Annotated in this window: 49 protein-coding genes (1 of these 49 cut by a window edge); 26 read left to right on the top strand and 23 right to left on the bottom strand. The window is 73.4% G+C overall.

What is annotated here, in order from left to right; translation table 11 throughout:
- From araA to ACFUK0_RS04235, 3 genes are all read left to right on the top strand, one after another.
- Window positions 1-366 carry the 3' end of an L-arabinose isomerase gene (araA, locus tag ACFUK0_RS04245; RefSeq protein ID WP_380246493.1) on the top strand. 1140 nt of this gene lie to the left of the window's left edge, so 366 of the gene's 1506 nt are visible here — the last part of the coding sequence; its start codon lies off the left edge, out of view; it ends in the stop codon at window positions 364-366.
- 116 nt (window positions 367-482) lie between these two features.
- Window positions 483-1586: an aldose epimerase family protein gene (locus tag ACFUK0_RS04240; protein ID WP_380246492.1), complete on the top strand. Its 1104-nt coding sequence runs from the start codon at window positions 483-485 to the stop codon at window positions 1584-1586.
- Between the two features lie 67 nt (window positions 1587-1653).
- On the top strand, window positions 1654-2106 hold the full coding sequence (locus ACFUK0_RS04235) for a hypothetical protein (protein WP_380246491.1): 453 nt from the start codon (window positions 1654-1656) through the stop codon (window positions 2104-2106).
- Between the two features lie 45 nt (window positions 2107-2151).
- On the opposite strand, the gene ACFUK0_RS04230 is transcribed toward ACFUK0_RS04235, so the two are convergent.
- Window positions 2152-3075, bottom strand: a complete 924-nt coding sequence (locus ACFUK0_RS04230) for a DUF2797 domain-containing protein (protein WP_380246490.1) — start codon at window positions 3073-3075, stop codon at window positions 2152-2154.
- A 106-nt stretch (window positions 3076-3181) separates the two neighbouring features.
- Between ACFUK0_RS04230 and ACFUK0_RS04225 the strand changes: the two genes are divergently transcribed.
- Window positions 3182-3952, top strand: coding sequence for a leucine-rich repeat domain-containing protein (locus ACFUK0_RS04225; RefSeq protein WP_380246489.1), 771 nt, complete (start codon window positions 3182-3184; stop codon window positions 3950-3952).
- 99 nt (window positions 3953-4051) lie between these two features.
- Here the strand turns inward: ACFUK0_RS04225 and mmsB are convergent, their stop codons facing one another.
- The 3 genes from mmsB to chvE form a co-directional block, all read right to left on the bottom strand.
- Window positions 4052-5284 (bottom strand): multiple monosaccharide ABC transporter permease, encoded by a 1233-nt coding sequence (mmsB, locus tag ACFUK0_RS04220; protein ID WP_380246488.1) that lies wholly within the window; start codon window positions 5282-5284, stop codon window positions 4052-4054.
- Window positions 5285-5287: 3 nt separating this feature from the next.
- The gene (gene mmsA / locus ACFUK0_RS04215) at window positions 5288-6835 is read right to left on the bottom strand and encodes a multiple monosaccharide ABC transporter ATP-binding protein (protein ID WP_380246487.1); all 1548 of its coding nucleotides are present in this window, start codon (window positions 6833-6835) and stop codon (window positions 5288-5290) included.
- Window positions 6836-6947: 112 nt separating this feature from the next.
- The gene (gene chvE, locus ACFUK0_RS04210) at window positions 6948-8039 is read right to left on the bottom strand and encodes a multiple monosaccharide ABC transporter substrate-binding protein (RefSeq protein ID WP_380246486.1); all 1092 of its coding nucleotides are present in this window, start codon (window positions 8037-8039) and stop codon (window positions 6948-6950) included.
- A 409-nt stretch (window positions 8040-8448) separates the two neighbouring features.
- On the opposite strand from chvE, the gene ACFUK0_RS04205 reads away from it, so the two are divergent.
- Complete coding sequence (locus tag ACFUK0_RS04205) at window positions 8449-9432, top strand: aldo/keto reductase (protein WP_380246485.1); 984 nt, start codon at window positions 8449-8451, stop codon at window positions 9430-9432.
- Between the two features lie 133 nt (window positions 9433-9565).
- Here the strand turns inward: ACFUK0_RS04205 and ACFUK0_RS04200 are convergent, their stop codons facing one another.
- A complete protein-coding gene (locus tag ACFUK0_RS04200) occupies window positions 9566-10372 on the bottom strand; it encodes a hypothetical protein (RefSeq protein WP_380246484.1) in 807 nt (268 codons plus the stop codon).
- A 128-nt stretch (window positions 10373-10500) separates the two neighbouring features.
- A complete protein-coding gene (locus ACFUK0_RS04195; RefSeq protein WP_380246483.1) occupies window positions 10501-12012 on the bottom strand; it encodes a carboxyl transferase domain-containing protein in 1512 nt (503 codons plus the stop codon).
- A 395-nt stretch (window positions 12013-12407) separates the two neighbouring features.
- Between ACFUK0_RS04195 and ACFUK0_RS04190 the strand changes: the two genes are divergently transcribed.
- The 3 genes from ACFUK0_RS04190 to ACFUK0_RS04180 all read left to right on the top strand — a co-directional run bounded on the left by ACFUK0_RS04190 (window position 12408) and on the right by ACFUK0_RS04180 (window position 15692).
- Window positions 12408-13862 carry an FAD-dependent oxidoreductase gene (locus ACFUK0_RS04190; RefSeq protein ID WP_380246482.1) on the top strand — a complete coding sequence of 485 codons (1455 nt, stop codon included), beginning with the start codon at window positions 12408-12410 and terminating at the stop codon, window positions 13860-13862.
- A 208-nt stretch (window positions 13863-14070) separates the two neighbouring features.
- Window positions 14071-14790, top strand: a complete 720-nt coding sequence (locus ACFUK0_RS04185; RefSeq protein ID WP_380246481.1) for a hypothetical protein — start codon at window positions 14071-14073, stop codon at window positions 14788-14790.
- A gap of 5 nt (window positions 14791-14795) precedes the next feature.
- The gene (locus ACFUK0_RS04180; protein ID WP_380246480.1) at window positions 14796-15692 is read left to right on the top strand and encodes a hypothetical protein; all 897 of its coding nucleotides are present in this window, start codon (window positions 14796-14798) and stop codon (window positions 15690-15692) included.
- Between the two features lie 52 nt (window positions 15693-15744).
- Here ACFUK0_RS04180 and ACFUK0_RS04175 read toward each other — a convergent pair whose 3' ends face one another.
- The 8 genes from ACFUK0_RS04175 to ACFUK0_RS04140 form a co-directional block, all read right to left on the bottom strand.
- Window positions 15745-17019, bottom strand: coding sequence for an MFS transporter (locus ACFUK0_RS04175; RefSeq protein WP_380246479.1), 1275 nt, complete (start codon window positions 17017-17019; stop codon window positions 15745-15747).
- A 75-nt stretch (window positions 17020-17094) separates the two neighbouring features.
- Entirely contained in the window at window positions 17095-17778 is a 684-nt protein-coding gene (locus tag ACFUK0_RS04170; protein WP_380246478.1) for an N-acetylmannosamine-6-phosphate 2-epimerase, read from the bottom strand.
- The gene (locus tag ACFUK0_RS04165) at window positions 17775-18680 is read right to left on the bottom strand and encodes an ROK family protein (RefSeq protein WP_380246477.1); all 906 of its coding nucleotides are present in this window, start codon (window positions 18678-18680) and stop codon (window positions 17775-17777) included. The genes ACFUK0_RS04170 and ACFUK0_RS04165 overlap by 4 nt, the downstream gene beginning before the upstream one ends.
- Window positions 18677-19618, bottom strand: a complete 942-nt coding sequence (locus tag ACFUK0_RS04160) for a dihydrodipicolinate synthase family protein (protein WP_380246476.1) — start codon at window positions 19616-19618, stop codon at window positions 18677-18679. Before ACFUK0_RS04160 ends, ACFUK0_RS04165 begins: the two co-directional genes overlap by 4 nt.
- Window positions 19615-20583, bottom strand: coding sequence for an oligopeptide/dipeptide ABC transporter ATP-binding protein (locus ACFUK0_RS04155; protein WP_380246563.1), 969 nt, complete (start codon window positions 20581-20583; stop codon window positions 19615-19617). The genes ACFUK0_RS04160 and ACFUK0_RS04155 overlap by 4 nt, the downstream gene beginning before the upstream one ends.
- 50 nt (window positions 20584-20633) lie before the next feature.
- Entirely contained in the window at window positions 20634-22610 is a 1977-nt protein-coding gene (locus ACFUK0_RS04150; RefSeq protein WP_380246475.1) for a dipeptide/oligopeptide/nickel ABC transporter permease/ATP-binding protein, read from the bottom strand.
- Window position 22611: 1 nt separating this feature from the next.
- Window positions 22612-23562: an ABC transporter permease gene (locus tag ACFUK0_RS04145; RefSeq protein ID WP_380246474.1), complete on the bottom strand. Its 951-nt coding sequence runs from the start codon at window positions 23560-23562 to the stop codon at window positions 22612-22614.
- Window positions 23563-23633: 71 nt separating this feature from the next.
- Window positions 23634-25244, bottom strand: coding sequence for an ABC transporter substrate-binding protein (locus tag ACFUK0_RS04140; RefSeq protein ID WP_380246473.1), 1611 nt, complete (start codon window positions 25242-25244; stop codon window positions 23634-23636).
- Between the two features lie 138 nt (window positions 25245-25382).
- On the opposite strand from ACFUK0_RS04140, the gene ACFUK0_RS04135 reads away from it, so the two are divergent.
- The 3 genes from ACFUK0_RS04135 to ACFUK0_RS04125 all read left to right on the top strand — a co-directional run bounded on the left by ACFUK0_RS04135 (window position 25383) and on the right by ACFUK0_RS04125 (window position 29203).
- Window positions 25383-26111, top strand: coding sequence for a FadR/GntR family transcriptional regulator (locus ACFUK0_RS04135; protein ID WP_380246472.1), 729 nt, complete (start codon window positions 25383-25385; stop codon window positions 26109-26111).
- 242 nt (window positions 26112-26353) lie between these two features.
- Window positions 26354-27322 carry an acetylxylan esterase gene (locus ACFUK0_RS04130; RefSeq protein ID WP_380246471.1) on the top strand — a complete coding sequence of 323 codons (969 nt, stop codon included), beginning with the start codon at window positions 26354-26356 and terminating at the stop codon, window positions 27320-27322.
- Between the two features lie 90 nt (window positions 27323-27412).
- Window positions 27413-29203, top strand: a complete 1791-nt coding sequence (locus tag ACFUK0_RS04125; protein ID WP_380246470.1) for an exo-alpha-sialidase — start codon at window positions 27413-27415, stop codon at window positions 29201-29203.
- A gap of 242 nt (window positions 29204-29445) precedes the next feature.
- On the opposite strand, the gene ligA is transcribed toward ACFUK0_RS04125, so the two are convergent.
- Window positions 29446-31533, bottom strand: coding sequence for an NAD-dependent DNA ligase LigA (gene ligA, locus ACFUK0_RS04120; protein ID WP_380246562.1), 2088 nt, complete (start codon window positions 31531-31533; stop codon window positions 29446-29448).
- 143 nt (window positions 31534-31676) lie between these two features.
- Between ligA and ACFUK0_RS04115 the strand changes: the two genes are divergently transcribed.
- The 6 genes from ACFUK0_RS04115 (at window position 31677) to ACFUK0_RS04090 (ending at window position 36895) form a co-directional block, all read left to right on the top strand.
- A complete protein-coding gene (locus ACFUK0_RS04115) occupies window positions 31677-32702 on the top strand; it encodes an MBL fold metallo-hydrolase (RefSeq protein ID WP_380246469.1) in 1026 nt (341 codons plus the stop codon).
- A gap of 127 nt (window positions 32703-32829) precedes the next feature.
- Window positions 32830-34344, top strand: a complete 1515-nt coding sequence (locus ACFUK0_RS04110; RefSeq protein WP_380246468.1) for an ATP-binding protein — start codon at window positions 32830-32832, stop codon at window positions 34342-34344.
- Complete coding sequence (locus tag ACFUK0_RS04105; RefSeq protein WP_380246467.1) at window positions 34341-34769, top strand: roadblock/LC7 domain-containing protein; 429 nt, start codon at window positions 34341-34343, stop codon at window positions 34767-34769. The genes ACFUK0_RS04110 and ACFUK0_RS04105 overlap by 4 nt, the downstream gene beginning before the upstream one ends.
- Window positions 34766-35122: a DUF742 domain-containing protein gene (locus ACFUK0_RS04100; RefSeq protein WP_380246466.1), complete on the top strand. Its 357-nt coding sequence runs from the start codon at window positions 34766-34768 to the stop codon at window positions 35120-35122. The genes ACFUK0_RS04105 and ACFUK0_RS04100 overlap by 4 nt, the downstream gene beginning before the upstream one ends.
- Window positions 35100-35702 (top strand): ATP/GTP-binding protein, encoded by a 603-nt coding sequence (locus tag ACFUK0_RS04095; RefSeq protein WP_380246465.1) that lies wholly within the window; start codon window positions 35100-35102, stop codon window positions 35700-35702. The genes ACFUK0_RS04100 and ACFUK0_RS04095 overlap by 23 nt, the downstream gene beginning before the upstream one ends.
- Window positions 35699-36895: a cytochrome P450 gene (locus ACFUK0_RS04090; protein ID WP_380246464.1), complete on the top strand. Its 1197-nt coding sequence runs from the start codon at window positions 35699-35701 to the stop codon at window positions 36893-36895. Before ACFUK0_RS04095 ends, ACFUK0_RS04090 begins: the two co-directional genes overlap by 4 nt.
- Window positions 36896-36939: 44 nt before the next feature.
- Here ACFUK0_RS04090 and ACFUK0_RS04085 read toward each other — a convergent pair whose 3' ends face one another.
- Complete coding sequence (locus ACFUK0_RS04085) at window positions 36940-37851, bottom strand: IclR family transcriptional regulator (protein ID WP_380246463.1); 912 nt, start codon at window positions 37849-37851, stop codon at window positions 36940-36942.
- Between the two features lie 351 nt (window positions 37852-38202).
- Here ACFUK0_RS04085 and ACFUK0_RS04080 point away from each other — a divergent pair, with 351 nt between their 5' ends.
- From ACFUK0_RS04080 to ACFUK0_RS04065, 4 genes are all read left to right on the top strand, one after another.
- The gene (locus tag ACFUK0_RS04080) at window positions 38203-39513 is read left to right on the top strand and encodes an extracellular solute-binding protein (RefSeq protein ID WP_380246462.1); all 1311 of its coding nucleotides are present in this window, start codon (window positions 38203-38205) and stop codon (window positions 39511-39513) included.
- 15 nt (window positions 39514-39528) lie between these two features.
- Window positions 39529-40509 (top strand): carbohydrate ABC transporter permease, encoded by a 981-nt coding sequence (locus ACFUK0_RS04075; RefSeq protein ID WP_380246461.1) that lies wholly within the window; start codon window positions 39529-39531, stop codon window positions 40507-40509.
- A complete protein-coding gene (locus tag ACFUK0_RS04070) occupies window positions 40506-41354 on the top strand; it encodes a carbohydrate ABC transporter permease (RefSeq protein ID WP_380246460.1) in 849 nt (282 codons plus the stop codon). Before ACFUK0_RS04075 ends, ACFUK0_RS04070 begins: the two co-directional genes overlap by 4 nt.
- 112 nt (window positions 41355-41466) lie before the next feature.
- Window positions 41467-42057: an exonuclease domain-containing protein gene (locus ACFUK0_RS04065; RefSeq protein WP_380246459.1), complete on the top strand. Its 591-nt coding sequence runs from the start codon at window positions 41467-41469 to the stop codon at window positions 42055-42057.
- Window positions 42058-42087: 30 nt separating this feature from the next.
- Here ACFUK0_RS04065 and ACFUK0_RS04060 read toward each other — a convergent pair whose 3' ends face one another.
- On the bottom strand, window positions 42088-43560 hold the full coding sequence (locus ACFUK0_RS04060; protein ID WP_380246458.1) for a carbohydrate-binding protein: 1473 nt from the start codon (window positions 43558-43560) through the stop codon (window positions 42088-42090).
- 256 nt (window positions 43561-43816) lie between these two features.
- On the opposite strand from ACFUK0_RS04060, the gene ACFUK0_RS04055 reads away from it, so the two are divergent.
- Entirely contained in the window at window positions 43817-45343 is a 1527-nt protein-coding gene (locus ACFUK0_RS04055) for a glycoside hydrolase family 64 protein (protein ID WP_380246457.1), read from the top strand.
- Window positions 45344-45454: 111 nt separating this feature from the next.
- Window positions 45455-47020, top strand: coding sequence for an MFS transporter (locus tag ACFUK0_RS04050; RefSeq protein WP_380246456.1), 1566 nt, complete (start codon window positions 45455-45457; stop codon window positions 47018-47020).
- Window positions 47021-47195: 175 nt separating this feature from the next.
- Here the strand turns inward: ACFUK0_RS04050 and adhP are convergent, their stop codons facing one another.
- From adhP to ACFUK0_RS04035, 3 genes are all read right to left on the bottom strand, one after another.
- A complete protein-coding gene (gene adhP, locus ACFUK0_RS04045) occupies window positions 47196-48209 on the bottom strand; it encodes an alcohol dehydrogenase AdhP (RefSeq protein WP_380246455.1) in 1014 nt (337 codons plus the stop codon).
- A 161-nt stretch (window positions 48210-48370) separates the two neighbouring features.
- A complete protein-coding gene (locus ACFUK0_RS04040; RefSeq protein WP_380246454.1) occupies window positions 48371-49885 on the bottom strand; it encodes an APC family permease in 1515 nt (504 codons plus the stop codon).
- Between the two features lie 67 nt (window positions 49886-49952).
- Window positions 49953-51590, bottom strand: coding sequence for an amidohydrolase (locus tag ACFUK0_RS04035; protein ID WP_380246453.1), 1638 nt, complete (start codon window positions 51588-51590; stop codon window positions 49953-49955).
- Between the two features lie 168 nt (window positions 51591-51758).
- Here ACFUK0_RS04035 and ACFUK0_RS04030 point away from each other — a divergent pair, with 168 nt between their 5' ends.
- The gene (locus ACFUK0_RS04030) at window positions 51759-52373 is read left to right on the top strand and encodes a TetR/AcrR family transcriptional regulator (RefSeq protein WP_380246452.1); all 615 of its coding nucleotides are present in this window, start codon (window positions 51759-51761) and stop codon (window positions 52371-52373) included.
- 214 nt (window positions 52374-52587) lie between these two features.
- On the opposite strand, the gene ACFUK0_RS04025 is transcribed toward ACFUK0_RS04030, so the two are convergent.
- Window positions 52588-53550, bottom strand: a complete 963-nt coding sequence (locus tag ACFUK0_RS04025; protein ID WP_380246451.1) for a zinc-binding dehydrogenase — start codon at window positions 53548-53550, stop codon at window positions 52588-52590.
- Window positions 53551-53692: 142 nt separating this feature from the next.
- Here ACFUK0_RS04025 and ACFUK0_RS04020 point away from each other — a divergent pair, with 142 nt between their 5' ends.
- On the top strand, window positions 53693-54322 hold the full coding sequence (locus ACFUK0_RS04020) for a TetR/AcrR family transcriptional regulator (RefSeq protein WP_380246450.1): 630 nt from the start codon (window positions 53693-53695) through the stop codon (window positions 54320-54322).
- A 61-nt stretch (window positions 54323-54383) separates the two neighbouring features.
- Here the strand turns inward: ACFUK0_RS04020 and ACFUK0_RS04015 are convergent, their stop codons facing one another.
- The gene (locus tag ACFUK0_RS04015; RefSeq protein ID WP_380246449.1) at window positions 54384-55328 is read right to left on the bottom strand and encodes a M56 family metallopeptidase; all 945 of its coding nucleotides are present in this window, start codon (window positions 55326-55328) and stop codon (window positions 54384-54386) included.
- A 4-nt stretch (window positions 55329-55332) separates the two neighbouring features.
- A complete protein-coding gene (locus tag ACFUK0_RS04010; protein WP_380246448.1) occupies window positions 55333-55740 on the bottom strand; it encodes a BlaI/MecI/CopY family transcriptional regulator in 408 nt (135 codons plus the stop codon).
- A gap of 226 nt (window positions 55741-55966) precedes the next feature.
- Between ACFUK0_RS04010 and ACFUK0_RS04005 the strand changes: the two genes are divergently transcribed.
- Window positions 55967-56542: a TerD family protein gene (locus ACFUK0_RS04005; protein ID WP_380246447.1), complete on the top strand. Its 576-nt coding sequence runs from the start codon at window positions 55967-55969 to the stop codon at window positions 56540-56542.
- The last annotated feature ends 48 nt before the right edge of the window (window positions 56543-56590 follow it).

Raw genomic sequence — 56590 nt, 5'->3', positions numbered from 1 at the left:
CTGGTCTTCGACGCCGAGCCCGGCCCGGCGGTGGTCGTCGGCCTCGCCGACATGGGCGACCGGTTCCGCCTCGTCGCCAACGAGATCGACGTGGTGGCGCCGAGCGAGCCGCTGCCGCACCTGCCGGTGGCCCGCGCCGTCTGGCAGCCCCGCCCGAACCTGCGGACCTCCACCGAGGCCTGGCTCACCGCCGGGGCACCGCACCACACCGTGCTCTCCAGCGCCGTCGGTGCCGAGGAGCTCGCCGACCTCTCCGACATCCTCGGCGTCGAGCTCCTGACCATCGACGCGGACACCACCATCCGCCGCTTCACCCAGGAGATCCGCTGGAACCAGGCGTACTACCGCCTGGCCCAGGGGTTCTGAGGCCGGTCCGACCCACCCAACCGTCCCCAGGGCGGCGCTCGGGCCCTGTGCCCGCGCGTCGCCCTTTTCGCGCGCACCCGACCGGGGTGGCGCCAGGCAGAGGAGCCGCACCGACCATGACCGCACCCACGATCCGCCGCGAGCCCCACCTCACCCTGCCCGACGGGCGGCCCGTCGAACGCTGGATCCTCAGCGCGGAGCAGGCCGTCACGGTGGAGGTGCTGACCCTCGGCGCCCGCCTGCACGCGCTGCACGCCCCGGACCTGGACGGGCACCGGGCCAATCTGGTGCTCGGGGCGGCGACCGGGGCCGACCTGCTCGGCGGGGCCGCCTACTTCGGCGCCACCGCCGGCCGCTACGCCAACCGGATCGCCGGCGGGGAGCTGCCGCTCGACGGCGCCGTCCACCGGCTGCGGACCCAGCCGGGCGGGCACACCCTGCACGGCGGTCCCGACGGCTTCGCCACCCGGCTCTGGACGGCCGCCGAAGTCCGCGAGCGGGGCCGGGCCGGTGTCCGGTTCACCCTGCGCAGCCCCGCCGGGGACATGGGCTTCCCGGGTGCGCTCACGGCCAACGTCAGCTACCTGCTGGACGGTTCGGGGGAGCTCACGATCGACTACGTGGCGGTCTGCGACGCGCCGACGGTGGTCAACCTGACCAACCACGCCTACTTCAACCTGGCGGGCGAGGGCGCCGGCACCGTCCACGAGCACGTCCTCCAGATCGAGGCCGACCAGTACCTGCCGGTGGACGCCGCGCTGATCCCGTACGGCCCGCCGGCCCCGGTCGCGGGCACGCCCTTCGACCTCACCCGGCCGCGCCGGCTGGCCGAGGCCCTTGCCGCCAACCATCCGCAGCTCGCGGCGGCGGGTGGCGGGTACGACCACAACTGGGTGCTCCGCCCGGCGGCGGACGGCGGCGCGCGCCGGGTGGCGACGCTGTGGCACCCGGGCAGCGGGCGCCGGCTGGACTGCATCAGCACGGAGCCCGGCCTCCAGGTCTACACGGGCAACCTGTTCGACGGCACCCTGACCGGTCCGGGCGGCCACCGGTACCCCGCGTACGCGGGTGTGGCCCTGGAGACCCAGCACTTCCCCGACTCCCCGCACCACCCCGAGTACCCGTCCACCGTCCTGCGCCCGGGGGAGGAGTACCGCTCCAGCACGGTCTACCGGGTGGGCACGGAGATTCGGCCGGAGCTCTTGACCATCGGTGTGTGAGCGTTAACAATCGGTTCGCGCGGCCGTTCCGCGCTGCCCGCGGCGCGGCTGCCCCGCGCCGCGCCGCGTGGCACGGCCGGCCCCGACGAGCCCGGCGCTGTCCGGCCGCCCGTTCGCGGCCCCCGCACAGAGCGCGTCCGAGCACCGCATCGGATCGCGTGCGCCCCTTCCCCGGCCCGCCGCGCACCCGCGACGAAGCTGTCGGTATCCGATCCATCCCGAGCCGGGCGGTCTTGTTTCCTGGGGCTACGACCACAGTGGTGACGAGCACTTCTTCCTGCCCTGCGATCCGGACCCGGAGCGCTGGAAGATCGTGACGATGGTTCACGAGACCGGCGTCGAAGTCCACGACGGGCCCTTCGCCGGGTTCGTGCTCGCCTTCGTCAACCGGTTGCGCGATCTGGACCGCTGTCACGGTGTCGATCCGGACGCCTTGGAGTTCCTGGAGCCGGAGGACTTGGAGGAACTGGCCGCGAGCGGCGAAATCGGCCCGATCGAGCCGAGCTTCGAGCCCTTCTGATCCAGGTCTGGTCGGGTCGGGTCGCGGCTCCGGGCTCCGGCGTGCTCAGAACAGGGACTCCTGCGCACCCGGGTTCTCCGGCCTGCGGCGCAGGGCCGGCTCCAGCCCCGCGCAGGGGGCGCCGGCGGCCGGGGTGAGCGTCCAGCCGGTCAGCAGCCGGGTGTCGAGCAGGAGCGGCGGCTCGTCCGGGCCGGTGTCGAGGAAGAGGTGCCGGCCGACCGGCGGCCGCAGGACGCCGGAGAGCGTGGCGCCGTCGCTGAGCGCCGTGATCTCGCGGTAGACCGGCGGGGCGCCGCCGGCCAGACCGAACAGCCCCACCTGGTCCACCGGCTGCCCGTCCGGCAGGAGTTCGATCGCGTGACCGCTCAGCAGTTGCACCACCGAGCCGCGCAGTTCGGCCAGCTCCCGGTGCCGCAGTGCGGGCTCCGGCAGGCTCCACCAGCAGGCGGACTTCGTCCGCGCCGACAGCCGTTCACGGGCCAGTCCGGCCTGGGCGACGGTGAGCTCGGCCCGGCGCACGCCCGGCAGTGATCCCCGCGCGACGAAGGTGTAGCCGAGCGCGCCCTGCTCCAGCAGGCGCGTCGTGCCGCGCTGCTCGGCCGTGAGGCCGACCTTGAGGACGCCGGTGCCGAACCAGGCCAGGTACAGCCGGTACGTCCGGCCGTCGTCCAGGATCTGGTCGCGGGCCAGCGCCAGACCCGGGTCGGCGCCCTGGCACGAGGGGCACTGCGAGGACTTCCCGCCCGGCTCGATGACCGCCTCGTACGGGCAGGGGTGGTGCCCGCCGGCCGTGCGCACCCCGCCGCAGCGCCTGGGCCCGCCGACCACCCACCCGACGGACATCCCCGCGGCCACGGCCCGCCGGTGCTCACGCGGCCCGCTGACCGCGGTGAGGTGCGGCAGGCCGTCCCGCCAGTGCAGCCCGGTGGCCGTCCAGCCGGATGCGGACCGGGGTACGGAAGTCGTCACGGTTGGTGAGCGTACGTCCTGCCACCGACAACCGGCCGGGCGGCCCCGGGGCGGCAGACGGAACGGCCGCTCCGGCGGGTGGCAACGCCTGCGTATCGTGGGCGCCGTGCCGAACAACGCGGGGCCGACCGCTTTCACGAACCGCTGGGGCGAGCTGACCGGTCCGCTCGGGGGCAGCCCCGTGCCCGACCGGGATCACTGCTCCTGCTTCGATCAGCGGCAGGCGACGAATCGCCGACGGGTGCGCCCGCACACCGAGCAGCAGGACACCTCGTTGCCGGGCTGGCAGCACCTGCTGGAACTGGTGGACGAGGCCGCCGCGGACGGACGCGAGGAGTTCCGGCCGCTGGCGGAGCTGAGCCCGCAGGAGCGGCGGCAGGTCATCACGCTGCCGCCGGCGATCGCGGGCCTGACCGAGGTCAGGCACCTCGTGCTGTACGGCAGCAACCTGGTGCGGATCCCGCCGGAGATCGGCGCGATGACCGCACTGGAGGAGTTCACCCCGTACACCTCGCGCCGCCTGCACTGGTACCCCTACGAGTTGACCAGGTGCCGGAGGCTGGTGCGGAGCACCGTGAGTACCCGGGCCCTCTACGGCAACGAGAAGATCCGGCCGCCGTTCCCGCCGCTGTCGGCGATCCCCGGGGATGTCCGCCGGGTCGGTGGCGGGGCGAGCACCTGCAGTGTGTGCGACCGGGTGCTGGACGGCCGGGCGCGTCAGGTGTGGATATCGCTGAGGGTCGCCACCGACGTCCTGCCGCTGCTGGTGAACGCCTGTTCGGCCGACTGCGTGAAGGCGCTTCCGGCGGCGCCGCGGGGGTACGTGCGGACGGCCCATCGGGGCGGGCCCGCAGTGGTCCAGCCGCCTGCGGACTGAGCGGCGACCGGTCAACGGGCTCCGCCCGGTCGCTGGGGGCGCCAGGACCGGGCGGAGTGTCATCGGGTCATCCGATGCGGACGGTGGGCAGGCGGTGGATCAGGAGCCGACCTTGCGCTTGTTGTACACGTCGAAGCCGACGGCGGCGAGCAGGACGAGGCCCTTGATCACCTGCTGGTAGTCGGTGCCGACGCCGACCAGCGACATGCCGTTGTTGAGCACACCCAGCACCAGTCCGCCGATGATGGCGCCCAGTACCGTGCCGACACCGCCGCTGGCCGAGGCGCCGCCGATGAACGCCGCGGCGATCGCCTCCAGCTCGAAGTTGATCCCGGCCTGCGGGGTACCGGCGTTCAGCCGTGCGGCGAACACCATGCCGGCCAGCGCGGCCAGCACGCCCATGTTGACGAAGGCGAGGAAGACCACCCGCTTGCTCTTGACGCCGGACAGCTTCGCCGCCGCCTCGTTGCCGCCGATCGCGTAGGTGTGCCGGCCCAGGATCGAGTTCCGCATCAGGTAGCCGAACCCGACCAGCAGCACGCCCAGGATCAGCAGCACCACCGGGAAGCCGTGGTAGCTCGCCAGCAGCAGGGTGAAGACCAGCACCGCCGCGGTGATCGCCGCCAGCTTGGCCAGGAAGAAGCCGAGCGGCAGCAGGTCGAGCCCGTACTCGGCGGCCCGGCGCCGGCCGCGCACCTCCTGGAGCACAGCCAGCACGAGCACGCCGACGCCGAGCAGCAGGGTGAGGTTGTGGTAGTTGGTCTGCGGGCCGACCTCGGGCAGGAAGCCGCCGGCTATCTTCTGGAACCCCTTGGGGAACGGCGCCACCGACTGGCCCTGCAGCAGGATCTGGGTGCCGCCCCGGAACAGCAGCATGCCGGCCAGGGTGACGATGAACGACGGGATGCCGACGTACGCGATCCAGAAGCCCTGCCAGGCCCCGGCGGCGGCGCCGATCAGCAGGGCGACGACCAGCGCGAGCGGCCACGGCACGTCGTGCTTGACCATCATCACCGCGGCGGCGGCGCCCACGAAGGCCGCGAGCGAACCGACCGAGAGGTCGATGTGCCCGGCGATGATGACGATCATCATGCCGATCGCCAGGATCAGGATGTAGCTGTTCTGCTGGATCAGGTTGGTGATGTTGAGCGGCTTGAGCAGGGTGCCGTCGGTCCAGATCTGGAACAGCACGACGATCAGTGCCAGCGCCACCAGCATGCCGTACTGCCGGATGTTCCCGCGCAGCGCCCGCACCAGCAGCGGGACGCCGCCGGTCTGCGCCGGGGCGGCGGGTGCGCTCGCCGGGGGCTTGGAGAGGTCGGTCTGGGCCATGCCTTACACCTGCTCGTTCTCGGTCGCCGCGCTCACGGTCATGAGGCGCATGAGTGATTCCTGGGTCGCGTCGGCACGGTCCAGCTCACCGGTGAGCCGGCCCTCGGCCATCGTGTAGATCCGGTCGCACATACCGAGCAGCTCGGGCAGCTCGGAGGAGATGACCAGGACCGCCTTGCCCTGTGCGGCGAGGTCGGCGATCACCGTGTAGATCTCGGACTTGGCGCCGATGTCGATACCCCGGGTCGGCTCGTCCAGGATCAGCACCTCCGGTCCGGAGAAGATCCACTTGCTGAGCACGACCTTCTGCTGGTTGCCGCCGCTGAGCTTGCCCACCTGCGCGAACACCGAGGGCGCCTTGATGTTCATGCTCCGGCGGAAGCCCTCGGCCACCCGGGTCTCCTCGTGCTCGTCCACCCGTCCGCGCCGCGAGAGCCGGCGCAGCGCGCTCAGCGAGATGTTGCGGCTGATGGTGTCCAGCAGGTTCAGCCCGAGCTGCTTGCGGTCCTCGGTGACGTACGCGAGGCCGTGCCCGATCGCCTCGGGGACGCTGCGGGTGCGGATCTCCCGGCCGTCCAGCAGGACCCGGCCGCCCGCGTACCGGCCGTACGAGCGGCCGAAGACGCTCATCGCCAGTTCGGTGCGGCCGGCGCCCATCAGGCCGGCGATGCCGACGATCTCGCCGCGCCGCACGTTCACGGACACGCCGTCCACCACCTTGCGCTGGTGGTCGATCGGGTGGTGCACCGTCCAGTCCTCGACGGCCAGCGCGACGTCGCCGATCTCCGGGGTCCGCTCGGGGTAGCGGTGCTCCAGGTCGCGGCCGACCATGCCCCGGATGATCCGGTCCTCGGAGATGCCCTCGGCGCCCACCGCGATGGTCTCGATGCTGCGCCCGTCGCGCAGGATGGTCACCGAGTCGGCGACCCGGGCGATCTCGTTGAGCTTGTGCGAGATGAGGATGCACGCGATGCCCTGGGCCTTGAGCTCCAGGATCAGGTCGAGCAGCTTGCGGCTGTCCTCGTCGTTCAGCGCGGCGGTCGGCTCGTCCAGGATCAGCAGCCGGACCTCCTTGGCGAGCGCCTTCGCGATCTCGACCAGCTGCTGCTTGCCGACGCCGATGTCGGCGACCCGGGTGTGCGGGCTCTCGTGCAGGCCGACCCGCTGGAGCAGCGCCTTCGCGTGGGTGAGGGTCCGGTGCCAGCTGATCACGCCGCGGCTCGCGTGCTCGTTGCCGAGGAAGATGTTCTCCGCGATGGAGAGGTAGGGCACCAGGGCGAGCTCCTGGTGGATGATCACGATTCCGCGCTGCTCACTGCCCCGGATGTCCCGGAACTCGCAGGGCTCGCCCTCGAACCGGATCTCGCCCTCGTAGGAGCCGTGCGGGTACACGCCGCTGAGGACCTTCATCAGGGTGGACTTGCCGGCGCCGTTCTCCCCGCACACGGCGTGGACCTCGCCGGGGGCGACGCTGAGGGTGACGTCGGAGAGGGCCTTGACGCCGGGGAAGGACTTGCTGATCGAGCGCATCTCGAGGACAGGTCCGGCCATGGTGGTGCATCCGTTCGACGGGGGGCGGCACGGGCGGGGTGACGTGTCAGGTCGTCTCCCGGCCCGTGCGCCCGGTTCCGAGGGGGCAGCGGTGAGGTGAGCCGGTCGACGGCTACTTCAGCTGGTCGGCGGTGTACTGGCCGCCGTCGACCAGCACCTTCTGGTAGTTCTCCTTGTCGACACTGACCGGCGGCAGCAGGTACGCCGGCACCACCTTGGAGCCGTTGTCGTACTGCTTGGTGTCGTTCACCTCGGGCTTGCCGCCGGTGAGCAGGGCGTCGCCCATCTGGACGGCGACCTTGGCCAGCTCGCGGGTGTCCTTGTACACGGTCTGGGTCTGCTCGCCCGCGATGATCGACTTCACCGAGGCCAGCTCGCCGTCCTGGCCGGTCACGATCGGCAGCGGCTTGCCGGCTCCGCCGTAGCCGACGCCCTTGAGCGAGGACAGGATGCCGATCGAGATGCCGTCGTACGGCGAGAGCACCGCGTCGACGCGGGCCGTGGTGTACGCCTTGCTCAGCAGGTTGTCCATCCGGGACTGGGCGAGGCCGCCGTCCCAGCGCAGCGTGGCGACCTGGTTGAAGTCGCTCTGCCCGCTCTGGACGACCAGCTTCTTCTCGTCCAGGTAGGGCTTGAGCACGGTCATCGCACCCTGGAAGAAGAAGTTCGCGTTGTTGTCGTCCGGCGAGCCGGCGAACAGCTCGATGTTGAACGGACCCTTGCCGTCCTTGAGGCCGAGCTTCTCGGCGATGTAGGTGCCCTGGAGCTCGCCGACCTTGAGGTTGTCGAAGGTCGCGTAGTAGTCGACATGCTCGGTGCCACGGATCAGACGGTCGTACGAGATGACCGGAATCTTGGCGTCGGCGGCCTTCTGCAGGACGTCGGTGAGCGAGGAGCCGTCGATGGCCGCCACCACGAGCAGCTTGGCGCCCTTGGTGATCATGTTCTCGATCTGCGAGACCTGGTTCTCCACGACGTTGTCGCCGTACTGGAGGTCGGTCTTGTAGCCCTTCGCCTGGAACTGCTTGACCATGTTGGAGCCGTCGTTGATCCAGCGCTCCGAGGACTTGGTGGGCATCGCGATGCCGACCAGGCCGCCCTTGGCGTCGGCGCTGCCGGCCGATGCCCCGTCGCCGACGCCGTTGGCGCTCTGGCCGCAGGCCGCCAGCGTCAATGCGAGGCCGGCTGCTGCCAGGCCCGTCACTACCTTCCGCACAATTCCTCCAGTGATTTGCCGCGAGCGTGGGGATCCCGGCGGTGGCCGTGGGCCGTGGGCCGGTCGGGGGGCGGCGGGTTGAGGGCGGCTGCTCGGTCGCTTCCCTGTCCCGAGCGGTCCGCCGGTGTGATGGGAGGGTGCTGCCACCCGGTCGCTCCGACCTGGCGTTACATGAGTGTTAACGCTCACAGGAACCTCGTCAAGTGCCCTGGGATCACCGTTGGGTATCGCGGGCGGGCGGATATGGAGATCTCCGGACGGGGGCTTGACGGCAGGATTGTTAGCGTTAACAATCTGCCCCGGACAGGTGCCGGCTACGCCTTTGCGGGCGCCGTCCCCCGAGGACACGTACGCGGGCGTGCTGCCGCCGGCCACCCGAAGTGAGAGGCTCTGGAGCATGGAACAGCGCGTACTCGGCAGGACCGGCCGCGAGGCCTCCGTGATCGGCCTCGGCACCTGGCAACTCGGCGCGGACTGGGGCGACGTCCGCGAGGACGACGCCCTCGCAGTCCTCGACGCGGCCGTCGACGCCGGTGTCACCTTCTTCGACACCGCCGACGTCTACGGGGACGGCCGCAGCGAGCAGCTCATCGGCCGCCACCTGCGCGCCCACCCGGGCGCCCCCGTCCTGGTCGCCACCAAGATGGGCCGCCGGGCGGAGCAGCGGCCGGAGCACTACAACCTCGACAACTTCCGCTCCTGGACGGACCGTTCACGCGCCAACCTCGGCGTCGACCGGCTCGACCTCGTCCAGCTGCACTGCCCGCCGACCCCCGTCTACTCCTCCGACGAGGTCTACGACGCCCTCGACACCCTGGTGGCCGAGCAGCGGATCGCCGCCTACGGCGTCAGCGTCGAGACCTGCGCCGAAGCGCTCACCGCGATCGCCCGCCCGGGAGTGGCGAGCGTCCAGATCATCCTGAACCCGTTCCGGCTGAAGCCGCTGGACGAAGTCCTGCCCGCGGCGGTCGCCGCCGGTGTCGGCATCATCGCCCGCGTCCCGCTCGCCTCCGGTCTGCTCACCGGCCGCTACACCCGCGACACCGTCTTCCCGGCGGACGACCACCGCACCTACAACCGCGACGGCTCCGCCTTCGACCAGGGCGAGACCTTCTCGGGCGTCGACTTCGCCACCGGGGTCGAGGCCGCCGTCGAATTCGCCGGCCTCGCCCCGGACGGCGCCACGGCGGCACAGACCGCGCTGCGCTGGATCGTCCAGCAGCCCGGCGTCACCAGTGTCATCCCCGGCGCCCGCAACCCCGGGCAGGCCCGCGCCAACGCGGCCGCCGCCGCCCTGCCGCCGCTCCCGCCCGCCACCCTCGAAGCCGTCCGCGACCTCTACGACCGGCGGATCCGCGCGGGGGTGCACGACCGCTGGTGACAGGGGGCCGCGCGCGGGCTCGGGCCGCCCGCGCGCGGACTCGTCCCGCGATCCGGCGATCCCGGGATGCCTGAGCGGCACCGGCGGTGCCTGAGGAGCCGGACCGGGCAACGGCCGGGCGAGCCCGGGGCGGCTAGGGGAAGCCCGGGCCGCCCGCGCGGAGCCAGTCGGCCACTTCGGCCGGCTCCAGCAGGAGGGCGGCGGACCAGTCGGCGAGCAGCAGGTCGAACTCCAGCATCAGCCGGCCGAGGCCGGCGGCCAGGTCGGCGATCGGGACGGCCCGGTGCGGCGGGTCGGAGGGGGCCAGGCCCAGCACGGTGACGAGGCCGTCGGTGGCCTCGCCGTACAGCGTGAGCGTACCCACGGCGACGGCGAACGAGCCGGGGACGCGGCCCAGGCCGTTGCGGTGGTCCACGCCGGCGTACGTGCGGTCGGCGGTGGGCATCAGCTCGACGAGCCGTCGGTACGGCAGGCCTCCGGCGAGGGGGTCGGGCTGCTCCTGGCGGACGTGGACGTCGCTGTAGGCCCGGATCGCGTCCTCGCCCCCGTCCTCGTCCTCGCCCCCGTCCTCGCCGAGCGCCGGCGGGTCCTCCTCCTCGATCCGGCGGATCTCCCGCAGGTCCGCGGCGGCCTGGTCGGTCAGCCTGCGGGAGATCAGTTCCGTCTGGCGCCAGTCGTCCTCGTGGAGGACGAAGTCGCCGTCTGCGGGCCGGGGCGCCGCGGCCGGCCGCACCAGCAGGACGAGGGTGCCGGTGGCGGTGAACTCGGCCGCCGTCGGCGGGTCCGCCATCACGACGGCCCACGGTGACCCGTCGAGTTCGAGCTGTGCGGCCGTCTCGAACGAGGCGGGGAGCAGGGCTGCTTGCAGGTCGGTGCGGGCGAACTCCTGCCCGGTGTCCGCGTTGACGAGGACGACCCGGACAGACCCCTGGTTCGGCATGCCGCCAGCCTAGCGCCCGGGGCCCCGGCAGTTGCCAAATCGCCTACGGCGAAGGGTGGTTGTCAGCCTGTCGGGTGGCCCGGGTCGTCGGGCCCGTCATCGTTCGCGTTCCGGGCTCGGGGGTGGGTTCAGGGCGCGGCGGAATCCACCAGGGTGTCCCCGAGGCGCCGGTGGCGGAGCCGGCGGGCGGCCAGGCGCTCCGCCTCCGGGGCGGCGGCCAGTGCGGCCAGTGCGGCGCCGATCGCCCGGCCGATCCGGTCGCAGAACTCGGCGGGCTCGTCCGCCGCGTCCGGCTGCTCCGGCACCACCTGGCCGACCAGGCCCACGGCCGCGAGGTCGTACGCGCCGATGCCCTGGGTGCGGGCCAACTCGGGGGCGTGGTCGCCGTCGCGGTGCACGATCGCGGAGGCGCCCTCGGGCGGCAGCGGTGCCAGCCAGGCGTGTTCGGCGGCGATCAGCCGGTCGGCGGGCAGCAGGGCGAGCGCTCCGCCGCCGGAGCCCTGGCCGAGCAGGACGGCGAGCACGGGCGTGCGCAGGGCGAGCAGGCTGGTCAGGCAGTAGGCGATCTCCACTGCCACACCGTCGAGTTCGGCCTGCGCGGAGAGTTCGGCCCCGGCCGTGTCGGCCACCGTCACCAGGGGCAGGCCGAGTTGCTCCGCGAGCTGGGCCGTCCGGCGGACGGCGCGCAGGTCGGTCGCGGTGAACGGCCGCTCCTGCCCCGGGGATCGGCGCTGCTGGCCGACCACCACGGCCGGCCGCCCGTCGAAGACCGCCAGCGCGCGCACGAGTGCGCCGTCGCCGCCGCCGGGGGTGTCCAGCAGGACGAGTTCCTCGGCGCTGTGGCCGAGGAGTTCACGGGTGCCGGGGCGGTCCGGGCGCCGGGTGCGCCGGACGGAGTCCCAGGCGTCCACGGTGCGCCCGGTGACCGGCGGCAGGGGAGCGGCCACACCGGGGGAGGGCCGGGCGCACAGGACGGCCAGAGCCCGGCGCAGCGTCTCCCGTAGGGCGTCCGGCGCGACCACGGCGTCGACGAGTCCGCGTTCGGCCAGGGTCTCGGCGAGCTGGATGTCCGCCGGGAGCTGGACGCCGCGCAGTTCCTCGTACACCCGCGGGCCGAGGAAGCCCAGCCGGGCGCCGGGCTCCGCCAGCACCAGGTGGCCGAGCGTGCCCCAGGACGCGAAGACGCCGCCCATCGTCGGGTTGCGCAGGTAGGTGAGGTACGGCAGTGCGGCGGCCTGGTGGGCCTGGACGGCGGCGGTGATCCGCAGCATGCAGAGGAAGGCCGCCGACCCCTCCTGCATCCGGGTGCCGCCCGAGACGGGCAGCGCGACGAGGGGAAGCCGTTCGGCGGTGGCACGCTCGACGGCCCGGGTGATCCGCTCGGCGGTGGCGACCCCGATCGAGCCTCCCAGGAAGCCGAACTCGGAGGCCACCACGGCGACGGGCCGGCCGTCCAGCCGGAGCAGGCCGGTCGTGACGGCCTCGTCGAGCCCGGTGCGCTCCCGGGCCCGGTCCAACGAGGCCCGGTAACCCGGGTCGGCGGGCGGGCCGGCCGGCGGCTCGTCCCAGCAGGTGAAGGTGCCCGGGTCGGCTATCAGGTCGATGAGCTGACGGGCGGTCGGGCTCGGGCGTCCGGTCATCGGGCCGTTCCTCCGTCCGTGCGGTGCCGCGCGGGTGCGCGGGTGTCGTGCTCGGCGTCCGCGGCGCGGCCGCGCGGTCGGTCCAGCTCCCAGGAGTCCACGTGATCACCCTACGCATCCGTCCGGCGGCGCCAGGGGATGTCGCTGCGACTGTGAGCAGGCCCACCGTCCCCCGCTGCCGCACCCGTGCCCGGCCGCCGCGTCCGGCCGTGCTGCCGCACCCGTGATCCGCCGCCGCACCTGTGCCCCGCAGCCCCACCCGTGGCCCGACGATCTGTCGTGCCGGCGGCCCTCGGGCTGGCAGGCTGTCTGTTGCCCGGGCGTAGGGTCGTGCATAGCGTGCCAGGCATGTCCGGCGCCCCACCGCCGGCCCGTCCGGAAAGCAGGCGCTCCTCGTGGCCACCCCCCGCACTCCCGCCACCCCCGTCGGCTCCGCCACCGCGAACGGCGGGGTGTCGTTCTGGTACTCCGCGACCGGCCTGCCGGAGCCCCGGGCCCGCCTGGACGGCCCGGCCGCCGCCGACGTGTGCATCGTCGGCGGCGGCTTCACCGGGCTGTGGACCGCCTACTACCTGAAGAAGGCCGACCCGGGTCTGCGGGTGACCGTCCTGGAGCGGCGGTTCTGCGGCTTCGGCGCGTCCGGCCGCAACGGGGGCTGGCTCTACAGCGGCTTCGCCGGGCGCGGTGTCTTCGCCCGGCGGTACGGGCGGGCGGCGGCGGTCGGGATGCAGCGGGCGATGAACGCCTCGGTGGACGAGGTGATCCGGGTCGCGGCCGAGGAGGGCATCGAGGCCGACATCGTGAAGGGCGGCGTCCTGGAGGTGGCCCGGAACCGGCCGCAGCTGGCCCGGCTGAAGGCCTTCGTCGAGGAGGAGCACGCCTACGGACAGCACGAGCAGACCCTGCTGGGCGCGGCGGAGTCGGCGGCCAGGATCGGCGTCGCGGGCACGCTGGGCGGCAGTTGGGGCCCGTACGGCGCGCGGATCCAGCCCGCGAAGCTGCTCCTGGGCCTGGCCCGGGTCTGCGAGGCGCTGGGAGTGGAGATCCACGAGTCCACCCCGGTGACGGAGATCCGGCCGGCGGCCGGCGCGGCACCGGCCCGGGCGCTCACGCCGTACGGCGCGGTGTCGGCCCGGTTCGTCCTGCGGGCGACCGAGGGCTTCACGGCAGGCCTGCGCGGCGAACGGCGGACCTGGCTGCCGATGAACTCCTCGATGATCGTCACGGACCCGCTGCCGCCGTCGTTCTGGGCCGGCACCGGCTGGGCGGGCCGGGAGACGCTGGGCGACATGGCCCACGCCTACATGTACGCGCAGCGCACCGCCGACGACCGGATCGCGCTCGGCGGCCGGGGCGTCCCGTACCGATTCGGCTCGAAGGTCGACGAGGACGGCGTGACACAGCGGCGGACCATCGCCCAGCTGCGGGAGAGCCTGCTGCGCTTCTTCCCCGCCGCCGGTGCGTACGTCGGCCCGCAGGCCGGGGTGGCGCACGCCTGGTCGGGCGTGCTGGGCGTGCCGCGCGACTGGTGCTCGACGGTCGAGCTCGACCCGGCCTCGGGCCTGGGCTGGGCCGGCGGGTACGTCGGCAGCGGCGTCACCACCACCAGCCTGGCCGCCCGCACCCTGCGCGATCTGGTGCTGCAGGCCGGCGGCGCCGGTGCCACCGAGCTGACCGCGCTGCCCTGGGTGGGGCACGCGGTGCGCCGCTGGGAGCCCGAGCCGCTGCGCTGGATCGGCGTCCACGGCATGTACGCCGCGTACCACGCGGCCGACCGGCAGGAGGGCGGCGGCCGGGCCGGCACCTCGCCGATCGCCCGGATCGCGGACGTGCTGTCCGGCCGGCACTGACCGCTGCGGGTACTGACTGCGGTGGGTACTGACGCGGCGGGCGCCGGCCCGCAGCCCGGGCACTCGGGCCGGCCGGGTGACCCGACGGTCCGTCACCCGGCAGGCCTGCGAACAGAACCGTGCACGAACGGGTAGCGTCGCGGTGGCACCGCCGCCCCGGCCGGGGCGGACAACCGGACCTGTTGCACGGCCCTGCCGGAAGGACCTCATGCCCAGGACACCGTCCGTCACAGCTCACTCCGCAGCGCCCGGGGCCGCCCTGCGCCTGTTCGGGGCCGTCACCGCCCTCGTGCTGGCCACCGGCTGTTCGGGGGGCGGCGGCTCGGACGGGCCGGAGCCCTCCGGCACGAACGCGAGCGCATCGGTGTCCGGCGACCTCGGATCGTCCCCGCCCGTCGAAGGAGGACCGGGGCAGCCGTCCGCGCCGCGCAGCTCGGCCGGGGGCAACGGCGGCGGCTTCAACGCGGCCGGCCAGGTCTCCCCGAACGTCAGCGGTGTCTGGCCGAGCGCCGTCGTCGAAGTCACCAACGTCTCGAAGGAGGGCCCCCTCACGGTGTCGGTGTCCCAGGTCACCGACTGCACGGGCGGCAGGGTCTCGGCGACGGCGAGCCCGGTGAGCCCGTCGGACCCGACCAAGTCGGTGGCTGTCGGAGCCACCGAGTCCTTCGTCTTCGCATTCAGTGGAGACCCCGCCGGACCCGGTGACCGGAAGGGCTGCGCGAAGATCTCCGTGAACGGCTCCGGCATCACCGCCGACGGCACCGTGCAAAGCTCGGGCCAGTCCGTCGGCGGGTCCTCGAACTCTCCCGCCGACGGGGACACCGGTACCTCCGGCGCCCCCAGCGGCAGGGGCACCAGCACCAGCACCAGCACCGGCACCGGCAGCGAGAACGTCGGGAGCGCCGCGACCGCGACGAGCACGCCCTGAGCCCGGTGCCGGCCGGGCCCGGCGACGACGCGCAGCACCAGGACACGGGCGCGCCGCCGCGTTCCTGGAGCAGCTGGGCCAGCCTGCTCGCCACGCTGATCGCCCCCACCACCTTCATCAGCGCCCTGCTGCTCTTCTTCGGTTTCGCCTACACCGACGCGCTGTACGCCCACTTCGGGATCGACGCCGCCACCCTCGGCTTCTCCACCCAGGACTTCCTGCTCCGCAGCTCCGCCGCGCTCTACCTGCCGGCCGGGGTGGTGCTGTGCGTCGCGCTGGTCGGCGTGCTCGCCGCCTACCTGGTCAGCGCCGCGAGCCGGACCGGCCCGGCCGCCGCCCGGCGGGTCAGGCGCGGCTGCCTGGCCCTGATGCTGCTGGCGCTGCCGGTCTTCGTCCTCGGGGTGCTGGCCGGCTGCCGGGTCCTGGACGCCGGTCCGATGGGCACCCCGCTGTTGCTGGGCGGGGCCCTGCTGCTGTTCGTCTACGCCAGGGTGCTGTCCGTGAAGAGCACCGGAGCCCGCTACCCGTTCGCGCAGGAGCGGGCGGCCGTGGCCGTCCTCGCGGCGCTGATCGCGCTCTGCTCGTTCTGGGCCGTCGGCGCCTACGCCCACCACAAGGGCCGCGCCGACGCCCGGATGCTGGCGGGCAATCTGACGCTGCGTCCGGCCGTCGTGGTGGACACCACCGAGCGCCTCTACCTGCAGTGGCCCGGGGTCGACGAACGGGCGCTGCCGGGCGCGGACACCGGGCAGCGGTTCCGGTACCGCTACCGGGGGCTGCGCCTGCTGGCCCAGTCGGCGAACCGGATGTTCCTCATCCCGGACACGTGGACCTGGAACGACGGCAACGTGCTGATCCTCCCGATGGACGCCAACTCCCGGGTGGCCTTCCACCCCGGCTGAGACCACCGCCCGGCCGCGCTCCGGTGTCGCTCCGGCGTCGGTCCGGCCCGGCTCAGGCGGCGGCGGACACGTACGCCCTGTGCACCGGCACGGCGCGCATGCCGCGCAGCGGCGAGGCCAGCAGGATCGCCGGCCACAGCAGGGTCAGCCCGGCCAGCACGAACAGCGTGGGGCGCAGCCCGGTCCAGGTGGCCAGGGCGCCGGCCGCGAGCGGGCCGAGCGGGAGGGCACCCAGTTGCAGGAAGCGGCTGGAGCCGTTCATCCGGCCCAGCATCTCCGGTGGGCAGACCAGCTGTTGCACCGTCCCCGAGGCCGTGGCGTACAGCATGCCCGCCGCGGTCAGCGAGGTGAACACCACGGCCACGATCCACGGGCCGGCCGGCCCCGGGTGCACCAGCGGGGTGACGAGTTCGAAGGGCCCGGAGAGCAGCGCGCCCAGGATCATCGTGCGGCCGGTGCCGATCCGGGCGACGATCCGGCCGGTGGCCATGCCGCCGATCACGCCGCCGATCAGGCTCAGCCCGTAGACGAGCCCGGCCGTCCGTACGCTCCAGTGCAACTCCCTGATGACGTAGAGCAGCCAGACCGAGCTGACGCCGCGCAGCAGCAGTGCGCTGACGGCCCCCGAGAGGCTGATGACCCGCAGCAGCGGATGCCCGAGGACGAGGCGCAGCCCCGCGACGATGTCGGCGCGCACGGTGGCCGGGCCGGCGGCGGTCGGCGTGGGGACCGGCTCCCGGAAGCGGGTGGCGGCGAGGGCGGTGGCGCTCAGCAGGTAGGAGAGCGCGTCGGCGGTGATCGCGCGGGCCGCGCCGGCCAGGCCGATCAGGAAGCCGCCGATGCTGGGCCCGGCCATCTCGGCCAGCGCGCGGGCGGTGTTCATCCGGCCGTTGGCGTCGACCAGCCCGCGCCCGCCGAGCAGCAACGGCAGCAGGCTCGCGGACGCGGCGTCGAAGACCACTCCGAGGCTGCCGGTGACCAGGCCGACGGCGCACAGCTGGAGGTAGGTGACGTGCCCGAACGCGGCGGCGAGCGGGATCGAGCCCATCGCCAGTGCGGCCCCGAGGTTGCAGCAGATCATGAGCTGGCGCTTGCGCACCCGGTCGACGAGTACCCCGGCCGGCAGCGAGACCAGCAGCGAGGGCAGGGCGCTCAGCGCGCCGAGGGCCGCGATCTGGAAGGCGCTCGCCTTCAGCACCACGACCGCGACCACCGGCAGCGCCAGCCAGCTGATCTGCGAGCCGAACAGACTGACCGTCCGGCCGCTCCACAGCAGCATGAAGTCCCGGTCCCGCCACAGTGATCCGGTGGATTCCCCCGTACGCATCCGGCCGATGCTACCCGGTCGGTGCGGCCCCGGAGCCCCCCACAGGGCTCCGGGGCCGCACCGGGGTGACCGGGCCTACACCGTGGCGCCCCGGACGGCGGCGTCGAACCAGCGGGTCAGCGTGGTCGGGTGGGTGATCGCCGTGCCGACGACCACCGCGAACGCGCCCGCCTCCAGTGCCGCGCGGGCCTGTGCGGGTGTGTGGATCCGGCCCTCGGCGATCACCGGTACGTCCAGCGCGCCGGCCAGCCGTTCCACCAGGCGCAGGTCCGGTCCCTCGGTGCGGGGCGAGCCCTCGGTGTAGCCGGACAGCGTGGTGCCGACCAGGTCGGCGCCGAGCCCGGCGGCCCGGACGCCCTCGGCCTCGGTGGAGACGTCGGCCATCACCAGCCGGCCGGCCGCGTGCACGGCGTCGATCGACTCGGCGAGCGGACGCCCGTCGGGGCGCGGCCGGTCGGTGGCGTCCAGCGCGACGATGTCGGCGCCCGTCCGGGCCACCTCGACCGCGTGGCGTGCGGTCGGGGTGATGTAGACGCCGGTCGCGCCGTCCTTCCAGAGGCCGATCAGGGGCAGGCCGGTGGCCGGGCGGATCGCCCGCAGGTCGTCCAGTCCCTGGGCCCGGATGCCCGCCGCGCCGCCCTCGATCACCGCGAGTGCGGTGCGCCGCATCGCGTCGGGGTCGCGCAGCGGCTCGCCGGGGTACGCCTGGCAGGAGACGATCAGCCGCCCCCGCAGCCCTGCCAGCAGGTCGGTGCTCATGCGGCCACCGCCCAGCCGAGCCGGGCCGCGCCGATCATCGCGGCGGACTGGCCGAGCGTTCCGGGCAGGACCGGCAGGCCGCGCAGCGGCGGGAGCAGTTCGCTCTCGACGGCGGCCAGCAGCGGGTGCCACCAGGCGTCGCCGCACTGGCTGACCCCGCCGCCGACCAGCACCACGTCCGGGTCCAGGACGTTGGCGAGCCCGCCGACGGCCTGGCCCAGCGCGTGTGCGCCCCCGGCCAGCACGTCGGCGGCGAGCCGGTCGCCGGCCTCGGCCGCCGCGGCGACCTGGGCCAGGTGGTGGGTGCCTGCCGCGCCGCCCCGGCGCAGGTACTCGGCGAGCAGCGCCGGGCCCGAGGAGACGACCTCCACGTGCCCGGCCCCGCCGCAGGTGCAGGGCAGGCCGGCGGCCGCTGCGGACGGCACGTGCCCGGCGTGCCCGGCGGCGGCCCGCGCACCGTGGTGCACCCGGCCGTCGATCAGCAGCGAACCGCCGACCCCGGTGCCCACGGCGACCAGCAGGACCGTACGGCGGCCGGCGGCGGCGCCCGTCCAGGCCTCGCCGAGCGCGTGCGCGTGCACGTCGTTGTCCACCGCGACGGGGACGCCGAGCAGTTCGCGCAGGCCGCCGCGCAGGTCGGTGCCGCCCCAGCCGGGCAGCGCGTCGGTGGCCGAGCGGACGACGCCGCCGACGGGGTCGATCACCCCGGCGCTGCCGATCCCGGCGGCGACCACGTCGCCGTCCAGCTCGCGCACGGCACCGGCGACGGCCGCGAGGACGGCGGCCGGGCCCTGGGAGGCCGGGGTGGGGACGGTGACGACCCGTCCGAGCGTGCCGTTCTCGGCGACCAGGCCGGCCGAGATCTTCGTCCCGCCGATGTCGACGCCGGCGACCGACCTCACCGCGGGACCGCCGTACCCAGCAGGCCCGCCGTGTCGAGCAGTTCCGCGATCGCGGCGGTCTCGGTGCCGCCCAGCGGCAGCATCGGCTCGCTCATCACGTTGGTGGCGATGATGCCGCGCAGCATCAGCGCGGTCTTGAACGCGCCCAGGCCCGCGGCCGTGCCCGAAGTGCCCTTCGCGACGAAGACCATCTCGAACAGCCTTGCCAGCCGGTCCTGTTCGGCCTTCGCCGTGGCCCAGTCGGCGTCGGCGGCGGCGTTCACCAGGCGGGTGTAGCCGTGCGGGTCGACGTTGGCGAGGCCGGGGACGGCGCCGTCGGCGTCGCCCAGCAGCATCGCGTCGACGACCACCTCGTGGCCGGTCAGCACCGAGAACCCGGGCAGCGGGGCGGCGCCCAGGGTGAGCCGGCGGAAGCCCACGTCGTCGCCGCTGGAGTCCTTGATGCCGGCCAGCACGCCGTCGGCGGCGAGCTTCAGCACCAGCTCGGTGCTCAGCTTGCTGTGCACGCAGACCGGCACGTCGTAGGCGAACAGCGGCAGGTCGACGGCGTCGGCGATGAGCCGGAAGTGCCGGTCGATCTCGGTGTCGTGGGTGCGGGTGTAGAACGGGGCGGTGGCGACCACCGCGTCCGCGCCGAGCTTCTTCGAGATGCCGCCGCGCTCGATCACCCGGTTGGTGGTGGTCTCGATGGCGCCGGCGATCACCGGGACCTGGCCGGCGTTGGCGCCGACGATGATCTCCAGGACGCGGCTGCGCTGGTCCTCGGTCAGGTAGGCGGTCTCGCTGGAGCTGCCGAGCGCGAACAGGCCGCTCACGCCGCCCTCCAGCAGGAACGCGACGAGCCGCTCCAGCGACGCCTGGTCGATCTCGCCCTCGGCGGTCAGCGGGGTGACGACCGGGGGGATGACGCCGGTGAACTGCGCCTGACGGGCGGTCATGAAGTGCTCCTTGCAGGGGTTTCGGGGTGAATGCAGTGCCAGCGGTGCTCGTCGGCGCCGCTCGGCGCGGGGAAGGCGGTGCCGCACGCGTCGTCGGCCTTCCAGCACCGGGTGCTGAACGGGCAGCCGGGCGGCGGGTTCGTCGCGGACGGCACGGGGCCGGTCAGCACGATCCGCTCGGTGTCGGTGAGCAGGCTCGGCGTCGCCGACAGCAGCGCCTTGGTGTACGGGTGGGAGGGGGCGCCGGCCACCTCGGCCGCCGCGCCCTCCTCGACGATCCGGCCGAGGTAGAGCACCGCGAGCCGGTCGGCGAGGTAGCGCACGGTCTGGATGTCGTGCGAGATGAAGACCATCCCGAGGCCGAGCCGGGCCCGCAGGTCGACCAGCAGGTTCAGCACCTGGGCGCGGACGGAGACGTCCAGCGCGCTGGTCGGCTCGTCGGCGACGATCAGCTCGGGCTCCAGGGCCAGCGCCCGGGCGATCGCGACCCGCTGGCGCTGGCCGCCGGAGAGCTGGCCGGGCAGCGACCGGACGGTGTGCGCGGGCAGGCCGACCAGGTCGAGGAGCTCCTCGACCCGCTCCTCGCGCTGCCGCTCGGTGCCCCGGCGGTGGACGTCCAGCGGGTCGCGCAGGATGCGCCCGACCTGCAGCCGGGGGTTGAGGGCGGTGGACGGATCCTGGAAGACCACGCCGACCGAGCTGCCGAACTCGGCCCGGCGCCGCCCGCCCGGCATCGTCCAGAGGTCCTCGCCGCGGAAGGTGACGGTGCCCTCGGTCGGCCGCTGCAGGCCGGTCAGCACCCGGGCCAGGGTGGACTTGCCGCAGCCGGACTCGCCGACGAGGCCGACGATCTCGCCCTTGCGGATCTCCAGCGAGGTGTCGGTCAGCGCGTGCACCGAGTCCCGGTGGAACAGCCCGCCGCTGCGGGCGCGGTGGCGCACGTGCACGCCGTCCAGGCGGAGCATCGGCTGCTCCCGGCCGAGGTCGGGCAGGCTCGTGGCCAGGCCGGTCGAGCTCATCGGACGCTCCCTTCGAGGACGGCGGCGGCGGGGTGGTGGCAGGCGAAGCGGTGGTCGTCCTCGCCGCCACTGGGGGCCGGGGTGGCCGGCGGCGGGGTGCTGCGGCACAGCCCGGTGGCGGCGGGGCAGCGGGAGGCGAACCGGCAGCCCGCGCCGAAGCGCTGCGGCGGCGGGACGACCCCGGAGATCTGGTGCAGGCGCTCGGCGCCCGCCTCCAGCGAGACGACCGAGCCGAGCAGGCCCCGGGTGTAGTGGTGGGTGGGGTCGGTGAGCACCGCGCGGATGGCGCCGAGCTCGGCGACCTGGCCCGCGTACATCACGGCGACCCGGTGCGAGAGGTCGCCGACCAGCGCGAGGTCGTGCGAGACCAGCACCATCGCGAAGCCGAGCTCGTCGCGCAGCCGGACGAGCAGTTCGACGACCTGGGCCTGCACGGTGACGTCCAGGGCGGTGGTCGGCTCGTCGGCGATCAGCAGCTTCGGGTCCCGGGAGAGCGCCATGGCGATCAGCACGCGCTGGCGCTGGCCGCCGGAGAGCTCGTGCGGGTAGCTGCGCAGGGTGCGCCCGGGGGAGAGGCCGACCAGTTCGAGCAGCTCGGCGGGGGTCTTGGTGCCGCCCCGGGAGGTGAGCTGCTTCAGCTGCTTGCCGACCAGCATGGACGGGTTGAGCGAGGACAGCGCGTCCTGGTAGACCATGGCGATCTCGGGGCCGAGCAGCGCGTGGCGTTCCTTGGGCGGCATCGTCAGCAAGTCCTGGCCGCGGTACTCGATCCGGCCGCTCACCTCGGCGTTGCGGGCCAGCAGGCCCATCACCGCGAGGCTGGTGATGCTCTTGCCGCAGCCGGACTCGCCGACCAGGCCGAGGGTCTCGCCCTCGCGGACGGTGAAGGAGATCCCGTCGACCACCGCCGTGTCGCCGTAGCGGTCGGGGAAGCGGATCGACAGGTCGCGGACCACGAGCAGCTCGGGCGCGCCCTCGGGCACCGGGGTGATCCGTACGGGCTGCTCGTGCACCCGGGTCGCCAGCCGGCGCAGCGCGGCCAGGGTGCCGGCGGTGTCGGCAGCCACGGTGAGCGGGTCGGCCTCGGCGGCGACGGCCGCGCCGGCCGGGGTGCCCTGGGCGGGGGCGGCGGCCGGCGCGGCGGAGGCGTCGGTCAGGCCCTCGGCCAGGATGTTCAGCGACAGGACGGTGATCAGGATCGCCAGGCCGGGGAAGAGCGTGGCCCACCAGCCGCCGGCGAGCAGGATCTTCTGCCCGTACGAGAGGATGTTGCCCCAGCTGGGGTTCGGGTCCTGGACGCCGGCGCCGATGAAGGACAGGCTCGCCTCGAAGATGATCGCCTCGGCGACCAGCACGGTGGCGAACACCATGACGGGTGCGGCGCAGTTGACCGCCACGTGCCGGAGCACGATGTGGTGGCGCCGGGCGCCGATGACCTTCTCGGCCGCGACGTAGTCCTCGCCGTACTGCGACTGGACGTTGGCGCGCACCACCCGGGTCAGCATCGGCACGTAGACGAAGGCGATGGTGAGCACCAGGATCGGCACGCTCTTGCCGAAGACGGTCACCAGCACGGCGGCGAGCGCGATCGGCGGGAACGCCATCACGACGTCCAGCACGCGCATCACCGACTCGTCGCCCCACTTGCGGCTGGTCGCCGCGACGGAGCCGAGCAGGGCGCCGAGCACCAGCGCGACCGCGGTGGCGCCGAGGCCGATGACGAGCGAGTAGCGGGCGCCGCCGACCACGCGGGCGAGGATGTCCCGCCCGGCCCGGTCGGTGCCGAACCAGTGGGCGCCGCTCGGCGACTGCACCGGGATGCCGGTGGCCAGGGCGTTCTGGGTGAACAGCGGGCCGAGCGCGGCGCCGAGCACGACGAGCAGGAGCACGCCCGCCGCGATCCGCGAGGGGAGCGGCAGCCGGCGGAAGCGGATGCCGGGGCGGGCCAGACTGCGGAGGAATCCGATACGCATCTCAGACCGTCCTGACGCGTGGGTTGACGAGCAGTACGAGCAGGTCGGCGATGACGTTCACGACCAGGAAGACCACCGCGATGGTGAGCACCGTGCCCTGGACGAGGGCGACGTCGCCGCCGGTGGTGCCTTCGAGGATCAGTTTGCCCATGCCGGGGAGGTCGAAGATCGTCTCGATCACCACGGCGCCGCTGAGCAGGTAGCCGACCCGCAGGCCGAGCACGGTCAGCGGGGTGACCATGGCGTTGCGCAGCACGCCGCGGATCACCACGGCGCGGGGCAGGCCGTTGCCGGTGGCGGTGCGGACGTAGTCGCGGTCGAGTTCGGCCACCATCGACGTGCGGACCAGGCGGGCCAGCGAGGCGGAGACCGGCACGGCCAGCGAGATCGCCGGCAGGATCATGGTCCTCAGCCAGCCGCCGAAGTCGTCGCCGGGGTTCACGTAGCCGCCGGTCGGGAAGATCTCCCGGCGCAGTGCCAGCTCCTGGATGAGCATGATGCCGAGCCAGAAGGAGGGGATGGCGATGCCGGCGATGGAGAGCACCCGGGTGAGCTGGTCGGGCCAGCGGTCGCGGTAGAGCGCGCCGGTGATGCCGAGCACCAGGGCCAGCACGATCGCGATCAGCAGGCCGAGCAGGGTCAGCTGGAGGGTGAGCGGGAAGGCGGTGGTGATCCGGTCGGCGACCGGCTGGCTGGGCGGCACGGTCATGCCGAGGTCGAGGTGCAGCAGGTTGCCGAGGAAGCGGAAGTACTGGACCGGCAGCGGGTCGTTCAGGCCGTTGGCCTCGGCGAACGCGGCGCGGGCCTCGGGGGTGGCGCCCTCGCCGAGCGCGTTGTACGCGGGGTCGGCGGGGGAGAACTGCAGCACCACGAAGACCAGCAGGGTCACGCCGAGGATCATCGCCGGCAGGATCGCGACACGTCGCAGCGCGAGCCGCAGGAAAGCGAGCATCGATCAAGTCCTTGATTGTGCGGGGGAGGCGGGGGCGGCCGTCGCCGTGCGGGGGGACGGCCGCGCCCCGGTCAGGTGGCGCTGACGTCCAGGAACGAGAGCCCGGTCGTCGGCAGCGGCTTGAAGCCCGCCAGCCCCTTCGGGTTCCAGGCGGTCGGCAGCTTGCGGTGCAGCACCGGGTACAGCGGGACCTCGTCGGCGACCAGGTCCATGGCCTGCTGCCAGAGCTTGCTCTGGGTGTCCTTGTCGGAGGACTGCGCGGCCTGGTCCAGCAGCCCGGTGAGCTGGGTGTCCTGGGCCGAGCCGGCCCAGCGGAAGCGCTTGGTGGGCCAGGTGCCGACGTAGAACCAGCGCATCAGCAGGTCGACGTCGTTGCCGAACACGGACGGGTCGCCGGGGGCGGCCATCACCTGGAACTCGCCGGCGTCGATCTTCTTGTACTGGCCGGAGGAGTCGCCGACGTCCAGCGTCGTCCTCAGGCCGACGGCGTCCCAGCTCTCCTTGATGATCGGCGCGATGTCGGTGACCCAGCCGGTGTTGGTGGTCATCAGGGTCAGCGACAGGCCGCTGACGCCGGCCGCCGCCAGCAGCGCCTTCGCCTTCTCCGGGTCGTGGGAGTAGACGGTGGACGCCTTGTGGTAGTCCGGGTGGGTCGGCTGGAGGTAGCCGGAGGCGGCGGTGCCGTTGCCGAACATCGCGGTGGCGATGATCTTGTCCATGTCCAGCGCGTAGTGCAGCGCCTGCCGCACCCGCTTGTCGTCGAACGGCTTCGCCGAGCAGTTGAACATCAGGAAGAGGTTGCCGAAGGACTGCACCGACTCGACGGTGGCCTTGCCCTTGACCCCGGAGACGTCGACGTAGGGGACGTCCTCGATGGCGGCGACCCGGCCGGAGACCAGGGCGCTGACCCGCGCGGTGGAGTCGGAGGTGAGCCGCCAGTTCATCGCGGCGGCCTTGGCGGGGCGGGGTCCGTTGTAGGAGTCCCAGCGCTTGAAGACGATCTTGTCCTGGCGGGTGGCCTCGATCAGCTGGTACGGCCCGGAGCCGACCGGCTTGGCGTCGAAGCCCTTCGGGTCGGCCTCGACGATCTTCTTGGGCACGATCCGCGCGACCGAGATGCGGGTGGGGAACAGCGGGAAGGCGTACTTCAGCCTGAACTCGACCGTGCTCGCGTCCACCGCCGTGACGCCCGCGAGGAACGGCAGGAACTGCACCATCAGCGAGGCGTTGGCCGGGTCCAGGATCCGGGTGAAGCTGAACACCACGTCCTCGGCGGTGACCGGGGAGCCGTCGTGGAAGGTGGCCCCCTGGCGCAGGGTCGCCCGGTACGTGGTGTCGTCGATCTTCTTCGGCAGCTCGGTGGCCAGCGCGGGGTAGGCGGCGCGGGTCACCGGGTCGAGGTCGACCAGGGACTCGAAGACGTGCAGGTTCGCGGCGACGGGGGTGGCGCCGGAGGCCGTCATCGGGTCGAAGCCGCTGGAGAGGCTGTACGAGATGCCGGCCTCGATCGTGCCGTTCACGTTGACGGCGCCGGACGTCCCGGCGCTGCTGTCGGCGCCGCTGGTGGACGACGGTCCGCCGCAGGCGGACACCGTTCCGGCGATGGCGGCCGCGGCGGAGACCGCGCCGACCAGGCGGAGGAAGTTGCGGCGACCCACTTCGTCATGAAGCCGATCCAACACGGGGCGCTCCTCGGGGGCGGAGAGTGTGGGGGAGGGTGGCGAAAGTCGCTGACATCGGATGTCTGATGTCCGATGTACTTGATAAGGTGTGAACCTAGCTGGACCAGGGAGAGGGGTCAAGAGGTGGCGAATCCGAATATGCCGGATTCCGGTGGGGTGCGGTCGATGCGCCGGCCGACGGTCGCGGAGCAGATCAAGCACTACATCCTCGACAACAAGTTGCGGCCCGGTGACCTGCTCCCGACGGAGAACGAGCTGTGCGCCGCACTGGGCGCGAGCCGCTCCAGCGTGCGCGAGGCGGTCAAGACCCTGCACGCGCTCGACATCGTCGAGGTGCGGCACGGGCACGGCACGTACGTCGGGCGGCTGAGCCTGTCCGCCCTGGTGGAGGGTCTGACGTTCCGTGGACTGCTGAGCCCGGAGGGCGACTTCGCGGTGCTGTCCGACCTCGTCGACGTCCGCGAACTGTTCGAGCGCGGCATGGCCGAGCGCATCATCGGCGGTCTCGACGCGGACCACCTCGACCGCCTGGACGCCCTGGTGGACGAGATGGGGGAGCGGATCGGCGCAGGTCAGGACATCGTCGAGTGCGACCGGCTGTTCCACTCCCTGCTGGTCGAGCCGGTGGGCAACGAGCTGGCCCGGCAGCTGTCGTCGGCCTGCTGGGATGTTTACGCAATCGTTGCCCCGCACCTCAACCTGATCACGGTCAGGGACGAGATCGACACGATCGAGGCACACCGGAACATGGTCCGCGCCGTCCGGGCGGTGGACCCGGCCGCCTTCGACCTGGCGGTCCGGGCCCACTACGCGCCGGTGCGCCGGCGGATCGCCGCCGCCCGCGCCCGCACCGCGGCGGGCGGCTGACCAGCGAAGCACCCCTGGTGCGCAGACGCACCACCGACGGCCGCCGGAGCCCTGCTCCGGCGGCCGTCGCGCGTCCCGGGGCCCCGGGGCGCCCCGGGCGGGCGGCCGGCGGGCGAGCGGGCCCGTCGTGGCTCTTGACGCACCCGGCAGCCGCTCCCTAGGGTCACCGGCAGATCAGATGTCTGATGTCATGTGTCTGCGCGACTGCGGACCCATGTCCAGCCAGTCCCGGGAGCTTCGCCGTGCCGTTGACCGACCTGTCCCTCGCCGAGTGCCTCGCATACCGTCCGGAGCTCCCCGCCCCCGCCGACCTCGACGCGTTCTGGGGCCGCACCCTTGCCGCCGCCGAGGCCGCCGCCGCCCCCACCCGCTTCGAGCCCGTCGACACCGGCCTCACCCAGATCGACAGCTACGACGTGACGGCCACCGGCTTCGACGGGCAGCCCGTCCGGGGCTGGCTCCACCTGCCCGCCGGCGCGACCGGCCCGCTCGGCTGCGTCGTCGAGTACCTCGGGTACGGCCGGGGCCGGGGCCTGCCCCACCAGAGCCTGTTCTGGTCCTCGGCCGGCTACGCCCACCTGATCATGGACTCCCGGGCCCAGGGCTGGAGCACCGCCCTCGGCGCCACCCCCGACCCCGCCGAGTACCGGCCCGGCAGCGTCCCCGGCTTCCTGACCCGGGGCATCGAGAGCCCCGACACCTACTACTACCGCCGGATCATCACCGACGCCGTCCGCTTCGTGGCCGCCGCCCGCTCCCACCCCGCGATCGACCCGGCCAGGGTCGTCGTCACCGGCATCAGCCAGGGCGGCGGCCTCAGCCTCGCCGTCGCCGGTCTCGTGCCCGGCCTGGCCGGGGTGATGCCCGACGTCCCGTTCCTCTGCGACATCCGGCGCGGCGTGGAGACCGCCGCGCTCCCCCCGTACACCGAGGTCTCCGAGTACCTGCGGCTGCACCGGGGCAGCACCGAGCAGGTCTTCCGCACCCTCTCCTACTTCGACGCCGCGCTGCTGGCCACCCGCGCCACCGCGCCGTCCCTGTTCTCCATCGCCCTGATGGACCGGATCTGCCCGCCCTCGACCTGCTTCGCCGCCTACCACGGCTACGGCGGCGCGAAGGAGCTCCGGGTCTACGAGTTCAACGACCACGAGGGCGGCGCCGAGCACCAGCAGCTGCAACAGCTCGCCTGGCTGCGCACCACCATCGGCTGACCCCACGGCCGGCCGAGCACCACCAGCGGTACCCGTACCCGCCACACCCCCCTGTTTCCCCCCACACCGTCACAAGGGAGTGATCGAGCTTTGGCACGTCTCAGCACCGGATCGGCCATCGGGGCCTTCGCCCTCGCCCTGGGCAGCCTCGCGGCCACCCCGGCAGCCGGCCACGCCGCCGCCCTCACCGGCGGCCAGTCCGCCGTCGTCAGCCAGGACTGCACCTCCGGCCGGCTCCAGGAGACGGTGGTCAACAACACCGCCACCGCGACCACCTTCACCCTCAGCTGGCCCGGCGCCGGCACCTGGACGACCGCCGTCGCCCCCGGTGCCACCGGCCACTTCTTCTTCAGCAAGCCGAGCGGCACCGCCTACACCTTCCGCACCACCACCCCGGAGGGCTACGACAACACCGTCAGCGGCACCCTGGACTGCACCGCCGCCCTGCACAGCACGGTCAGCCTGGACTGCCCGCGCAACGCCGACGGCTCACTGCCCGCCACCCACCGGCTGCGCGTCACCCTCGACAACCGCAGCAGCACCGCCCAGACCTTCACGGTCGCCTGGCCCGGCAAGACCGGCTCGCCCTGGTCCCGGACCCTCGCCGCCGGCAGCGGCGACGACAGCCTGTACTGGACGGTCCCGAACGGCGCCCCGTACACGTTCGTGACCAGCACGCCCGGCGGCTGGTCCCGCACCGAGAGCGGCACCGCCACCTGCGGGACGGCGCCCGGCACGCCCGGGATGAACGCGCAGACGCTGCTCACCACCGGCACGCCGATCAGCGGCCTCAACCGGCTGAGCGCGGACGGCACCACGTACGAGAGCTACACCGGCACGGCGAAGTCCGTCCGCATCCCCGCGCTCGCCGTCACCAACACCGGCACGGTGATCGCCACCGCCGACGCCCGGGTCGACAGCGCGGCCGACCTCGGCGGAGCCTCCAACAACATCCAGGTCGTGATGGAGCGCAGCACCGACGGCGGCGCGACCTTCACCGCGCCCGCCGTCATCGCGCACCCGCCGACCACCACCGAGGGCTACGGCGACTCCAGCCTGCTGGTCGACCGCACCACCAACACCGTCTACTGCTTCTTCACCTACGCGCCGAAACCCGGCGTCGGCTACTACGGCTCCACGGCCGGGGACACCTCGGCGACCGCGACCACCAACACCCACGTCCGGTACGTCACCTCCACCGACGACGGCGCCACCTGGAGCGCCGCCGTCGACCTCAACCCGCAGATCCGCAACGCGGCCTGGGCCGGCATGTTCGCCTCCTCCGGCCACGGCGTGCAGCTCGCGAGCGGCCGGCTGGTGCAGCCGATCGTCTACCACGACGCGGCCGGGGACCACTCCGCCACCATCTACTCCGACGACCACGGCGCCGGCTGGCACGTCGGCACCGCCGCCGCCACCGGCTTCAACGAGCACAAGACCGTCCAGCGGAGCAACGGCACCGTGGTGCAGAACCTCCGCTCGAACAGCGGCGGCAACCGCTGGTACGCCACCGCAGCCGACGTCACCGCCCCCTACGGCCCGGCCGTCAACACCGGTCTGATCGACCCGGGGTGCAACGCCGACGAGATCTCCTACCTGCGCCCGGCCGACGTGGACGCGGCGGGTCACCCGCTGCTCACCGGCGTCGCCGTGCACAGCAACTCGGCCTCGACGAGCTCCACCCGGCCGGACCTGACCGTCCGGGTCAGCCGGGACGACGGCGCGAGCTGGCCGCACGAAGTCCTGCTGAAGGCGGGTCAGTCCGGCTACTCCAGCATGGCCGTCCTGGCCGGCGGCGGCGTCGGGAACCTCTACGAGATCGGCGCCACCGGAGGGATCGTCTACACCGGCTTCACCCTCGCCTGGGTGGAGGGCGCCTGACGGACGCTCCGGCCCGCCCGCGCCGTGGCCGGGGCGGGCCGGAGCACCCCCGGTGAGCTGGTAATGTTCTCACCAGCCGAGAGAGTGATCTCCAGGCAATGCGTCGGTGGTGCTGGTGGAGCACGTCCTACTTTCAGTAGGAAGAGTCCGTTCGAATCGGGCCCGGCGCTCCAATCTTTTCCGGCTCCTGCCGGTTCCTTTCCGGCTCTCTGCCGGCTGCGGACGGGTGACAGCACCCCGCCTCAGCCCACCAGTTCGCCCAGCAGCCCGGCGAACTCCTGCGGGTCGATCACCCGGACGCCGAGCTGCTCGGCCTTCTCCCGCTTCGAGCCGGCCCGCTCGCCCGCGACCAGCAGCTTCGTCCGCGCGGAGACGCTGGAGGAGGCCCGGCCCCCGGCCCGCTCGATCAGGGCGTTCATCTCACCCCGGCTGAGTGCCTCCAGCGGCCCGCTCATCGCGCCGGTGACGACCACGGTCATCCCGGCCAGCGGCAGCGCGGTCCCGTCCGGCCCTTCACCCGCGGCGACGGCGTCGGCCGCGAGGGCCACGCCCGGCTCGGTCATGTTGACGCCGGCCGCCGCCAGGCGGTCGATCAGCGGAGCGAGTTCGGCCAGCTCGGTGACCACCTGGGCGGCCTTCTCGGCGCCGATGCCCTCGACCTGCTGGAGCGCCTCCACGTCGGCGGCCCGGACGGCGTCCATCGTGGCGAAGGCCCGCGCGATGCGCCGCGACATGGACCGGCCGGTGCCCCGCACGCCCAGGGCGCAGAACACCCGCGACAGCGGGCGGGACTTCGCGTCGGCGATCGCCGCGAGCAGGTTGGCGCTGCTGGTGTCGCCCATCCGCTCCAGGGTGAGCAGCTGCTCCGTGGTCAGGGCGAAGACGTCGGCGAGGTCGGTCACCAGGCCGGCCTCCACCAGCTGGACCACCCGGCTGCCGCCGAGCCCCTCGATGTCGAGCTGGTCGCGGCCGGCCGCGTAGGCTAGCGAGGCGACCAGCCGGCAGTCGCGGCCCCGGACGCAGCGCCAGCGCAGCTCGGTGGTGTCGATCGCGGAGCCGCACTCCGGGCACTCGGCGGGGAAGGCCACCGGCTGCTCCTCGCCGGTGCGCAGGCCGAGCACCGGGGCCTCCACCCGGGGGATGATGTCGCCCGCCTTGTGGACCAGGACGTGGTCGCCGATCCGCAGGTCGCGACGGGTGATGTCGGTGGGGTTGTGGAGCGTCGCGTAGGTGATGGTCGAGCCGTCGATGAGGACGGGCTCCAGCACGGCCCGCGGGGCGATGACGCCGGTGCGCCCGACCGCCCACTCGACGCCGAGCAGCCGGGTGATCTTCTCGGTGGCGGGCAGCTTGTAGGCGACCGCCCAGCGCGGCGCGCGCGAACCCTCGCCGGCGCTCGCGCGGTCCGCCGCGCTGTCGGCGCGGACCACGACGCCGTCGATGCCGAACGGCAGCCCGGCCCGGAGCGCGGCGATCCCGGCGACCAGGGCCTGCACCTCCTCCGGGCCGGCCGCCGACCGGCCGGGGACGGGCGTGGCGTCGGTGGTCTGCACGCCGAGCTCGGTGAGCAGGGCCATCAGGGCGCCGTGGCCCCGGCCGGCCGCGTCGCGCAGGCGCTCGCCGCTGCCCTCCAGCGGGAGGGCGTCGTACCCGAAGTACGTCATCTCGACGGTGTAGGCCCGGTCGCGGGCGCGCAGACTGCCCGCCGCCGCGTTGCGGGCGTTGGCGAAGGCGGCGCCGCCGTGCGCGATCCGGGTGGTGTTGGCCTGCTCGAACTGGGCGTGCGTCATCAGCACCTCGCCGCGGACCTCGACCGTCTCCGCGCTGCTCAGCCGCTCGGGCAGACCGGTGATCGTCCCGATGGCGTGCGAGACGTCCTCGCCCGAGGTGCCGTCGCCGCGGGTGACCAGTTGGACGAGCCGCCCCTCGCGGTAGCGGGCGGCCACCGCGAGCCCGTCCAGCTTGGGGCTGACGTGCCAGCCCGCCACCGGCCGGCCGATCCGGCGCTCCAGCCCGGCGGCCCAGGCGGTGAGCTCGTCGGCGGAGAAGACGTTGGCCAGGCTGAGCATCGGCGCGCTGTGCGCGACGTCGCCGCTCGCGGCCCCGCCCGCCACCTTGCCGCTCGGGCTGTGCGGCAGCACCGCGGCCGGGTGGGCGGCCTCGTACGCCTCGATGCCCCTGGCCAGCGCGTCGTACGCGGCGTCGTCCAGCGGTGTCTCGGTGCCCGCGTAGTAGGCCGAGGCGGCGGCGACGGCGGTGTCGACGGCACGGGCGTAGGCGTCGTGGTCGGCGAGGACGGCGATGGGCGCGGTGGAGGTCATACGGCTCATCATGTCGGTGGCCACTGACAACGGCCGGGCCGCTGGTTCGGGCCGGTATGCACCGTTTCGGGCCGGTCCGGGTGCGCGGAAATCGCCGACGAACGCCGGGGTTCCACCCCCATGCTTGATCCAATGTCGGCATAATCGCGTCCATGACGATCGCGCGTGCGAACATGAGCACGATTGCTGAAGACCTGTACGTATGGCTTCCCCCCAAGCGGGGCTGGGGGCTGGCCAACTGCGGCCTGCTCGCCTCGCCGCGCACCGCGGCCTGGATCGACACCCCCTACGACCCTTCACTGGCGGGGGAGTTCCTCACCGAGAGCCGCAAGCGGCTGGGTGACGGCGTGTCGGTCGACCGGGTGATCGTCACCCACGCCAACGGCGACCACCTGTGGGGCGCCGGCGTGCTGCCGGACGCCGAGGTGATCTCCACCCGGGAGGCGCTGGAGCACATCCACTACGAGCCGACCCCGAAGCAGCAGCACGCGCTCGTGGCCGGCAGCGACCCGGCGTCCCCGCTGGGCTGGTACCTGGCACGCCACTTCGGCCTCTTCGACTGGTCGGACACCGAGCCGGTGCAGCCGACCCTGATGTTCCAGGGCGAGCTGGAACTGCGCGTGGGTGACCACCCCGTGCACGTGATCGGCCTGCCGCCGGCCCACACCGGGGGCGATCTGATCGTCCATCTGCCCCGGCAGAAGGCGGTCTTCTCCGGCGACGTCATCTTCTCCTCGACCGCCGCCTTCCCCGGCGACCACCCGGTGCACTGGGCCGGCCCGCTGCAGAACGTCATCGACGCCTGCGCCCGGGTGCTGGAGACCGGCGCGGAGATCGTCATACCCGGCCACGGCCCGGTGCTGGACCGGGGCGGCGTCCGGGCCCACATCGCCCACCTCGAACACGTCCGGCAGCGGGCGCACGCCCTGCACGCCGCCGGCGTACCGGCACTGGAGGCCGCCCGGCGGGTGATCGCCGAACGGCGCCACCCGGAGCTCGGCCTGCCGGAGCGGCTGGTGATCACCATCGGTTCGGAGTACCGCCACCTGGACGGCACCGAGCAGGCCGGAGTGCTCGAAGTGATGTCCCAGGTGGCCTCTGTCGCCTGGGAGTTGGAACAGAGTATGATCCCCGGTCGGCGGACCCGGGCAGGCGGGGGCGAGCCTCTCCCGGCCTGAGCAGCCGCCTGCCGCCCACCCTCCCCCCAGCGGTAGGCCCGCCACCACCCCGGTTCAGTCAGCACCGGTCCCGCCGCGCCCCACCCGCGCGGCGCCGGCCGCATCCCCCATTCGACCGAGGACTTCGATGACGCAGATCGAGCTGCTCGCACCGGCGGCCATCAGTGCCGCCGCGGTAGCGGCAACCGGTGTCCTGGCACGTGCCCGCCGGCGTGCCGGCAACCGGGCCCAGGACGCCGAGGAGGCCCTGGCCCGCGCCGAGTTGCGCGCCCAGGCGGCCGAGGCCCGGCTCGCCCAGAGCGAGGAGCGCAACTTCAACGCGGAGAACCGGCTGGCCCGCAGCGAGGAGCGCCACCGCAACGCCGAGGCCCGGCTCACCCGCAGTGAGGAGCGCGTCCAGGAGGCCGAGGCCAGGGCGCGTGCCCTGCTCGCCGAGATCAGCCACCTCGCCGACGAACGCGTGCCCGCGACCGCCCTCGCGCTGACCCACCCCACCGCGCCGGTGCCCGGCCCCAAGGACGCCGCCTTCGCCGGCGACAAGGCCGAACTCGCCCTGCAGTCCGTGCTGTACGCCTGCGCCGCCGCCGTCACCGGCGAACGCGAGCGGGTGGACGGCGCGGCCCGCGCCACCATGCGCGGCGCCACCTCGAAGATCCAGACCCTGCTGTACCAGATCCAGAGCCTGGTCCAGCAGTTGCAGCACGACAACGACGACCCCCGGCTGCTGGAGCTCGACTTCCGCAACGAGGTCGCGCTGCGCCGGATCCAGACCATCGCCGTGCTCTGCGAGGCCTGGCCCGGCCTCGCGCGCACCGACTCGCCGCTGGCCGAGGTCGTCCTCGGCGCGCTCTCCCGGGTGCCCGGCTACGCGCGCATCAAGGTGGCGAACCACCTGCGGGACTCCCGGCTGGCCGTGGTCGCCCGCGCCGCCGAGCCGATCGCGGTCACCATCGCCGAGCTGCTCGCCAACGCCACCGCGTACTCGCACCCCGAGACCGAGGTCCCGGTGACCGTCCAGCAGGGCGGCCGCGGCGCGCTGGTCGTCATCGACGACAGCGGCATCGGCATGGAGGACGACCAGCTCCGGCGCGCCCGGCGGCTGCTCTCCGGCCCGTCCGAGGTGCTGCTCACCGAGCTGGGCAACCCGCCCAAGGCGGGCTTCGCCGTGATCGGCAAGCTGGCCCGGCAGTACGGCTTCACCTGCCACATCGAGCCGTCCCCGTACGGGGGCATGCGCACCATCGTTCGGATCCCCGGCGCGCTGCTCACCGTCGTGGACGAGGAGCAGCAGCTCTCCGTGCTGACCCCGCTGCCGGTCCGCGAGCCCGCCGCGGCGCCGGTGCGCGCCGCCGAGCCCGCTCCGGCGCTCCCGCAGGCTCCCGAACTCCCGGCGGAGCCGGACGAGGACGGCCTGCCGAGCCGTCGCCGGCGCCGCGCGGTGCCGCAGCAGCGGACCGAGAGCGCGTCGCAGCCGCTCGCCGCCCGTACCCCCGAGGAGGCCTCCGCCCGTTGGCAGGCGCTCCAGGACGGCACCGGTTCCGGGCGGCTCGCCGCCGCCGCACTGGACGGCGCCGAGCCGTCCGACGCCGCACCGGACCCGCACAGCCCCACCCCGAAGAACCCCGAAGGAGCCGACCAGTGAGCACCGCCCGCCCCTCCGTCACCGACGAGATCTCATGGGTGCTGACCCCTCTCCTGGAGCTGCCCGGGGTCCTGCACGCGGTCATCGCCACCGGCGACGGCCTCGTCGAGGGCGCCTCGCAGGACCTCAGCCGGGAGGCGGCCGAGCGGGTCGCCGCCATGACGGCCACCGTGCACGCCGCCGCCCGCGCGTTCACCACCGCCTTCACCGACGACGAGACGCCGAAGCTGGCCCAGACCGTGGTGGAGTCGGAGCTGGGCTTCGCGATCGTGGTGCCGGCCGGACAGAACACCTCGCTGGCCGTCTTCGCCTCGCCGGAGGCCCAACTGGGCAACGTGGCCTACCAGATGCAGGTCCAGGTCGCGGCGCTGTCCAGGGCGCTGGCGAGCCCGGCCAGGCAGCCGGACGCCGCCGTCCGGACATGAGCGCGGTGCCCCCGCGCCGGCGGATGGTGCCCGCCTACCTGGCCACCGGCGGCCGCAGCCGGCCCAGCCGGGCCGCCTACGACCGCCTCACCGTGCTGCACTCCGCCAGCCAGGAGCCGCCGCAGGGCCTGGAGGCGGAGCACCGGCGGCTGTGGGAGCTGTTACGGCCCGGCGCGCTGACCGTCGTGGAGGCCGCCGCCCACCTGCGCCTGCCGGTCAGCGCCACCAACTTCCTCGCGGCCGATCTGGTGGACGCGGGCGGCCTGCAGGCCCGCAGCCCGATTCCCCGTGCCCAGCAGATCGACCGCTCACTCGTCGAGAGGCTCCTCGATGGACTCCGCACCCTCAGGTAGCCGGATCGGCTACCTCCCCGACCCCGACCAGACGCTGATGAAGGTGGTGATCGCCGGCCCGTTCGGTGTCGGCAAGACCACCCTCATCCGCACCCTCTCCGAGATCCCCACCCTGCACACCGAGGAGGTTATGACGGAGACCGGCGCACCGGTGGACGACACGGCCGGCCTGCCCGACAAGACCACCACCACGGTGGCGGTCGACTTCGGCCGCCTCACCCTGCCGGGCCAGTTGGTGGTCTACCTGTTCGGCACCCCGGGCCAGCGGCGGTTCTTCCCGCTCTGGAAGGACATCGCCCGCGGCGCCCTCGGGGCGGTGGTGCTGGCCGACACCCGCCGGCTGGCCGAGTCGTTCGAGATCATGGACATGGTCGAGGAGCAGGGCCTGCCGTACGCGGTCGCCGTCAACTGCTTCCCCGACGCCCCCGCGCACTCCGCCGAGGTGCTGCGCAAGCACCTCGACCTGCACCCCGACACCCCGCTGGTGCTCTGCGACGCGCGCGAGCGCCGCACCAGCGCCGAGGCGCTGATCGCCTTGGCCGAACACGTCCTGCACGGCCTGCCCCAGGAGCAGCGGTGACCCACACCGAAACACGTCCGACCGCCCTCTACGGGCCGGCCTTCGCCGCCGACCCGCACGGGCACTACGAGCGGTTGCGCGCGCACGGAGCCGTCGCGCCGGTCGAGATCGCGCCCGGCGTCGAGGCGCTGCTGGTGACGGACTACCAGGCGGCCCTGGACGTGCTGCGCGACGCCGAGACCTTCTCCAAGGACCCGCGGGCCTGGCAGCAGACGCTGCCGCCGGACTCCCCGGTGCTGCCGATGCTGGGCTGGCGGCCGACCGTGCTGTTCAGCGACGGCGAGGTGCACGCCCGCTACCGGCAGGTCGTCACCGACGGCCTGGCCCTGATCGAGCCGCACGTGCTGCAGGCCCGGGTCACCCAGGTCGCGCACGAGCTGATCCGCCGCTTCGACGGCCTCGGCACCGCCGACCTGATCGCCCAGTACGCCCGCCAGCTCCCGCTGTTCGTCTTCAACACCTGGTTCGGCGTGCCGGAGGAGCACAGCAGCCGGCTGGTCGCGGGCATGTCCGGGATGATGGAGTCGACCGAGAAGGCCGCCGCCGCCTACGCGGACTTCGTCTCGGTGGTGGCGGGCATGGTCGCCGACCGGCGCGACGGCGGCCGCAACGACCTGACCTCCTGGTTCCTGCACCACCCGGCGGGGCTGGAGAACGACGAGGTCGTGCGGCAGATTACCCTCACCATGAGCGCCGGGCACGAGCCGACCACCAACCTGATCGGCAACTCGCTGCTGCGGATCCTCACCGACGACCGCTACGCGGGCTCGCTGTTCGGCGGCGCCATGACGGCCCACCAGGCCATCGACGAGGTGCTCTGGCACGAGCCGCCGCTGGCCAACTTCTCGGCCCACTACCCGAGGTACGACCTGACCTTCCACGGGCGCCGGATCGAGGCCGGGCAGCTCGTGCTCGTCTCGTACGCCGCCGCCAACTCGCAGGCCGCCCCGGCCGCCGACGAGAGCCACCTGCGCAGCGGGGAGAGCGCCCACCTGGCGTGGGCGGCCGGTCCGCACGCCTGCCCGGCGCGTCAGCCTGCGCTGCTGATCGCCATCACGGCGATCGAGCAGCTGACCAGCAGGCTGGGCGATCTGGAGCTGGCCGTGCCGGAGCAGGAGCTGGTGTGGCGGCCCGGCCCGTTCCACCGGGCGCTGGTGCACCTGCCCGTCCGGTTCTCGCCGGTGGCGTCCTGAGCCGTCCTGAGCTGTCCTGATCCGTCCTGAGGATTCAACAGGATTCAACTGCCCTGATCCGTCGCTGACTTGCGGCGGCCGGTGGCCTCCGCCGCAGGCTGCCGGTCGGAGCCGAGCTCGCGGGAGATCCGCAGGCCGACCTGGGCGACCACCGGGCCGAGGTTGCGCACCCGGGCCGCGGTCATCCGGGAGATCAGGCCGGAGACCGACAGGGCCGCGGTGACCTCGCCGGTGTGGTCGAAGATCGGGGCGGCGACGCAGCGCACCTCGGGTTCGTTCTCGCGGTCGTCGATGGAGTAGCCGCGGGCCCGGATCCGGGCGAGGTCGGCCCGCAGCCGGGTGCCGTCGGCGATGGTCCAGTTGGTGACCGGCCGCAGCCCGGCGTCGACCACGGCGTCGACCTCGGTGTCGGGCAGCCAGGCGAGCATGGCCTTGCCGGTGGCGGTGCAGTAGGCGGGGGCGCGGCTGCCGACCCGGGAGGCCATCCGGACGTTGGTCTCGTCCTCGACCTTGTCCACGTAGACGATGCCGGGGCTCTCCCAGACCGTCAGGTGGACGGTCTCGCCGGCCTCGCGCTGGAGCCGGCGCAGGTGTTCGGCGGCGACGCTGCGCAGGTCGAGGGTGGAGAGGTAGGCCTGGCCGAGCCGCAGCGCGCCGTGGCCGAGCCGGAACCAGCCGGTCTCCCGGTCGCGGTCGAGCAGGTGCTCGTCGAGCAGCGGGCCGGTGAGGCGCAGCACCGTGCTCTTGTTCAGGCCGAGTTCCTCGGCGAGCTGGCCGAGCGGGACGCCGCGGCCGCCGTTGGCGTGGTCGCGGACGTGACCGAGGACGGCGAGCGCCCGGCGCAGCGAGGAGGACTGGTTCCGGTCTCCCGGCGCGGCGGGGGCGGGCCTGCGCCCGGCCGCACCGTCCGCCGGGGTGCTCTGCTCCGGCCCGTCGTCGGAGACCTTCGCTGCCATCGTGCACTCCCTGGTTGCTCGGCGGGCCGTACCCGTCGCTGCGCCGGGAGCCGTCCTGCGCCGGCCCGCCGGCCCCGACGTGTGATCCGACCGTACCGCCCGGCGTCAAGGATGCCGATTATTCGGCATGGCGTTGTGCAGTGCAAAACTTCGGCAACGGTCTCTTGTTGGCCGGGAGAGCCCCGGCCTAACGTCACGGCATCGAGTGGATCCCCTGCCCGGCACGCCGGGCGGCTCCGCCGCACCCTTGCTTCTCTTCACCATAAGCCCTGGTCAGGGCCTGCTTCGTCGCGTCCGCCCCCACGGTCACCGATGCGGCGCAGCACCTGCCGGGCGGGGAGGTCTCCACCCATGCGACTCATCAGATGGTCCGCCACGGCCGCCGCGCTGACCGCCGGCTGCATCGCGCTGTCGGCCTGCTCGCCCGGCACCGCCGCGCCCGCCGAGGGCAAGGCCGGCGACGAGAAGACCGGCACCGTCCAGGTCTGGCTGTACAACGAGGCCGGCAACACGCCGAAGGAGGCGGTGGTCTCCAAGGCCGTCACCGAGTTCCAGGCGGCCCATCAGGGTGTGACCGTCAACGTGAGTTACATCGACACCGACGCGGCGGCCCGCGCGGCGAAGATGAAGGGTGCCTTCAACGACCCGTCGAGCGCCCCCGACCTGGTCGAGTTCGGCAACACCGACCTCCCGGGCTACGTCGCCGCCGGCGGCCTGGCCGACATCGGCGCCGAGCTGGACGGCTGGAGCGCCAAGGGCGACCTGGACCCGGCGATCGCCAAGACCGCCGTGCTCGACGGGAAGACCTACGGCCTGCCCTGGTGGGTCGGCGTGCGCGCGCTGTACTACCGCACCGACCTGTTCACCGAGGCCGGCCTCACCGCGCCCACCTCGTACGACGAACTGGTGACCGCCACCCAGAAGATCCACGCCCAGCACCCCGACACCTTCGGCATCGCGGTCGGCGGCAAGTACACCTTCGGTGCGCTGCCCTTCGTCTGGGACGCGGGCGGCGACATCGCCACCAAGTCCGGCGACAAGTACACCGCCGCGATCGACTCGGCCGAGTCGCAGGCCGGCGTCAAGCGCTACACCGACCTGTTCGGCGCCGACGGCTGCCCGGCGCAGCAGTGCGCCGACCTCACCGGCGGCAAGACGGTCGACCTGTTCGCGGCCGGCAAGTCCGCGATGGCGATCCTGCCGAACTCCAGCCGCGGCAAGGTGGACGCGGGCGCGGCCAAGGGCAAGTACGCGGTCGTCCCGCTGCCCGGCAGCAAGGCCGGCTCGATCGCCCCCGCCTTCGCCGGCGGCAACAACCTCGGCGTCATGAAGGCGGCCAAGCACCGCACGCTGGCCGTCGAGTTCGCCGAGCTGCTCGCGAGCCCGGAGAACCAGCAGGCGATGTACGACGCGATGGGCAACCTGCCGACGCTCAAGTCGGTCAACAGCGCCGTCGCCGCCAAGGACCCGTTCCTGAAGCCGTTCACCGACACGATCGCCGCCGGCACCCGCTTCGTCCCGATGGACCAGGGCTGGGCCCAGATCGACGCGCAGGCGGTCGTCCCGACGATGCTCCAGCAGGTCGTCACCGGCAAGGCCGACGTGGCGAAGGCCTCGGGCGACGCGGCCCAGCAGATCAACACCGCCTTCCAGGCGCACTGAGAGCAGGTCCCGTACGTGTCCGCTTCCCTCACGACTGCCCCGGCGGCGCCGACTCCCCCCGCCCGGCGCCGCCGGGGCGCCGGCCCGGCCGCGCCGCCGCGCGGACGGCGCCGGCTCACCCCGCTCTGGCTGCTCCTGCCGGCCGCCGTCATCCTGATCCCGCTGGTCGCCTACCCGATCTACCAGCTCGGCCTGCTGTCGGTGCTTCAATTCGGCCAGGCGCAGGCGTCCGGTGGCGTGCCGACCCGGTTCGTCGGGTTCGAGAACTACGCCACCATCCTGTCGGACGACCAGTTCTGGACGGTGCTGACCCAGACGGTCGGCTTCGCGGCCTTCTGCGTGGTGTCGACGCTGGCGGTCGGGGCGGCCCTCGCCGTCCTGCTCACCAAGGTCGGCAAGGTCACCGGGTTGGTGCTGACGACGGCCTCGATGGCGGCCTGGGCGGCGCCGGCGATGACCGGGTCCACGGTGTGGAGCTTCCTGTTCGACACCAACCTCGGGCTGGTCAACGACACCTTGGTGAAGCTGGGCCTGTCGGGGTTCCACGAGTACAACTGGTTCTACGACAAGTGGACGGCGTTCCTGATCGTCGGCGCGGTCGTGGTCTGGCACTCCTTCCCGTTCGTGATGGTGACGCTCTACGCGGGCATCCGGGCGATCCCGGAGGAGATCCTGGAGGCCGCCGCGCTGGACGGCGCCGGCACCTGGTCGACGTTCCGCCGGATCACCGCGCCGATGCTCCGGCCGATCCTGACCATCGTGGTGATCCAGTCGGTGATCTGGGACTTCAAGGTCTTCACCCAGATCTACGTGATGACCACGGGCGGCGGCATCGCCGGCCAGAACCTGGTGCTGAACGTGTACGCGTACCAGAAGGCGTTCGCCTCCTCGGAGTACGGGCTGGGCGCGGCCATCGGCGTGATCATGCTGCTGATCCTGGTCATCCCGACGGTGCTCTACATCCGCACCCTGCGACGTACGGGGAACGAACTGTGAAAACCCGCAGCCGCCGGCGCATCGCCGCGAACACCACCGCCTACCTGGTGGCCGTGGTCACCGCCTTCCCGATCTTCTGGATGGTGCTGTCCGCGTTCAAGCCCAAGGGCGAGGTGCAGTCGCTGCACCCCAGGCCGTGGACCACGCACCCGACGCTGGACAGCTTCCGGCAGGTCCTGAGCGTGGACGGGTTCGGGCGCTACTTCCTCAACAGCACGGTCATCGCCCTGTCGGTGGTGGTCCTGTCCGGCCTGGTGGTGTTCCTCGCGGCGGTGGCCGTCACCCGGTTCCGGTTCCGGTTCCGCACCACGATCATGGTGATGTTCCTGATCGCGCAGATGATCCCGGTCGAGGCGCTGACCATCCCGCTGTTCTTCATGTTCCGGGACGCCGGCCGGGTTGCCCCCGGCATCGGGCTCAACACCCTGGCCTCGCTGATCCTGGTCCAGCTGGCGTTCTCGCTGCCGTTCGGCATCTGGATGATGCGCGGCTTCGTCGCCGCCGTGCCGGTCTCCATCGAGGAGGCGGCGCAGATCGACGGCGCGAGCCGCACCCGGATCCTCTGGCGGATCCTGCTGCCGCTGGTCGCCCCGGGCCTCGCCGCCACCAGCGTGTTCTCCTTCATCGCGGCGTGGAACGACTTCGTCTTCGCCAAGACCTTCATCATCAGCGCCACCCAGAACCAGACCCTCCCCTCGGCCCTGCTGGTCTTCTTCAAGCCGGACGAGAACGACTGGGGCGGCATCATGGCGGCCTCGACGCTGATGACGGTGCCGGTGCTGGTCTTCTTCGTCGCCGTCCAGCGCAAGCTGGTCTCCGGGCTGGCCGGCGCGGTCAAGGACTGACCCGCCGCGGGCACCCCGCGGGCCCCGTCGCCGGGCAGGGCGGCGGGGCCGTCGGCGTACCGCACGGAAAACGAGGTGACCGGCGGCCCGGTCCATCCCTACGCTCGCCGCCATGGACAGCGCCGGTGGACTACTGAACGTCGTGGACGTCGAGGCGACCTGCTGGGACGGGCCGCCCCCGCCCGGGGCCGTCAGCGAGATCATCGAGATCGGCCTGACCGTCGTCGACCTCGCCGCCGGTGAGCGGACCGGCCGCCACCGCATCCTGGTGCGGCCGGCCCGCTCGGCCGTCGGCGCGTTCTGCACCGGACTCACCGGGCTGACCCAGGCCGAGGTGGACACCGGCCTCGGCTTCGCCGAAGCATGCCGGCTGCTGGCGGCGGAGCACGGCAGCGGCGCCCGCCCGTGGGCGAGCTGGGGCGACTACGACCGGCACCAGTTCACCCGGCAGTGCGCCGCCACCGCCGCCGCGTACCCGTTCGGAGCCCGGCACACCAATGCCAAGCTGGCCTTCACCGAGGCGTACGGCCTGCGCAGGCGCCCCGGCATGGCCCAGGCGCTGGAGATCGCCGGGCTGCCGCTGGAGGGCCGCCACCACCGGGGCGAGGACGACGCCTGGAACATCGCCGCCCTCGTCCTCGACCTGGCCGGCCGGGGCGCCTGGCCCGGGGGCGCCAGGGGTCCGGCCCCGTCATCGCCGTGACGGGGCCGGACACCGGCCGGGGGAGTGGGATCAGTGGCCGAAGCCGAACCAGTTGAGGTTGACGAAGTCGGCCGGCTGGCCGCTGGTGAAGGTCAGGTAGACGTCGTGGGTTCCGGTGACGGCGCTGATGTTGGCGGGGACGGTCCGCCAGCTCTGCGCGCCACCGGTGTTGGCGACGGCGAACGAGCCGACCGGTGGGCTGGTACGGCTGTCGAGGCGGACCTCGACCAGGCCGCTGACGCCGCCGGCCGCGCCACTGGCGACCCGGGCGTTGAACTGGCGGGCCGCGGTGCTGCCGAAGGTGACCCCCTTGTAGAGCGCCCAGTCGCCGTTGGCGAGTGAGGCCAGGTCCTGGCCGCCCTCGGCGCACGCCTCCAGGACGGTGCCGGCCTGCCCGTCGTAGGACTCGGCCTGGATCGTCGCGTAGGCGTCCCGGTTGCCGGGCACCGGCGTGCCGGTGGGGGTGCCGGTCGGCGTGGCGGTCGGGGTCGCCGTCGGCGTGCTGGTGGGGGTCGCGGTCGGGGTGGCGGTGGGGGTGGGTGTACCGGTGCCGGGGCCCGACTGCCAGACGCCGACGTAGTCGACGGTCATCGGCACGCCGGAGGCGGTTCCGGCGTCCGGGCCGCCGCCGAACGCGGCCGGGAACTCACCGCCCATCGCCACGTTCAGGATGATGAAGAAGCCGTGGTTGGTGGCGGCCGCCCAGGTCCCGGCGTCCATCTGGGCCGAGGTCACCGCGTGGAACTGGACCCCGTCCAGGTAGAAGCGCACCTGCTCGGGGCTGGTGCTGCGGTCCCACTCCACACCGTAGGTGTGGAAGCCGCTCTGGCAGGTGACGGGGGAGCAGACCTTCTGCCCGCCGATGCCGTTCTTCTCGTTGCAGGGACCGCCCGGACTGGTGCCGCAGTGCATCGTGGCCCACTCGTTGTTGATGCCCTGCACGTTCTCCATGATGTCGATCTCGCCGACGCTCGGCCAGTTCCACCAGTTGCCGCGGTACTGGTCGCCGAGCATCCAGAACGCGGGCCAGTAGCCCTTGGCCGCGGCGCCGGTGACGTTCGGCAGCTGGATCCGCGACTCGACCTTCAGCTTGCCGCCGACGGGCGGCTGGAAGTCCTGGCGGTTGGTCTCGATGCGGCCCGAGGTCCAGTTCCCGGCGGCGTCCCGGACGGGGGTGATCCTCAGGTTTCCGGCACCGTCCAGCGCCACGTTGGTGGTGTTGGAGGTCATCGTCTCGACCTCGCCGGTGCCGAAGCCGCCGGGCCCGCCGGGGTACCCGGTGCCGGTGGTGTAGCGCCAGTCGGCGGTGTTGACGCCACTGCCGGCGGCGCCGTTGAAGTCGTCGCTGAACACCTGGGTCCAGCCGGCCGGGGAGGGGACGGTGGCGTTGGCGTTCTCCATGGTGCCGGCCAATCCGACGGCCAGCAGTGCGGCGGTGGAGAGGGCGGCGAGCACGGTTCTGACGCGGTGCGGCCGGAACCCTGCTCGGGATCGTGCGGTCATGGGGGGCTGCCTCTCGGGTGGGGGAGTGATTGTTGAGAGCGCTCTCGGGGATGTTGGTACCGAGATGCTGACGGAGTGTCAATGGATCGGACCGAAAAGGCGGGTGATCCGTTGAAGAAATGAAAGATCATGAGGCATTTGTCCTGGTTCTGACGTGGCGTTCCGTCAGAAGCCTTGACAGTCCACGGCGCCCTCGACACGCTCCTGCCGAGAGCGCTCTCATCTCCCGGCCGTTCACCCCCACCCGAGGGAAGCCATGACCGTCTTCCGCCGTTCCGCGCCAGGGCTGCTCCTGGCCGCGCTCCTGATGTTCTGCGCCGCGCTCACCGGGGCCGCTCCCGCGAGCGCCGCAGCCGACTACACCCAGGGCGTCACCGCCGCCGGCACCGGACAGGTGCAGTTCTGGTTCAAGCCCGCCACCCCCGCAGCCCTGGTCGACGTCCACTACCTGGTCAACGGCACCGGCCAGCAGAACTTCCGGCTGGCCGACGCCGCCGGCACCTGGTCCAGGACCGTCGCCGGCCTGCCCCCGGGTGCCGCCCTGGACTACTGGTTCACGTACGAGAAGGGCGGGCCGCTGTACGACACCCCGCACTTCCCGTACACCGTCGGCACCGGCGGCACGACCCCGCCGCCCGGCGGGGGCGGCACCACCACCCCGCCGCCCGGCGGCACCGGGACCTTCCCGGTCGTCTTCCAGAACAACACCCGGGGCGTCTGGTCCAACAGCCAGGTCTACGTGCTCGTGCTCGGCATGGCCATACCCGGCCAGTGGTCGTACCTGAAGCCGGACGGCAGCCTCGCCCACATCAGCCACCTGGACGAGAGCGCCCCCGGCCACCTCACCAAGAACGGCCGCAACTACGCCGCGATGTCCTTCTCACTGGCCCAGGCGGCGAGCGTCACCCTGCCCACCCGGCTGGAGGGCGCCCGGATGTACCTCTCCGTCGGCTCGCCGATGTACATCCCGGTCTCGCCGGACGACGCCGGCTGGGGCGGCCCCGACCTGCTCAACCCGGCCGACCCGAACTCCGACGTGTACTTCGACTGGTACGAGTTCACCTACCGGTACGGCGTGATCCCGTTCGGCGGGAACACCACCCAGGTCGACATGTTCGGCTTCCCCGTCACCGCCCGCCTGGAGCAGGCCGCCATCGGCTACGACCAGAGCGTCGGAACCACGCTGACCCGCGACCAGGTCCTCGCCCAGTACAGCGCCGCCGTCGGCGCCGCCTTCCGGCCGCTGGCAGGCACCCACCGGATCACCGCACCGCGCACCGCCGCCGCCTTCCGGCCCGGCGGGGCCCAGGCCGGCTACCTCCAGCCGGCCATCGACCAGGCCTGGGCCTACTACACGGGCAACCAGTTCACCCTGAACCGGCTCAACCAGACCTTCACCGGTCGCGTGGTGGGCGGCCGGCTCCAGTTCACCAAGGACGGCGCCGGGCCGTACTTCCTGAACAAGCCCACCACCGCCGACGTGATGGCCTGCTCCGGCGCCCTCGCCTCGGCCGGGATGGCCACCACCGAGCTGGAGCTGGGCGCCGAGTTCTGCGCCGCCTTCAACCGGGGCGTGGCACTGAACACCGCCCAGTGGTACGCCCCGGCGTCCTACTACCCGGCGTCCGTGGCCAGGAACGACTACGCGGGCTTCTTCCACACCGTCGGCCTCGGCCACCGCGCCTACGGTTTCGCGTACGACGACATCAACGACCAGAGCTCGGTGAAGATCCTGCCCAACTCCGACCCGCCCAGCCGGCTGACCATCGGCATCGGCTGGTAGCGGCCGCCGGGGGCCCGCGCCCGGCGGGCCCCCCTGGGCCGTTCGGCCGACACTGGACGAAGGCGCGGACACCGTCCACCGGCACGGACCGCGGCGTCGGACGGAGGCGGGATGGCGAACCGGACGGGCGGCACGGGCAGTACGGGCGACGAAGGGGGCACCGGCGGTGCGGGCGCCGCTCCGGCGGGGCAGCCGAAGGGCCGGGACCACCGCTGGCAGGCGCTCGGGGTCTGCCTGGTCGCGGGCTTCATGACGCTTCTCGACGTCAGCATCGTCAACGTCGCACTGCCGTCCATCCGGGACGGCCTGGGCATGTCGGAGAGCGGGTTGCAGTGGGTCCTCTCCGGCTACGCCCTGACCTTCGGCCTCGCCCTGGTGCCCTCGGGCCGCCTCGGCGACGCCCGCAGCCGCCGGGCGGTCTTCATCGCCGGGCTGGCCCTGTTCACCGCGACCAGCGTGCTGGCCGGCGCCGCCCAGAGCGAGGGCTGGCTGATCGGCGCCCGGCTCGCCCAGGGCGCGGCCGGCGGCATCCTGGTGCCCCAGGTCTCCGGCTTCATCCAGCAGCTCTTCCAGGGCGCCGAACGCGGGCGCGCCTTCGGCCTGCTCGGCGCCACCATCGGCGTCTCGACGGCCGTCGGCCCGCTGCTCGGCGGCCTGCTGATCCAGGCCTTCGGCACCGCCGAGGGCTGGCGCTGGGTGTTCTACGTGAACCTGCCGATCGGCCTCGTGGCGCTGCCGCTGGCCTACCGGCTGCTCCCGCCGCCCCCGCCGAGGGCCACCGGCCGGGGCCGCCGCGGCGGCGACTTCGACCCGGTCGGCATCCTGCTGCTGGGCGCCGGGACGGTGCTGCTCCTGCTGCCGTTCGTGCAGCGCGAGCAGTGGCCGGGCGCCGCCAAGTGGCTGCTGCTGCCGCTGGCCGCCGCCCTGCTGGCCGCCTTCGCGGGCTGGGAGCACCACTACGCGCGGCGGCGCGAGCCGCTGGTCAGCATGAGCCTGTTCCGGGCCAGGTCGTACGGGCTGGGCACGCTGCTGTCGCTCGTCTACTTCGCCGGGTTCACCGCGATCTTCTTCATCTTCACCCTGTACCTGCAGAACGGGCTGCACTACAGCGCGCTGGCCGCCGGTCTGTCCATCACGCCGTTCGCGCTGGGCTCCGGCGCCGCGGCGGCGGTCGGCGGCCGGGTGGTGCACCGCTACGGACGGCCGCTGGTGGCGGCCGGGCTGGTGCTGGTCGTCCTCGGGCTGGCGGTGGCCGGCGGCGTCGTCCACCTGTGGTCCGGGCCGCACCTGGGCTGGCTGACGGCGGCGCCGCTGCTGCTGGCCGGGGTCGGCAGCGGCCTGGTGATCGCGCCGAACCAGGCGCTCACCCTCGGCGACGTGCCGGTGGCCCGCGCCGGGAGCGCGGGCGGCGTGCTCCAGACCGCCCAGCGGATCGGCTCGGCGGCGGGCATCGCGGCCGTCGGCTCGGTCTTCTTCACCCGGCTGGCCGGGCACCCGGACGACTGGGCGGGCGCCTTCCAGCTGGGGCTGGCCGTCGCGATCGGGTTCGTCCTGCTGGCGCTGGCCACCGCCCTCGCCGACGTCCTGGCGGGCGGAACCGGCGGACGCCCTCCCCGTACCGCCACCGGGGAGGGCGCCCGCCGGCCCGCCGACGCGCGGGCGGACGAGGAGCACTGACCGGTCCGCGGGTACCGCCCGGAGCCGGTCCCGCAATCCGGTACGCCGACCGCGTTTGGCGCCGTCGATCGGGGTCACACGTACGGCAGACGGTCTTGCACCCCCCCCGCGAGGCCGTCGTCGGAGCAGCCCCGGGTGTCCCCCCGCCCGGGGCTGCCGTCGTGTCCGGGGCCGGTCAGCTCAGGTCGAACACCAGGCGGGCGGTGACCCGGCCCGAGAGGATCTCCTCGAAGCAGGTGTTGACCTCCGCTAGCCTGCGCGACTCGCGGATCACCGTGGTCCGCCCGAGGGCGTGCAGCCGGAAGACCTCGGCCAGGTCCTCCCGGGTGCCGACGATCGAGCCGACCACCTTGGTGCCGTTCAGCACGGTGTCGAAGACCGGCAGCTCCAGCCTGCCTTCGGCGGGCAGTGCGACCAGGACGAGCGTGCCGCCGCGCCGCAGCGCCCCGTACGCGGCCTCGAAGGAGGCGTTGTTGACCGCGACGGCGATCGCGGCGTGCGCGCCGCCGAGCTTCTGCACCTCGGCCGCGACGTCCTGGGTGCGGGCGTCGACGACGTGGTCGGCGCCGAGTTCGCGGGCCAGGGCCAGCTTGTCGTCGGTGATGTCCACCGCGATGGTCTCGGCGCCGGTGAGCCGCGCGTACTGCAGGGCGAGGTGGCCGAGGCCGCCGATGCCCGAGACCAGCACCCGGGTGCCGGGGCGGGCGCCGGAGACCTTGACCGCCTTGTACGTGGTCACCCCGGCGCAGGACAGCGGCGCGGCGTCCAGCGGGTCCAGCCCCTCGGGGACGGGGACGACGTAGTCGCCGTGCGCGAGCGCGTACTCGGCGTACGCCCCGTCCACCGAGTAGCCGCTGTTGTGCTGCTGGAGGCAGAGCGTCTCCCAGCCGGAGACGCACTGGTCGCAGCGGCCGCAGGCGTCGGCGAGCCAGGGGATGGCGACGCGCTGGCCGATCACCACGTGCCGGACCTGCTCGCCGGCGGCCTCGACGATGCCGACGCCCTCGTGACCGGGGACGAACGGCGGAGTGGGCTTGACCGGCCAGTCGCCGTGGGCGGCATGGATGTCGGTGTGGCACAGGCCCGAGGCCTCCAGGCGGACCAGGACCTGGTGCGGGGCCGGCTCCGGAACGGGACGGTCCTCGATCTCCAGCGGGGCGGTGAAGTCCTTGACGACGGCGGCCTTCATGGGATGCGACTCTCCGTTCGACGGCGGTGCTGCTGGGACGGTGGCGGCGGTGCCCGGCCCGGCGGGGCCGGGCAGGGCTCGTCGCCAGCCTCACCCGTCCGGCCCAGCCGCGCAGGACGGGCGGGGCCGAACGGGTGATCACCGAGTGCGGCGGACGGCTCTCAGGCGGCGAGGTCCGCCGGGTCGGCCTCGGTCGTGCCCAGCCGGGCGTACAGCTCCGGGCGGCGCGAGCGCAGCCGCAGCGCCAGCGCGACGCCGGTCAGGAAGACCACCGGCACGATCGCGATCAGCGGCCAGTTGACGCCCGGGCCGGCGCCGGTGAACAGGTCGAGCTTCCAGCAGACCAGCGCCGTGGCGCCGCACAGCAGCACCGTCGAGGCCAGCGGCGCGACGACCGTGCGGAACCGCCCGGCGGTGGTGATGCCCGGGTTGCGCCGGAAGAACGAGAACACCGCGAAGCCGGCCACCGCCTGGAGCAGCAGGATGCCCACCACACCGGGCGAGTTCACCCACAGGAAGAACTGGTTGTACGGGTCGGCGCCGATCACCGCGGCCACGGCCACCGCCGCGCCCGCGAGCACCGACTGCGCCGCGCCGCCGATCCACGGCGAGCCGTGCCTCGGGTGCACCCGGCCGAGCGCGGCCGGGGCGGCGCCCTCGGCGGCGAGCGCGTAGCCGTACCGGGTGATGGTGTTGTGGAAGGCGAGCAGCGCCGCGAGCAGGCTGGTGACGATCAGCACCCGCTGGAGGTCCGTTGCCCAGCCGCCCACGTAGTGGGTCATCGCGGTGAAGAACATCCCCGACGGGTCCTCGGTGGCCGCCGCCACGGCCTCGGTGTCACCGAAGGCCTGGATGATCATCCAGGTGATGAAGGTGTAGAACAGGCCGAGGAACGCTATCGCCACGTACGTGGCCCGCGGCACCGTGCGCTGCGGCTCGCGGGCCTCCTCGCGGTAGATCGCGGTGGCCTCGAAACCGACGAACGCGGCGAAGGACAGGCCGAGCACGCCGCCCATCCCGCCCTGAAGGACGTTGGACGGCGCCAGCGCGGACAGGCTCAGCCCGTGCGCCCCGCCCTTCGCCAGCACGGCGACGGCGAGCAGCAGCAGGATCCCGGTCTCGGCGACCAGCAGGGCGCCGAGCACCTTCGCACCGAGGTTGATGCTCCGGAAGCCGAGGAACCAGACCACCACCACGCCGGCCAGTGCCCACACCGGCCACGGCAGGTCGACACCCAGCAGGTCGTTCGCCGTCGTCCGGGCGAAGTACCCGAACGCGCCGAACATGCCGATCTGGATCGCGTTGTACGAGAACACCGCGAGCAGCGCGGCGCCCAGCCCGGCCGGGCGGCCGAGGCCCCGGGTGATGTACGCGTAGAAGGCTCCGGCGTTCTTGATGTGCGCGGTCATCGTGGTGAAGCCGACGGCGAAGAGCGCCAGCACCACGCCGGTGGCGAGGTACGCGACCGGCGCGCCGATGCCGCCGAAGGCGATCGCGAAGGGGGCGACGCCGGCCATCACGGTCAGCGGCGCGGCGGCGGCGACCACGAAGAAGACGATGTCGCCGACCCCGAGGATGCCCCGGTCGAGCTTGCGCCCGGCGGCGTCCGGGGCGGGGGAGGTGCCGGGAGGTCTGGCCGCGGCGGAGGTGGCCGGGGCGTCGGAGGGCAGGGTCATGGGGGAGCTCTCCTTGGTCTACGAACGAGGGTAGGGCAGCCGAGGGGGTGCGGCGGCGCCGGCCGGTTCAGCGCGCGGCGGGGGCCGTCGCGGCGAGGTGGGTGGGGCGGCCGGCCAGCCAGGTGCCGAGCACCGGGACGTCGGCAAGGGCGCCGGCCGGCACGTCGTACGGGTCGGCCGCGAGGTGCACCAGGTCGGCGCGCAGCCCCGGGCGCAGGACGCCCCAGAGGCCGTCCTCGAAGGCCTGGTGGGCGACGCCGGCGGAGTAGGCGGCCAGCGCCTGGCCGAGGGTGATCCGCTCCTCGGGCAGCCAGCCGCCCTCGGGGAGGCCCTGCGGCGTCTGGCGGGTGACGGCGGTGGCGATGCCGGCCAGCGGCTCGTACCGGGTGACCGGCCAGTCGCTGCCGAAGGAGATCCGGGCGCCGCTGCCGAGCAGGGCGGCGATCTGGTACTGCCGGGAGCCGCGCGGCTCGCCGAGCCGGGGGAGGGTCAGCTCGGTCATCAGCGGGTCGGTCTGGGCCCAGAGCGGCTCGAAGTTGGCGATCACGCCGAGCTGCGCGAAGCGTGGCAGGTCGGCCGGGTCGACGAGCTGGACATGGGCGATCACCGGGCGGCGCTCGCGCGGGCCGTTGCGGCGGCCGGCGGCCTCGATCGCGTCCAGCGCGATCTTGACGCCGCGGTCGCCGATGGCGTGGATGTGCGGCTGGAAGCCGAGCGCGTCCACGGCGGTGACGGCGTCCGCCAGGTCGGCGGCCTCCCAGTTGGCGCTGCCGTGCGAGTGCGGGCAGTCCGTGTAGGGCTCCAGCAGTGCGGCGGTGCCGGACTCGATCACGCCGTCGGCGAAGAACTTCACCGCGTGCGAGCTGAGCTGCCCGCCGCCCCCGGCCTCGATCCTGGCCCGGTCGGCGGTCAGCTGCGGCAGCCGCCCGCGCCAGCCGTCGGGCTGCAGCAGCAGCCCCAGGTCGGCCCGGACGGACAGCGCGCCCGCCCGGGCGGCGGCGAGCCAGATGTCGACCTGGGCGGATTCGACCCAGGCGTCCTGCACCCAGGTGAGGCCGGCGGCGGCGAGCGCCGCGGTGGTCTCGCGCAGGGCGGCGAGCTGTTCGTCGGCGGAGGGCGCGGGGACGAGTGCCAGCACCGGGTCGAGGGCGCCGAACTCGCGCAGGGTGCCGAGCGGCTCGCCGTCCGGGCGGCGGACGATCTCGCCGCCGGCCGGCTGCGGCGTGCCGGCGGTGTACCCGGCCCGGCGCAGCGCCTCGCTGTTGGCCCACCCGGTGTGGTGGTCCATGGTGCGCAGCAGCACCGGCCGGTCGGGGACGACGGCGTCCAGCAGCCGGGCGTCGAACAGTCCGCCCTCGGCGAGCCAGGGGTCGAAGGCGTCGCCCCGGATCCACTCGGCCTCCGGGTGCTCGGCGGCCCAGGCCCGGACGGCCTCGACGACCTCCGCCAGGCTGGTGCAGTCGCGGACGGGGACGCCGCGCAGGCCCACGCCGCCGAGCAGCGGGTGGACGTGCCCGTCGCCCCAGGACGGCAGCAGTGCGCCGCCGGCCAGGTCGACGACCCGGGTGGCGCCGCCCCGCTGGGCGAGGGCCGCCGCGCCCAGCGCGGTGATCCGGCCGGCGGTGACGGCGAGCGCGTCGGTGACGGGGGCGGCGGGGTCTCCGGTGTGGATCCGGCCGCCGGTGAAGAGCATGTCGGCACGCATGCGCGAGACGTCCTCCCTGTGGAACTGAATGGGGTTCGGTTAACGTAGGCGCAGGGCCGCGACGTGCGGAAGAGTTTTATTGAAAGTCATTCAGTAACATTTGGATGACGGTGGCCGCGGCCGGAAGCACCGCTCCGGGCCGGGCGACCGGGCGATCAAGGGGGACACATGGGCAGGCCACGGACACCGCTGCTGGACCGCGAGCGCATCGTTCAGGCCGCGCTGCACCTGGTGGACGAGTCCGGCGACCTCACCATCCCGGCCCTCGCCGGGGTGTTGAAGGTCAGCCCGTCGGCGCTCTACCACCACGTCGCCGGCCGGGCCGAGATCGTCGCCATGATGCGCGCCGAGCTGGTCCGCACCATCGGCGGGCAGACCGTCTGGGACCTGCCCTGGGACGAGGCCCTCGCCACCTGGGCGCACTCCTACCGCGACGCCTTCGCCGAACACCCCGGCATCATCCGGCTGCTCGCCACCGCACCGCTCTCCGAGCCGTTCATGCACGACCTCTACGAGCGCGCGGTGGCGGCGCTGGAGGACGCCGGGTTCCCGGCCGGCCAGGTGATGGCGCTGATCACCGCCCTGGAGAGCTTCGTCCTCGGCTCCGCCCTCGACCTGGTCGCCCCGCCGGTGATGGTCGACGCCGTCGCCCGCGACAGCTCCCCCCGGCTGGCCGCCGCCCTGGACGCCGTCCCCACCGGCCGCCGGCGCGCCGACCAGGCCTTCGAGGCCGGCCTCGGCGCGCTGATCGCCGGCTACCGCGTGCTGCTCCAGGCCGGGTAGCCCCTGCGGCCGGGCCCGCCGGTGCGGGCGGCGATGTCGCGCGATGCACCGTCAGCCGACTGCCCGGACGGGCGGGTTGACGCACCCTTCTGCGGCCGCGGTTCCAGCGTCGGCGTGTTCGCGCTCCATCCCGACGCCGAGCCGCTGGTGGCACGAGGAACCGGCACGCACAGCCTCCGCCGGCCGAACTCCCGGAGCCACCACGCGCCTTCGACTACGGTGTCAGCACGATCCTCCCGAAGACCTCACCCGCGGCCATCCTCCGGTGCGCCAGTACGGCTTCGTCCAGTGGCAGCACCTCGTGCACCACTGTTCCGATCTCGCCGCGACCGGCTGCGGCGAACTGCTCGCCGCGCACGGAACGCCGGTCGGCCAGGGTGACGGTGGCCGCGCTGAAGGCGGCGAAGGACATCGACTTCTGGAACGCCGCCATGATCTTCGTGCCGAAGTCCGCGGGCGGCTGACCTGCGACGGCGCCCACGGCCACCAGGCGGCCGTTCGGGTTGAGCCGGTCGAGGAACGACGGCATGTCCTGGCCGGCCACGACGTCGATGATGACGTCGTAGCCCGTGGGAGCCCCCTCCGCTCCGCCGCCGGAGCGGTCCAGCACGTGGGTCGCACCGAGCCCGCGCAGCCGCTCGCCGCGCTCGGCCGACGACGTCGTGACCGCCACCGCGGCGGCGCCGCCGCGAGCCGCCAGCTGCACTGCCATGATCCCGATACTGCCGGCCGCGCCACGCACCAGGACCGTCTCCCCCGGAGCGAACCGGGCGTGGCGAAGCCCGAAGTGGGCCACCACGCCGGAGCTGCCGAGCGTCACCGCGTCGACGGCGGACAGGCCCCCGGGCAGCGCAACGACCTCCTCGGCCGACGCGACGGCCTGCTCGACGTAGCCTCCGCCGGTGCCGGTGGAGGCCCACACCCGCCGGCCGATCCACGACGCGTCGACGCCGTCACCGACCGCGGTCACGGTGCCCGCCACCTCGCCACCCGGGATGTGGCCCTCCTTGAAGCCGTAGGCGGCCAGAGCCCCGCTTCGGATCAAGGTGTCGACGCCACCGACGCCCACCGCCTCGGTGGCGATCAGCACCTGCCCGGCGGCAGGCACGGGTGCCGGCAGGTCGACAACGGCCAGGCCTTCGGGGCCCCCGTACGTCCGGATCACGATTGCCTTCACTGTTGCCTCCACCTTCTCGGGCCGCCCGATGACGGCCCTGCTCCACCCCCGTCACCGATCGCCGCCGGGCGGAAAGGGGGCCTGGGCTCCTACGCTCCGGACGGTAACGGACGCCCCCGTCCGTTTGGGTAAAGTGAGAGTGGTGACCGACCCTTTGCCTCACAAGCTGCGTTCCGACGCGACGGACAACCGCAACCGCATCCAGGATGCGGCCCGAGCGCTGTTCTCGGCCGAGGGCCTGGATGTGCCGATGCGGGAGATCGCGCGGCGTGCCGGGGTGGGGCCCGCCACCTTGTACCGTCACTTCCCGACCAAGCAGGCGCTGGTCGCCGAAGCCTTCGCCGACCAGCTGCACGCCTGCCGCACCATCGTCGACGAGGGGTGCGCGGACCCCGATCCCTGGCGCGGCCTCTGCCTGGTGATCGAGAGGATCTGTGAGCTGCACGCACGCGATCGGGGCTTCACCGAAGCCTTCCTGTCGACCCTCCCGGGGGCGCCGGATGTCGCGGGACGCGAGTACACGGTGAAGGCGGTGGCCGGCCTGGCCCAGCGAGCCAAGGACGCGGGGCACCTGAGGCCCGACTTCGTCCTGGACGACCTCATTCTCGTCCTCATGGCCAACAAGGGGATCCACGCCGCATCCACCGCCACCCGGGTCACGGCCTCCCGGCGCTTCGCGGGGCTGGCGATCCAGGCGCTCGAAGCCTGCCCGCACCACGCACCGCTGCCACCGGTGGCACGACTGGCACCCGCGGCAGCGGCCGGCTCCTGACCAGGGAGGAGGGGCGTCCGCGCTCGACGCCCGAACCACCGGAGCCCCGGGAGCGGATCGTCTAGAGCGGCGTCGCCGCCTTCAGGACGAGCAGGAGCGCCACCGCCGCGTTCAGCGCCGAGATCGCGGAGGCCGCCGTCCCCGCCGCCGCGATCATGGCGGCCAGGCCCACCGGGCTGTGCGCCGGCGGCCAGCCGCCGGGCACCGGGCCGGGCCCGAGCAGGGCGGCGACCCGGCGCGGCACCGGGCCGGAGGCGGCGAAGGCGGCCAGTCCGGTCGGGGCCGGCCGGTGCGCGGCCCGGTGCGAGAGCAGTGCGGCGTTGGCGACCGCGCGGGCCGTCAGCCGGCGGTCGCCGACCGCCTGGGCGGCCTCCTCGTCGGCCCACCGCTCGGTGCTGTAGGCGGCGGCGTGCTGGAGCGGCCGCAGGAACGGGTTCACGCAGCTGGCGAGCTGGTTCGTCATCAGGACGCGGTGGTGCCGGTGTGTCAGGTGGGCCCGCTCATGGGCCACCAGGGCGCGGCACTCGTCCTCGGCCAGGCCGTCCAGCATCGCCGTGGACACCACGATCCGGCCGGGCAGGCCCGGCAGCGCGTACGCGTACGGGTCCGGGTCGGGCAGTACGGCGAGGTCGCGGCCGTGCGGCAGGCCGGCCAGCGCGTGCCGGGCGCGGGAGCGGACCCGCAGGTGGCGGCGGACGGTCACCGTACAGGAGAGCGCCACCGCGCAGAGCAGGGCGATCGCGGTGAAGCCGACCACCTCGTGGAACGGCACCACGTCGCGGACGACCGGGTCGGACCAGCTGTCCGGCAGCGGGTTCCCGGGGATCTGGGCGGTGCCGATCACGCCGAGCAGCACCAGGCAGAGCGTGCTGCAGAGCGCCATGACCGCGCTGATGCCGGTCAGCAGGCGGGCCGCGCTGCGCGGGTGGAGATGGAGTTCGGCGAGCCTGGCGATCGGCAGGGCGGTGAGCGGCAGGACGAGCGGGAGGAAGACGAAGACGCCCATCCGGTCAGCTCCCGTCGTCGGCGGCGCTGTCGAGCAGGGCCCGCAGCAGGTTCTCGTCGTCGGGCAGCAGGGTGCTGACGAAGCTGGCCAGCACGGCGTCGCGGTCGCGTTCGTTGTCCAGCACCCTGCGCATCCGCAGGGCGGCGAGCCCGGCGGTGTCGGAGGCCGCGCGCCACACGTACGACCGGCCCGAACGGCTGCGCGAGACCGCCTTCTTGGCGTGCAGCCGGGACAGGATCGTCATCACCGTGGTGTACGCGAGGCCGTCGCCGAGGTGCTGCTGCACCCAGACCGCCGTGGCCGGGCCGGGCGCCGCCTGCAGTGCGGCCAGCACCTGCGCCTCCAGCTCGCCCTGCCCGCGCCTGCGCACCCGCGGATACCCGGAGGTCTCCCCTTCGGTGTCCGTGTCCATGGCGGCCTCTTTCTCCGGTTGCGCCGGCCCGTGCTGCCGGGAGGCGCTGTCCATCCTAGCCAGCGGCCGGGCGGGGGCCGCAGGCAGTGGATGCGCGGGTGCGGCCGGTCGTGGTGACGGCCGGACAGATACTCGAAGTCTCTACAGTGTTGTAGATTCGTAGGCCCGTACCGATAGAGAGCCGGGCGTTCCGTGTCCGGCGCGGGGGAGTCCGCAGGAGGGCATCATGGGAGTCTCGCTGGCCAAGGGTGGCAACGTCTCGCTGACGAAGGAGGCCCCGGGGCTGACCGCGGTCATCGTCGGTCTGGGCTGGGACGTCCGCTCCACCACCGGCGCCGACTTCGACCTCGATGCCAGCGCGCTGCTGTGCAACGAGGCCGGCCGGGTCGTCTCCGACCAGCACTTCGTCTTCTTCAACAACCTCAGGAGCCCCGAGGGTTCGGTCGAGCACAGCGGCGACAACCTCACCGGCGGCGGTGACGGCGACGACGAGCAGATCAAGGTCGACCTCGCGGCCGTCCCGGCCAACGTCACCAAGGTGGTCTTCCCGGTCTCGATCTACGACGCCGACGCCCGGCTGCAGAACTTCGGCCAGGTCCGCAACGCGTTCATCCGGATCGTCAACCAGGCCAACGGCACCGAGGTCGCCCGCTACGATCTGAGCGAGGACGCCTCCTCCGAGACGGCGATGGTCTTCGGTGAGCTCTACCGCAACGGTGCCGACTGGAAGTTCCGGGCCATCGGCCAGGGTTACGCCTCCGGTCTGCGGGGAATCGCCACCGACTACGGGGTCAACGTCTGACCGCCCACGGGTTCGATGTCCGGCCGTGCCGCGGCCCCGCGCCGACTG

The organism is Kitasatospora sp. NPDC057223 (assembly GCF_042669755.1).
Taxonomy (GTDB): Bacteria; Actinomycetota; Actinomycetes; order Streptomycetales; family Streptomycetaceae; genus Kitasatospora.
Note: the sequence above shows the minus strand (reverse complement) of the source record. Positions and strands in the feature narration are given on the sequence as shown.

Excerpts from the sequence above, each read along its gene's own strand:
- ACFUK0_RS04145 (WP_380246474.1), bottom strand. The coding sequence starts at position 23,562 with ATGCTCGCTTTCCTGCGGCTCGCGCTGCGACGTGTCGCGATCCTGCCG.
- ACFUK0_RS04170 (WP_380246478.1), bottom strand. The coding sequence starts at position 17,778 with ATGAGCACCGACCTGCTGGCAGGGCTGCGGGGGCGGCTGATCGTCTCC.
- ACFUK0_RS04150 (WP_380246475.1), bottom strand. The coding sequence starts at position 22,610 with ATGCGTATCGGATTCCTCCGCAGTCTGGCCCGCCCCGGCATCCGCTTC.
- ACFUK0_RS04085 (WP_380246463.1), bottom strand. The coding sequence starts at position 37,851 with ATGGCAGCGAAGGTCTCCGACGACGGGCCGGAGCAGAGCACCCCGGCG.
- ACFUK0_RS04055 (WP_380246457.1), top strand. The coding sequence starts at position 43,817 with ATGACCGTCTTCCGCCGTTCCGCGCCAGGGCTGCTCCTGGCCGCGCTC.
- ACFUK0_RS04160 (WP_380246476.1), bottom strand. The coding sequence starts at position 19,618 with ATGACCGCCCGTCAGGCGCAGTTCACCGGCGTCATCCCCCCGGTCGTC.
- ACFUK0_RS04175 (WP_380246479.1), bottom strand. The coding sequence starts at position 17,019 with ATGCGTACGGGGGAATCCACCGGATCACTGTGGCGGGACCGGGACTTC.
- ACFUK0_RS04240 (WP_380246492.1), top strand. The coding sequence starts at position 483 with ATGACCGCACCCACGATCCGCCGCGAGCCCCACCTCACCCTGCCCGAC.
- adhP (WP_380246455.1), bottom strand. The coding sequence starts at position 48,209 with ATGAAGGCCGCCGTCGTCAAGGACTTCACCGCCCCGCTGGAGATCGAG.
- ligA (WP_380246562.1), bottom strand. The coding sequence starts at position 31,533 with ATGAGCCGTATGACCTCCACCGCGCCCATCGCCGTCCTCGCCGACCAC.
- ACFUK0_RS04200 (WP_380246484.1), bottom strand. The coding sequence starts at position 10,372 with ATGCCGAACCAGGGGTCTGTCCGGGTCGTCCTCGTCAACGCGGACACC.
- ACFUK0_RS04205 (WP_380246485.1), top strand. The coding sequence starts at position 8,449 with ATGGAACAGCGCGTACTCGGCAGGACCGGCCGCGAGGCCTCCGTGATC.
- ACFUK0_RS04005 (WP_380246447.1), top strand. The coding sequence starts at position 55,967 with ATGGGAGTCTCGCTGGCCAAGGGTGGCAACGTCTCGCTGACGAAGGAG.
- ACFUK0_RS04115 (WP_380246469.1), top strand. The coding sequence starts at position 31,677 with ATGACGATCGCGCGTGCGAACATGAGCACGATTGCTGAAGACCTGTAC.
- ACFUK0_RS04030 (WP_380246452.1), top strand. The coding sequence starts at position 51,759 with ATGGGCAGGCCACGGACACCGCTGCTGGACCGCGAGCGCATCGTTCAG.
- ACFUK0_RS04110 (WP_380246468.1), top strand. The coding sequence starts at position 32,830 with ATGACGCAGATCGAGCTGCTCGCACCGGCGGCCATCAGTGCCGCCGCG.
- ACFUK0_RS04155 (WP_380246563.1), bottom strand. The coding sequence starts at position 20,583 with ATGCTCCGCCTGGACGGCGTGCACGTGCGCCACCGCGCCCGCAGCGGC.
- ACFUK0_RS04135 (WP_380246472.1), top strand. The coding sequence starts at position 25,383 with ATGCCGGATTCCGGTGGGGTGCGGTCGATGCGCCGGCCGACGGTCGCG.
- ACFUK0_RS04195 (WP_380246483.1), bottom strand. The coding sequence starts at position 12,012 with ATGACCGGACGCCCGAGCCCGACCGCCCGTCAGCTCATCGACCTGATA.
- ACFUK0_RS04080 (WP_380246462.1), top strand. The coding sequence starts at position 38,203 with ATGCGACTCATCAGATGGTCCGCCACGGCCGCCGCGCTGACCGCCGGC.
- ACFUK0_RS04185 (WP_380246481.1), top strand. The coding sequence starts at position 14,071 with ATGCCCAGGACACCGTCCGTCACAGCTCACTCCGCAGCGCCCGGGGCC.
- ACFUK0_RS04010 (WP_380246448.1), bottom strand. The coding sequence starts at position 55,740 with ATGGACACGGACACCGAAGGGGAGACCTCCGGGTATCCGCGGGTGCGC.
- ACFUK0_RS04065 (WP_380246459.1), top strand. The coding sequence starts at position 41,467 with ATGGACAGCGCCGGTGGACTACTGAACGTCGTGGACGTCGAGGCGACC.
- ACFUK0_RS04040 (WP_380246454.1), bottom strand. The coding sequence starts at position 49,885 with ATGACCCTGCCCTCCGACGCCCCGGCCACCTCCGCCGCGGCCAGACCT.
- ACFUK0_RS04060 (WP_380246458.1), bottom strand. The coding sequence starts at position 43,560 with ATGACCGCACGATCCCGAGCAGGGTTCCGGCCGCACCGCGTCAGAACC.
- ACFUK0_RS04100 (WP_380246466.1), top strand. The coding sequence starts at position 34,766 with ATGAGCGCGGTGCCCCCGCGCCGGCGGATGGTGCCCGCCTACCTGGCC.
- ACFUK0_RS04015 (WP_380246449.1), bottom strand. The coding sequence starts at position 55,328 with ATGGGCGTCTTCGTCTTCCTCCCGCTCGTCCTGCCGCTCACCGCCCTG.
- ACFUK0_RS04095 (WP_380246465.1), top strand. The coding sequence starts at position 35,100 with ATGGACTCCGCACCCTCAGGTAGCCGGATCGGCTACCTCCCCGACCCC.
- mmsA (WP_380246487.1), bottom strand. The coding sequence starts at position 6,835 with ATGGCCGGACCTGTCCTCGAGATGCGCTCGATCAGCAAGTCCTTCCCC.
- ACFUK0_RS04050 (WP_380246456.1), top strand. The coding sequence starts at position 45,455 with ATGGCGAACCGGACGGGCGGCACGGGCAGTACGGGCGACGAAGGGGGC.
- mmsB (WP_380246488.1), bottom strand. The coding sequence starts at position 5,284 with ATGGCCCAGACCGACCTCTCCAAGCCCCCGGCGAGCGCACCCGCCGCC.
- ACFUK0_RS04035 (WP_380246453.1), bottom strand. The coding sequence starts at position 51,590 with ATGCGTGCCGACATGCTCTTCACCGGCGGCCGGATCCACACCGGAGAC.